At 72.6% G+C, this 53777-nt stretch carries 57 protein-coding genes, 1 tRNA gene and 1 pseudogene (1 of these 59 running past the window's edge); 30 read left to right on the top strand and 29 right to left on the bottom strand.

Features of this window, described 5'->3' with window-relative positions; genetic code table 11:
- A protein-coding gene (locus ACF1AL_RS37005; RefSeq protein ID WP_391828670.1) for a YgfZ/GcvT domain-containing protein crosses the window boundary here: on the top strand, positions 1 to 163 show its end. It extends 803 nt beyond the left edge of the window; only the last 163 of its 966 coding nucleotides appear in the window; its start codon lies off the left edge, out of view; the stop codon is at positions 161 to 163.
- A 99-nt stretch (positions 164 to 262) separates the two neighbouring features.
- Here the strand turns inward: ACF1AL_RS37005 and dtd are convergent, their stop codons facing one another.
- Entirely contained in the window at positions 263 to 688 is a 426-nt protein-coding gene (gene dtd / locus ACF1AL_RS37000; protein WP_366841342.1) for a D-aminoacyl-tRNA deacylase, read from the bottom strand.
- Between the two features lie 157 nt (positions 689 to 845).
- On the opposite strand from dtd, the gene ACF1AL_RS36995 reads away from it, so the two are divergent.
- From ACF1AL_RS36995 to ACF1AL_RS36985, 3 genes are all read left to right on the top strand, one after another.
- The gene (locus ACF1AL_RS36995) at positions 846 to 1496 is read left to right on the top strand and encodes an aerial mycelium formation protein (protein WP_366841343.1); all 651 of its coding nucleotides are present in this window, start codon (positions 846 to 848) and stop codon (positions 1494 to 1496) included.
- A 744-nt stretch (positions 1497 to 2240) separates the two neighbouring features.
- Positions 2241 to 3503 (top strand): GNAT family N-acetyltransferase, encoded by a 1263-nt coding sequence (locus ACF1AL_RS36990; protein WP_391828668.1) that lies wholly within the window; start codon positions 2241 to 2243, stop codon positions 3501 to 3503.
- A gap of 331 nt (positions 3504 to 3834) precedes the next feature.
- Complete coding sequence (locus ACF1AL_RS36985) at positions 3835 to 4749, top strand: winged helix-turn-helix domain-containing protein (RefSeq protein WP_391706392.1); 915 nt, start codon at positions 3835 to 3837, stop codon at positions 4747 to 4749.
- A gap of 72 nt (positions 4750 to 4821) precedes the next feature.
- Here the strand turns inward: ACF1AL_RS36985 and ACF1AL_RS36980 are convergent, their stop codons facing one another.
- Entirely contained in the window at positions 4822 to 5016 is a 195-nt protein-coding gene (locus tag ACF1AL_RS36980; protein WP_366841346.1) for a hypothetical protein, read from the bottom strand.
- 154 nt (positions 5017 to 5170) lie between these two features.
- Here ACF1AL_RS36980 and ACF1AL_RS36975 point away from each other — a divergent pair, with 154 nt between their 5' ends.
- From ACF1AL_RS36975 to ACF1AL_RS36960, 4 genes are all read left to right on the top strand, one after another.
- Positions 5171 to 6046, top strand: coding sequence for a GntR family transcriptional regulator (locus ACF1AL_RS36975; protein ID WP_366841347.1), 876 nt, complete (start codon positions 5171 to 5173; stop codon positions 6044 to 6046).
- Positions 6043 to 6792, top strand: a complete 750-nt coding sequence (locus ACF1AL_RS36970) for an HAD family hydrolase (RefSeq protein ID WP_391706388.1) — start codon at positions 6043 to 6045, stop codon at positions 6790 to 6792. Before ACF1AL_RS36975 ends, ACF1AL_RS36970 begins: the two co-directional genes overlap by 4 nt.
- A gap of 111 nt (positions 6793 to 6903) precedes the next feature.
- Positions 6904 to 8049: a phosphotransferase family protein gene (locus ACF1AL_RS36965; RefSeq protein WP_391828666.1), complete on the top strand. Its 1146-nt coding sequence runs from the start codon at positions 6904 to 6906 to the stop codon at positions 8047 to 8049.
- Between the two features lie 116 nt (positions 8050 to 8165).
- Entirely contained in the window at positions 8166 to 9134 is a 969-nt protein-coding gene (locus tag ACF1AL_RS36960; RefSeq protein WP_391821847.1) for an ATP/GTP-binding protein, read from the top strand.
- Between the two features lie 7 nt (positions 9135 to 9141).
- Here ACF1AL_RS36960 and ACF1AL_RS36955 read toward each other — a convergent pair whose 3' ends face one another.
- Complete coding sequence (locus tag ACF1AL_RS36955) at positions 9142 to 10032, bottom strand: NAD(P)-dependent oxidoreductase (protein ID WP_391828664.1); 891 nt, start codon at positions 10030 to 10032, stop codon at positions 9142 to 9144.
- 46 nt (positions 10033 to 10078) lie between these two features.
- On the opposite strand from ACF1AL_RS36955, the gene ACF1AL_RS36950 reads away from it, so the two are divergent.
- From ACF1AL_RS36950 to ACF1AL_RS36935, 4 genes are all read left to right on the top strand, one after another.
- The gene (locus ACF1AL_RS36950; protein WP_366841351.1) at positions 10079 to 10426 is read left to right on the top strand and encodes a helix-turn-helix domain-containing protein; all 348 of its coding nucleotides are present in this window, start codon (positions 10079 to 10081) and stop codon (positions 10424 to 10426) included.
- A 222-nt stretch (positions 10427 to 10648) separates the two neighbouring features.
- Positions 10649 to 11113, top strand: a complete 465-nt coding sequence (locus ACF1AL_RS36945; RefSeq protein ID WP_366841359.1) for a helix-turn-helix transcriptional regulator — start codon at positions 10649 to 10651, stop codon at positions 11111 to 11113.
- Between the two features lie 77 nt (positions 11114 to 11190).
- Positions 11191 to 11877 carry a hypothetical protein gene (locus ACF1AL_RS36940; protein ID WP_391706376.1) on the top strand — a complete coding sequence of 229 codons (687 nt, stop codon included), beginning with the start codon at positions 11191 to 11193 and terminating at the stop codon, positions 11875 to 11877.
- A gap of 113 nt (positions 11878 to 11990) precedes the next feature.
- The gene (locus ACF1AL_RS36935; protein WP_384212625.1) at positions 11991 to 12317 is read left to right on the top strand and encodes a DUF2516 family protein; all 327 of its coding nucleotides are present in this window, start codon (positions 11991 to 11993) and stop codon (positions 12315 to 12317) included.
- A gap of 101 nt (positions 12318 to 12418) precedes the next feature.
- On the opposite strand, the gene ACF1AL_RS36930 is transcribed toward ACF1AL_RS36935, so the two are convergent.
- From ACF1AL_RS36930 to ACF1AL_RS36920, 3 genes are all read right to left on the bottom strand, one after another.
- Complete coding sequence (locus ACF1AL_RS36930; protein WP_366841362.1) at positions 12419 to 13741, bottom strand: SpoIIE family protein phosphatase; 1323 nt, start codon at positions 13739 to 13741, stop codon at positions 12419 to 12421.
- Positions 13742 to 14687: 946 nt separating this feature from the next.
- A complete protein-coding gene (locus ACF1AL_RS36925; RefSeq protein WP_391821845.1) occupies positions 14688 to 15800 on the bottom strand; it encodes an NlpC/P60 family protein in 1113 nt (370 codons plus the stop codon).
- Positions 15801 to 16115: 315 nt separating this feature from the next.
- A complete protein-coding gene (locus ACF1AL_RS36920) occupies positions 16116 to 16928 on the bottom strand; it encodes a class I SAM-dependent methyltransferase (protein ID WP_391828662.1) in 813 nt (270 codons plus the stop codon).
- 182 nt (positions 16929 to 17110) lie between these two features.
- Here ACF1AL_RS36920 and mshA point away from each other — a divergent pair, with 182 nt between their 5' ends.
- On the top strand, positions 17111 to 18448 hold the full coding sequence (mshA, locus tag ACF1AL_RS36915) for a D-inositol-3-phosphate glycosyltransferase (RefSeq protein WP_366841365.1): 1338 nt from the start codon (positions 17111 to 17113) through the stop codon (positions 18446 to 18448).
- Complete coding sequence (locus tag ACF1AL_RS36910) at positions 18441 to 18956, top strand: YbjN domain-containing protein (protein WP_391821843.1); 516 nt, start codon at positions 18441 to 18443, stop codon at positions 18954 to 18956. Before mshA ends, ACF1AL_RS36910 begins: the two co-directional genes overlap by 8 nt.
- 1 nt (position 18957) lies before the next feature.
- Here ACF1AL_RS36910 and ACF1AL_RS36905 read toward each other — a convergent pair whose 3' ends face one another.
- The 3 genes from ACF1AL_RS36905 to ACF1AL_RS36895 form a co-directional block, all read right to left on the bottom strand.
- Positions 18958 to 19509, bottom strand: a complete 552-nt coding sequence (locus ACF1AL_RS36905) for a hypothetical protein (protein ID WP_384212615.1) — start codon at positions 19507 to 19509, stop codon at positions 18958 to 18960.
- Positions 19510 to 19571: 62 nt separating this feature from the next.
- Complete coding sequence (locus ACF1AL_RS36900) at positions 19572 to 20228, bottom strand: methyltransferase domain-containing protein (protein ID WP_391828660.1); 657 nt, start codon at positions 20226 to 20228, stop codon at positions 19572 to 19574.
- 28 nt (positions 20229 to 20256) lie between these two features.
- Entirely contained in the window at positions 20257 to 21057 is an 801-nt protein-coding gene (locus tag ACF1AL_RS36895) for an AraC family transcriptional regulator (protein WP_391828658.1), read from the bottom strand.
- A gap of 49 nt (positions 21058 to 21106) precedes the next feature.
- On the opposite strand from ACF1AL_RS36895, the gene ACF1AL_RS36890 reads away from it, so the two are divergent.
- A complete protein-coding gene (locus ACF1AL_RS36890) occupies positions 21107 to 21535 on the top strand; it encodes a DUF2000 family protein (RefSeq protein WP_391821841.1) in 429 nt (142 codons plus the stop codon).
- Positions 21536 to 21695: 160 nt separating this feature from the next.
- Here the strand turns inward: ACF1AL_RS36890 and ACF1AL_RS36885 are convergent, their stop codons facing one another.
- A complete protein-coding gene (locus ACF1AL_RS36885; RefSeq protein WP_391821840.1) occupies positions 21696 to 22967 on the bottom strand; it encodes an MDR family MFS transporter in 1272 nt (423 codons plus the stop codon).
- Positions 22968 to 23140: 173 nt separating this feature from the next.
- On the opposite strand from ACF1AL_RS36885, the gene ACF1AL_RS36880 reads away from it, so the two are divergent.
- Complete coding sequence (locus tag ACF1AL_RS36880) at positions 23141 to 23902, top strand: phosphoglyceromutase (RefSeq protein WP_386915577.1); 762 nt, start codon at positions 23141 to 23143, stop codon at positions 23900 to 23902.
- A 43-nt stretch (positions 23903 to 23945) separates the two neighbouring features.
- Here ACF1AL_RS36880 and ACF1AL_RS36875 read toward each other — a convergent pair whose 3' ends face one another.
- The 4 genes from ACF1AL_RS36875 to ACF1AL_RS36860 form a co-directional block, all read right to left on the bottom strand.
- A complete protein-coding gene (locus ACF1AL_RS36875) occupies positions 23946 to 24263 on the bottom strand; it encodes a DUF5959 family protein (RefSeq protein ID WP_391828656.1) in 318 nt (105 codons plus the stop codon).
- 251 nt (positions 24264 to 24514) lie between these two features.
- Positions 24515 to 24823: a ribosomal protein L7/L12 gene (locus ACF1AL_RS36870; protein WP_391828654.1), complete on the bottom strand. Its 309-nt coding sequence runs from the start codon at positions 24821 to 24823 to the stop codon at positions 24515 to 24517.
- A 31-nt stretch (positions 24824 to 24854) separates the two neighbouring features.
- Complete coding sequence (locus ACF1AL_RS36865) at positions 24855 to 25124, bottom strand: barstar family protein (RefSeq protein WP_391706288.1); 270 nt, start codon at positions 25122 to 25124, stop codon at positions 24855 to 24857.
- A 25-nt stretch (positions 25125 to 25149) separates the two neighbouring features.
- Positions 25150 to 25650, bottom strand: a complete 501-nt coding sequence (locus ACF1AL_RS36860) for a YfbM family protein (RefSeq protein WP_391828652.1) — start codon at positions 25648 to 25650, stop codon at positions 25150 to 25152.
- Positions 25651 to 25824: 174 nt separating this feature from the next.
- On the opposite strand from ACF1AL_RS36860, the gene ACF1AL_RS36855 reads away from it, so the two are divergent.
- The gene (locus tag ACF1AL_RS36855; RefSeq protein ID WP_366841374.1) at positions 25825 to 26145 is read left to right on the top strand and encodes a GYD domain-containing protein; all 321 of its coding nucleotides are present in this window, start codon (positions 25825 to 25827) and stop codon (positions 26143 to 26145) included.
- 21 nt (positions 26146 to 26166) lie between these two features.
- Here ACF1AL_RS36855 and ACF1AL_RS36850 read toward each other — a convergent pair whose 3' ends face one another.
- The 3 genes from ACF1AL_RS36850 to phoU all read right to left on the bottom strand — a co-directional run bounded on the left by ACF1AL_RS36850 (position 26167) and on the right by phoU (position 27689).
- The gene (locus tag ACF1AL_RS36850; protein ID WP_386915602.1) at positions 26167 to 26415 is read right to left on the bottom strand and encodes an SCO4226 family nickel-binding protein; all 249 of its coding nucleotides are present in this window, start codon (positions 26413 to 26415) and stop codon (positions 26167 to 26169) included.
- Positions 26416 to 26650: 235 nt separating this feature from the next.
- On the bottom strand, positions 26651 to 26815 hold the full coding sequence (locus ACF1AL_RS36845; protein WP_366841376.1) for a hypothetical protein: 165 nt from the start codon (positions 26813 to 26815) through the stop codon (positions 26651 to 26653).
- Positions 26816 to 26999: 184 nt separating this feature from the next.
- Positions 27000 to 27689 carry a phosphate signaling complex protein PhoU gene (gene phoU, locus ACF1AL_RS36840; protein WP_366841377.1) on the bottom strand — a complete coding sequence of 230 codons (690 nt, stop codon included), beginning with the start codon at positions 27687 to 27689 and terminating at the stop codon, positions 27000 to 27002.
- 201 nt (positions 27690 to 27890) lie between these two features.
- Here phoU and ACF1AL_RS36835 point away from each other — a divergent pair, with 201 nt between their 5' ends.
- Both ACF1AL_RS36835 and ACF1AL_RS36830 read left to right on the top strand, forming a co-directional pair.
- On the top strand, positions 27891 to 29189 hold the full coding sequence (locus ACF1AL_RS36835; protein WP_366841378.1) for an ATP-binding protein: 1299 nt from the start codon (positions 27891 to 27893) through the stop codon (positions 29187 to 29189).
- Positions 29186 to 29866: a response regulator transcription factor gene (locus ACF1AL_RS36830; protein WP_030734890.1), complete on the top strand. Its 681-nt coding sequence runs from the start codon at positions 29186 to 29188 to the stop codon at positions 29864 to 29866. The genes ACF1AL_RS36835 and ACF1AL_RS36830 overlap by 4 nt, the downstream gene beginning before the upstream one ends.
- An 89-nt stretch (positions 29867 to 29955) precedes the next feature.
- Here the strand turns inward: ACF1AL_RS36830 and ACF1AL_RS36825 are convergent, their stop codons facing one another.
- Positions 29956 to 30612, bottom strand: a complete 657-nt coding sequence (locus ACF1AL_RS36825) for a DUF461 domain-containing protein (protein ID WP_391660266.1) — start codon at positions 30610 to 30612, stop codon at positions 29956 to 29958.
- A 783-nt stretch (positions 30613 to 31395) separates the two neighbouring features.
- Between ACF1AL_RS36825 and ACF1AL_RS36820 the strand changes: the two genes are divergently transcribed.
- From ACF1AL_RS36820 to ACF1AL_RS36795, 6 genes are all read left to right on the top strand, one after another.
- On the top strand, positions 31396 to 31878 hold the full coding sequence (locus ACF1AL_RS36820; protein ID WP_003953493.1) for a CarD family transcriptional regulator: 483 nt from the start codon (positions 31396 to 31398) through the stop codon (positions 31876 to 31878).
- A gap of 330 nt (positions 31879 to 32208) precedes the next feature.
- A complete protein-coding gene (ispD, locus tag ACF1AL_RS36815; RefSeq protein ID WP_391828650.1) occupies positions 32209 to 32961 on the top strand; it encodes a 2-C-methyl-D-erythritol 4-phosphate cytidylyltransferase in 753 nt (250 codons plus the stop codon).
- Entirely contained in the window at positions 32951 to 33529 is a 579-nt protein-coding gene (ispF, locus tag ACF1AL_RS36810) for a 2-C-methyl-D-erythritol 2,4-cyclodiphosphate synthase (RefSeq protein WP_391828647.1), read from the top strand. The genes ispD and ispF overlap by 11 nt, the downstream gene beginning before the upstream one ends.
- 558 nt (positions 33530 to 34087) lie before the next feature.
- A complete protein-coding gene (cysS, locus tag ACF1AL_RS36805; RefSeq protein ID WP_366841382.1) occupies positions 34088 to 35485 on the top strand; it encodes a cysteine--tRNA ligase in 1398 nt (465 codons plus the stop codon).
- An 88-nt stretch (positions 35486 to 35573) separates the two neighbouring features.
- Positions 35574 to 36515 carry a 23S rRNA (guanosine(2251)-2'-O)-methyltransferase RlmB gene (rlmB, locus tag ACF1AL_RS36800; protein WP_366841383.1) on the top strand — a complete coding sequence of 314 codons (942 nt, stop codon included), beginning with the start codon at positions 35574 to 35576 and terminating at the stop codon, positions 36513 to 36515.
- Between the two features lie 132 nt (positions 36516 to 36647).
- Positions 36648 to 38489 (top strand): DoxX family membrane protein, encoded by a 1842-nt coding sequence (locus tag ACF1AL_RS36795; RefSeq protein ID WP_391828645.1) that lies wholly within the window; start codon positions 36648 to 36650, stop codon positions 38487 to 38489.
- A gap of 308 nt (positions 38490 to 38797) precedes the next feature.
- On the opposite strand, the gene ACF1AL_RS36790 is transcribed toward ACF1AL_RS36795, so the two are convergent.
- The 3 genes from ACF1AL_RS36790 to ACF1AL_RS36780 form a co-directional block, all read right to left on the bottom strand.
- Positions 38798 to 39529: a nucleotidyltransferase family protein gene (locus tag ACF1AL_RS36790; RefSeq protein ID WP_366841385.1), complete on the bottom strand. Its 732-nt coding sequence runs from the start codon at positions 39527 to 39529 to the stop codon at positions 38798 to 38800.
- Positions 39530 to 40172: 643 nt separating this feature from the next.
- On the bottom strand, positions 40173 to 40631 hold the full coding sequence (locus ACF1AL_RS36785; protein WP_384212583.1) for a hypothetical protein: 459 nt from the start codon (positions 40629 to 40631) through the stop codon (positions 40173 to 40175).
- A 212-nt stretch (positions 40632 to 40843) separates the two neighbouring features.
- Complete coding sequence (locus ACF1AL_RS36780) at positions 40844 to 41932, bottom strand: sn-glycerol-3-phosphate ABC transporter ATP-binding protein UgpC (protein WP_366842020.1); 1089 nt, start codon at positions 41930 to 41932, stop codon at positions 40844 to 40846.
- A 218-nt stretch (positions 41933 to 42150) separates the two neighbouring features.
- On the opposite strand from ACF1AL_RS36780, the gene ACF1AL_RS36775 reads away from it, so the two are divergent.
- Positions 42151 to 42224, top strand: a tRNA-Thr gene (locus tag ACF1AL_RS36775).
- A gap of 81 nt (positions 42225 to 42305) precedes the next feature.
- Here the strand turns inward: ACF1AL_RS36775 and ACF1AL_RS36770 are convergent.
- Positions 42306 to 42599: pseudogene (locus tag ACF1AL_RS36770) on the bottom strand (tyrosine-type recombinase/integrase); the annotation flags it as partial.
- Between the two features lie 401 nt (positions 42600 to 43000).
- On the bottom strand, positions 43001 to 43393 hold the full coding sequence (locus ACF1AL_RS36765) for a hypothetical protein (protein ID WP_391702883.1): 393 nt from the start codon (positions 43391 to 43393) through the stop codon (positions 43001 to 43003).
- A gap of 379 nt (positions 43394 to 43772) precedes the next feature.
- On the opposite strand from ACF1AL_RS36765, the gene ACF1AL_RS36760 reads away from it, so the two are divergent.
- Positions 43773 to 44174 carry a hypothetical protein gene (locus ACF1AL_RS36760; RefSeq protein WP_391780757.1) on the top strand — a complete coding sequence of 134 codons (402 nt, stop codon included), beginning with the start codon at positions 43773 to 43775 and terminating at the stop codon, positions 44172 to 44174.
- Between the two features lie 642 nt (positions 44175 to 44816).
- Here the strand turns inward: ACF1AL_RS36760 and ACF1AL_RS36755 are convergent.
- Genes ACF1AL_RS36755 through ACF1AL_RS36745 form a run of 3 tightly spaced genes read right to left on the bottom strand, consistent with a single transcriptional unit; the run spans position 44817 to position 46621 of the window.
- Entirely contained in the window at positions 44817 to 45293 is a 477-nt protein-coding gene (locus tag ACF1AL_RS36755; protein ID WP_391702550.1) for a GNAT family N-acetyltransferase, read from the bottom strand.
- Between the two features lie 30 nt (positions 45294 to 45323).
- Positions 45324 to 45695, bottom strand: coding sequence for a VOC family protein (locus tag ACF1AL_RS36750; RefSeq protein WP_391780756.1), 372 nt, complete (start codon positions 45693 to 45695; stop codon positions 45324 to 45326).
- Positions 45692 to 46621, bottom strand: coding sequence for an aminoglycoside phosphotransferase family protein (locus ACF1AL_RS36745; RefSeq protein ID WP_391780755.1), 930 nt, complete (start codon positions 46619 to 46621; stop codon positions 45692 to 45694). The genes ACF1AL_RS36750 and ACF1AL_RS36745 overlap by 4 nt, the downstream gene beginning before the upstream one ends.
- On the opposite strand from ACF1AL_RS36745, the gene ACF1AL_RS36740 reads away from it, so the two are divergent.
- Both ACF1AL_RS36740 and ACF1AL_RS36735 read left to right on the top strand, forming a co-directional pair.
- Positions 46620 to 47273, top strand: coding sequence for a rhomboid-like protein (locus ACF1AL_RS36740; protein ID WP_391702557.1), 654 nt, complete (start codon positions 46620 to 46622; stop codon positions 47271 to 47273). The two genes, ACF1AL_RS36745 and ACF1AL_RS36740, sit on opposite strands and share 2 nt — an antisense overlap.
- Before the next feature lie 11 nt (positions 47274 to 47284).
- On the top strand, positions 47285 to 48682 hold the full coding sequence (locus ACF1AL_RS36735; RefSeq protein WP_391828643.1) for an NAD(P)/FAD-dependent oxidoreductase: 1398 nt from the start codon (positions 47285 to 47287) through the stop codon (positions 48680 to 48682).
- 215 nt (positions 48683 to 48897) lie between these two features.
- Here the strand turns inward: ACF1AL_RS36735 and ACF1AL_RS36730 are convergent, their stop codons facing one another.
- The 3 genes from ACF1AL_RS36730 to ACF1AL_RS36720 are packed head-to-tail and all read right to left on the bottom strand — an operon-like array spanning position 48898 to position 52640.
- Entirely contained in the window at positions 48898 to 50391 is a 1494-nt protein-coding gene (locus ACF1AL_RS36730; protein ID WP_366842004.1) for an MFS transporter, read from the bottom strand.
- A 56-nt stretch (positions 50392 to 50447) separates the two neighbouring features.
- Positions 50448 to 51428, bottom strand: coding sequence for a zinc-binding dehydrogenase (locus ACF1AL_RS36725; protein ID WP_391821962.1), 981 nt, complete (start codon positions 51426 to 51428; stop codon positions 50448 to 50450).
- 48 nt (positions 51429 to 51476) lie between these two features.
- Entirely contained in the window at positions 51477 to 52640 is a 1164-nt protein-coding gene (locus ACF1AL_RS36720) for an FAD-dependent oxidoreductase (RefSeq protein ID WP_391821963.1), read from the bottom strand.
- A 128-nt stretch (positions 52641 to 52768) separates the two neighbouring features.
- Between ACF1AL_RS36720 and ACF1AL_RS36715 the strand changes: the two genes are divergently transcribed.
- On the top strand, positions 52769 to 53440 hold the full coding sequence (locus ACF1AL_RS36715) for a pentapeptide repeat-containing protein (RefSeq protein WP_391660254.1): 672 nt from the start codon (positions 52769 to 52771) through the stop codon (positions 53438 to 53440).
- Positions 53441 to 53777 lie beyond the last annotated feature (337 nt).

The raw sequence follows: 53777 nt of genomic DNA, 5'->3' as shown, positions 1-53777 counted from the left end.
GGACGGCCCCGACGGCCGGAAGATCGGCTTCGTGACGACCTCGGTGCGCCACCACGAGCTGGGGCCCATCGCGCTGGCCCTGGTCAAGCGGAACGTCCCGGTGGACGCCCCGCTCGTCGCCGGCACGACGGCGGCGGCACAGGAGGTCGTGGTCGAGCCGTAGCGCGGCCGGCGGTCGGACCCCGAGCCGTGGCCGACTGCAGGCCGGATCTCGAACCGCGGCCGGCCGGCGGTCAGACCCCGAGCCGTGGCCGGCCGGAGGTCAGACCTCGATCAGGACGGTGAACGGGCCGTCGTTCGTCAGCGACACCCGCATGTGCGCGCCGAAGCGGCCCGTGGCCACCGTCGCGCCCAGCGCGCGCAGCTGGGCGACCACCTCGTCCACCAGCGGCTCGGCGACCTCGCCGGGGGCCGCCGCGTTCCACGTGGGGCGGCGGCCCTTGCGGGCGTCGCCGTACAGCGTGAACTGGCTGATGACGAGCAGCGGGGCGTCGATGTCGCTGCACGACTTCTCGTCGTGCAGCATCCGCACCGTCCAGAGCTTGCGGGCCAGCTGGGCCGCTTTCTCCTTGGTGTCCTCGTGGGTGACGCCGACGAGGACACACAGCCCCTCGCCCTTGATCTCGCCCACCGTCTCCTCGTCCACGACGACGCTCGCGCCGTCCACCCTCTGCACCACTGCACGCATACGACCATCATGCCGGGCCGCCGGGCGGGGTCCGTACGGGGCCTGTTTTGGGTCCGTATCCCGCCATCTGGGGCCGTTCGGGGGCACTCGGTCACATTGCGGCCACGCGGGGTGGCACGATGCTGCCACACGCCGGTCGAGGGGACGGTTGAGGCACATGAGCACACCGAGTACCGAGCAGCCGTCGCGGGCTGCCGCCGCCACGTGCGCGGCGGAGACCACGGCCCCGCGGCCGCCCGTGCAGCGCACCCACGGCCCGGACGCGCGCTGCGTCCGGCATCCGGACGGGCCGCGGCTGCCGGCCGAGCCCCCGGAGCGGGACCTGACCGAGCTGAGCCTGCCGGAGCTGCGCGTCCTGCGCCGCGACGCCCAGCGCGACGAGGCCGACCTCAGTTACGTTCGGCGCCTGCTGCAGGGGCGGATCGACATCCTGCGCGCGGAGCTGACCCGGCGCGCGCCGGCGTCGGTGGTGGCGGTCGGGGAGCCGTCCGTGGTGGACCGGCTGCCGGAGATCCTCACCGACGCCCCGGCCCGTCAGCGGTCCTCCGCCCGCCATGTCACCGTCGGCACGCCGCACAGCGAGGAGTACCGGCTGCTGGCCGCCGAGATGCTCGCCGAGGTCGAACTGTCGGACCTGGACGCGCGCACGGACGAGGAACTGAACGACGCGATGGCGCGCCTGGTGCGCTACGAGCAGCAGGTCTCCCGCCGCCGCCAGCGACTGCAGCACACGGCGGACGACTGCAGCGCGGAAATCGCCCGCCGCTACCGGGAGGGCGAGGCCCAGGTCGACGACCTCCTGACCTGACCGCGCGCGTCGCGCGGCACGTTCATGGGACCCGGGGCCCGCGCGCCCACCGGGCAATGACCGGGCTCGGGGGCCGCGCCGCCCACCCCAGCACCGACCGCGCTCGGCGCACGGCCCGTGGCCGAGCACCGGTCCGGGCCGTGCGCCGAGGTCCGGTCCGGGCCGTGCGCCGAGGTCCGGTTCGGTCCGGCGGCGAGGTCCGGTGCGGCCGGGGCGCGATCCGTCGCCGGCCAACGGCTGCGCGGCGCCGCAGCGCCCGTGCGTCGAAGCCCGAGGTGAGGCCCGTACTGGCCTGCTCCGCAGTCCAGTAGGGCCGCCGTGCGGCGACGCGGCCTGACGCCGCGTTGTCGGCCACCGAGAGGTCGGCCCGAGCTTCGGCACGGGCCGGGGCGCGCCCGACGCCGACCCGGCCCCGGTCGGCGGCGGCGCCGCGCCGTGCCCGACGCCCTGCCGAAGCCCGAGCCGAGGTGACCGCGGGCGGCAGTACGCTCCCACGCCGAGCAGCGGGCGACCCCGATCGTCCCGCCGAGCTTCGGCCCGCCCCTGGGCGGCAGTCGGGCGGGCGCCCCTGGCCGGTGTTGGGCGGCCGCCGGCGAGGCCCGCACACCGCGCCCCGGCCGCCGGGGAGGCCCGCGCACCGCGCCCCGGCCGCGGGGGAGGCCCGAGTACCGCCCCCGGCGTAGGGGAGCCGTGGCCCCGGAAAACCGGGCGACACCTCGCCACCGGCGCCCCTAGCGTGGGGCCATGACCACCTCCAGGAGTTCCGTCGACGTCGACGTACGGGTGATCACCGAGGGCGAGTTCGCCGACTGGCAGCGGGCGTTGAACACGGGGTTTCTGCGGCCGCCGACGCTCAGTCCGGAGGTCGTGGAGGCGCGGCGGCGGCAGTTCGTGCCGGGGCGGCTGCTGGGGGCGTTCGACGGGGGCCGCTGTGTGGCCACCTTCCGCTCCTTCGACCAGGAGGTCACGGCCGTCGGCGGCACGCCGGTGCAGGCCGACGCCATCTCCAACGTCACCGTGAGCCCCACCCACCGCCGCCGCGGCCTGCTCTCCCGGATGATGACCCGCGACCTCGCGGCGGCCAAGGAGCGCGGCGACGTCGTGGCCACGCTGATCGCCGCCGAGTACCCGATCTACGGCCGGTACGGCTTCGGCCCCGCCACCACGACGGCCGAGTGGACGGTCGACGTGCCGCGCACCGGGCTCGACCCGCGCTGGGCGGGCCCGGACGACGGCGGCCGGGTCGACCTCGTGGACGGCGAGGACGTCCGCAAGTTCGGCCCCGACCTGCACGAGCGCCTGCGCCGCGCCCAGCCGGGCGTCGTCAGCCGCGACGAGCTGTGGTGGCAGCTGCACACGGGAGCGGTGCGCTTCCACGCGACCTGGGACGAACCCTTCTACGCCCTCTACCGCTCGCCCGCCGGCGAGATGGAGGGCCTGGTGGCCTACGGGTGCGACGACACCTGGGGCGACTCCAAGCAGCCGCTGAACACGGCGACCGTGCGGGGGCTGATCGCGACGACGCCGGCCGCCGAGCGGGCGCTGTGGCACTACCTGTGCTCGATCGACTGGGTCGTGAAGGTCAAGAGCGGCGGCCGGGCCCCGGACGACCTGCTTCCGCAGCTGCTGCCGGACCCGCGGGCGGCCCGCATCACCACGCAGGCGGACTGGCTGTGGGTGCGGCTGCTGGACGTCGTACGGGCGTTCGAGATGCGGACGTACGAGGGGACCGGGGCGCTGGTGCTGGAGGTGGCGGACCGGGCGGGCCTGGCCGGCGGCCGGTATCTGCTGGACGCCTCGCCGCAGGGGGCGTCGGTGGAGCCGACCTCACGCGCGGCCGATCTCACGCTGGACGTGGGCGACTTGGCGGCGCTGTGGCTCGGGGACGCCTCGGTGGTGCGTCTGGCGGCGCTCGGCCGGGTGCGGGAAGAGCGAGCGGGCGCCGCCCGTGAGGCCGACGCCCTGCTGCGTACGTCCCGGCGGCCGTGGTGCCCGGACGTGTTCTGAGGCCTGCTCCTTTCTGCCGGTGACGGGGTGACGGGAGTGCGCGCTGCATCCGTAGCGTGCTGTTCGGTTGTGGTTGTGGTGGTGCGGTGGTGCTGACCGATCGGGCTCCCGGCTCCCCTCCGGAAGGGAGCCCGCTCAGCCGGACCGGGCGAGCGCCATCGCGAGGATCACGGCCCCGATGCCGTCGACCGTGCTGTTGCGGGCCAACCGTTGGATAGCCCGACCATGTCCGTGTAGTTGGCGACCAACTTCACTGTACTTATCTCCACTTGGAGGCGTCTCATAACCACCTGTCGGTGAACTGCCCCAACATGGCGGGAAGTTGTACCGTTTGGCCGTGGACCCGGAACACGCCTCCGCCTCCGGGCGGAACAGGCCCCAGCGGTCACAGCCGTCCCCGCGCGAGGTGGCCGACGTGCTGCGCGCCCGGATCACGTCCGGGCAGCTGCCGCCAGGCCGGCGCATGCCCACGCAAGCCGCCCTGGCCGAGGAGTTCGGGGTGGAGCGCGGCACCGTGCGGGAGGCCCTGCGCATCCTGCAGGGCGAGCGGCTGCTGACCGGCGGCACCCGGGGCAGCCCCGCGACCGTCGCGCCCGACCTGGGCCGCGGCCTCCCCCTCGCCTCTCCGGCGGCCGCGCCGCAGCCGACCATGGTGGGCCTCGCGCCCCGTGTCGCCCGGGCGTTCGCCGCCGACCACGTGCGGATCGACGCGCTCTGCCTGACCTCCGTCTCACTGACCCTCGCGCTCGGCGAGCCGCTGCGCCTGATCCACGCGGGACGGCTGAAACCGGCCAAGGTCGACGTGCGGGTCCTGCTGCCCAGCCGCGACATCGACCTCGCCTTCCCCGCGCCGGTCGACCGCGACGTCGACGGCCGGCTGCACCGGCGCTGGCTGGCCATGCGCAACGCCCAGGGACAGGTCCTCCAGCACAACCTGCTCGCCCTGCGCGCCACGCACGGCATCGACGTGCACGTCGCCTTCCGGGCGCTGCCCTTCACCCCGCCGGTGAAGCTGTACCTGCTCAACGGCGCGGAGGGGCTGTTCGCCTACTACACGCTGCGGCGGCGCGAGGCCGAGATCGACCACGAGCCGCTCCAGCTGTACGACGCCGACGGCACCCGCTCGGCGCTGTTCGCCTTCGCGCGGGGAGCGGGGCCGCGGGACACGGCGTTCGTGGAGCAGTCGCAGGCGTGGTTCGACGCGCTGTGGGAGACGATCAGTTCCGATCTGGTGCTGACGGGCTGAGCGGCGGGGCGCCGCCGGTGAAGCGGGGGGCGCCGCCGGGTGGAGCGGGGGCGCCGCCGGGTGGAGCGGGGGTCAGGAACTGAGCGCGGGGCTCGCCATGAGCAGCGCGAGCACGACCGCTCCGGCGGAGGTGACCGCCGGCTTGCGGGCCTTGATGCCGACGCTGAGCAGGAGCAGTCCGACGGCGCCGGCGGTGCCGTAGCGCCACTGGACGGTCTGCTCGAGGCCGACCGTGAACAGGGTGCACAGGAGCGTGAGGACAGGCACGGTGGTTCCCCCTTCGGGCGGCCGACCGACGGAGGCAAACCCTCCGCCAACTCGGAGAAGTTGGCAACCAACTTTGCTTATGTTGTCCCCGCTTGGTCGCCACTCGTAAACAAGTCACAAACAACTCCCGCCAGATGGATTGGAGTTGTAGCGTTTGGTCGTGACCCAGGAGAACGTGGCAGTGAACGGCAGTCGACGGTTCACGCCCCAGGAGATCGCCGACACCCTGCGCGACCGCATCCGGGTCGGCGACCTCAAGGCGGGCGACCGCCTGCCCACCCAGGCCGAGCTGGCCGAGGAGTTCGGCGTCGAGCGGGGCACCGTGCGCCAGGCCCTGCGCGCCCTGCAGGAGGACGGCCTGCTGACCAACGTCAGCAAGGGCAGCCCCCCGCGGATCGCCGAACCGCCCGCCGCCCTGGAGGAGCCCCAGCCGACCATGGTGGGCCTCGCGCCCCGGCTGGTCGAGGCGTTCGCCGCGCCCCGGGTCCGCATCGATGTCGTCTCCCACACCGCCGAGACCTTCATGCTCGCCCTGGCCGAGCCGCTGCGCCTGATCCACGAGGGCCGCATCCGCCCGCAGTCCGTCGACGTGCGCATCCTGCTGCCCTCCCGGGACATCAACCTCGCCTTCCCCGTCGCCGTCGAGGGCGACGACGACTCCGTGCACGAACGCTGGCTGGCCATGCGCAACGCCCAGGGCCAGGTCCTGCGGCACAACCTGCAGGCGCTGCGCGCCACCCACGGCATCGACGTCCGCGTCGCCTTCCGCGCCCTGACCTTCACCCCGCCCGTGAAGCTGTACCTGCTCAACGAGGAGGAGGCGCTGATCGGCTACTACGTCCTCACCCGGCGCGAGGAGGAGTACGTGGGCCAGATGCTCGACATGTACGACGCGCTCGGCTCCAAGTCCCTGCTGTTCTCCTTCGAGAACCGCAGCAGCCGCCGGGACGCGGCGTTCGTGGCGGAATCCCAGAAGTGGTTCGACGCCCTCTGGGAAACCATCACCACGGACCTGACACTCTCCTCGTGACTTCTGATACGAAGCAGACGGAAGCGGCACCGGACGAGACCGGTCGGCTGCGCGAACTGATCGACCGGTCCCGCGTGGTGCTCTGGGACTTCGACGGCCCGATCTGCCGGCTCTTCGCGTCCCATCCGGCGCGGAAGGTCGCGAGCGGGCTGGTGGACTGGCTGGCCGGGGAGGGCCTGAACGGCCTGCTCACCGACGCCGAACGCGAGTCGAGCGACCCGCACGCCGTGCTGCGCGCGGTGGAGCGCCGCCATCCCGCCAGCGACCTGGTCACCGAGCTGGAGGAACGTCTCACCCACGAGGAGTTGCGCGCCGCCTCCTCGGCGATGCCGACCGCCTGGGCCGACCCGCTGATCCGCACCTGGACCGCCGTCGGCGCCCGGATGGCGGTCACCACCAACAACTCCCCGCGCGTGGTCACCGCCTACCTCTCCGGGCGCGACCTGCTGCCCTGCTTCGCCCCCCACGTCTACGGCCGCACCCAGGACCTGCGCCTGCTCAAACCGCACCCCCACTGCCTCCACCGCGCCCTGAACGCCATGGGCACGCCGCCCACGGCCGCCCTGATGATCGGCGACTCCCCCTCCGACCTGGAGGCCGCCCGGCGCGCGGGCGTGCCCTTCCTCGGCTACGCCCGCAACCCGCGCAAGGAGGCGCTGCTCCGGCAGGCCGGGGCGACCGCGGTGATCGGCTCCCTGGAGCCCCTGCTGCGCACGCTCACCCGGCGCTCCACGGCCGGCGGATGACCCGAACGGCAGGCCCGCGGCCTCGACGCGCGGTCGTCGGATGACCCGAACGGGCGCTGCCGAGGCGGTCGTGGCCTGAGGGGCGGGCGGGAACCAGTACCCTCTGCCGCCATGCCCCCTCTGTCCCGGCCGCCCCGGGAGACACGCGCGCTGTTCCGGAGTCCCGGCGCCGCGCTGCCGACGCGTCACGCGGCACTCCTGGAACGCTGTGTGGAGCGGCGCCTGCGGGGCCCGGCCCAGGTGCTCAGCGGGCACCACAACACCAATCACGTCCTGCGCCTCGGCCTGCTGCCCGCCGTGCTCGTCGGCGCCGTCCCGTTCACCCGGCTGAAGTACCGGGTGCCGCGGGAGACCGTCGAGGTGGTGCCGCGCATCTGGCCGCGGGAGTGGGACGTGCTGCGCGTGGTGTGCCGGTTCCTGCCGGAGGTGCCGCGCTGCCTGGCCGTCCTCGGCGACAACCACTCCCTGCACGTCTACCGCGGAGGCACCGTCCTCAGCGACCGCGGCCCCCACGGCCGTATCGGCGAAGGACTCATGCGGCAGTTCGCGGCCTTCTTCGCCCGCACCGCCGGCATCCCCGCAGGTGAACTGCCCCCGCTGCCCGAGGACTGGCCCGCCGACGGCGACAGCGACGGCTTCCTGCGCCGGCTCGTCCGCTTCACCGAGGAGCGCGTGCACCGCCCCCACCGCCCCCGCTTCGGCACCCTCTTCGACGCCGTGGGCATCCCCGAGGACGCCATGGCCCGCTTCCTGCGCGGCCTGCACCCCCTGACCCCGCGGCCCTTCGCGCTGCTGCACACCGACGTCCACCGGGCCAACGTCGTGGTGCGCCGCAACCGGATCGCCGTGATCGACTGGGAACTCGCCCTGTTCGGCGACCCGCTGCACGACCTGGCGACCCACCTGGTCCGCATGGGCTACGACAAGGAGGAGCAGGCCCGTATGACGGCGCTGTGGGCCGAGGCGATGACCCGGGCGGGGCGCGCCGAGCTGACCGCCGCGCTCTACGACGACCTCGGCGCCTACCTCGCCTTCGAGTACGCGCAGTCGGTCTACCCGGACGTCCTGCGCGCCGCGCTCGCCCTGCCCCCGCACGCCACCGCGGACGACTTCCACGCCGCCGCCCACCGCATCGGCCACGCCCTGAGCCGCGCCCGCGAACCCCTCCGCCTGGTCGACGTCCCCCCCGAGCCCCACCTCATCGACGCCCTCCGCCACTGGCACGACGCCCAGAACAACCCGGCCACGCCCCGCTGAACGGCCACCGCCGCCGCACGCCGGGCCACCGGAGGGCCGTCGCCCTCTTCCTCCCCGGCCGCCCCCCGGGCACGATGGCCGGGTCCGGGCAACTCGGCTCCGGTCAGGGGGACTTGATGGCGAACGTCCGATCGTCGTGGTGGGCCAGAGCGAGCGGCGGCTGGGAGCGCGCGGAGGGCGTACTGACGCGCCTGCTGCTCCTCGGCATCTTCGCGGTGGGCCTGGTCGCCCAGTTCGTCACCCCGGTGGGGGACGCCCTGGAGGGCAAGGCCTACCTCGGGGGCGCGCTGCTGAGCCTGGTGGGCTACGTCCTCTACGCCGAGGTGCAGCGCCTGAACGCCGCCCTGCGGCCGAAGACCGGGCAGCTGGTCACACCGCGGGAGATGGAGGAGGAGTTCCGCACGGCGCTGGCGGCGGGCGGCACCGTACGGCTCGCCACCCTGGGCTTCACCGGGGAGACCTTCTTCGACGCCGTGAAGCACCTGCTGGAGAACCTGCCGCCCGACCCCCGCCGCACGGTGGAACTGCGCGTGCTGGTGCCCGACTTCACCAAGGAGATCGAGTTCCCCGGACTGGTCGAGGCGGACACGGGCAAGGCCACCGACGCGCCCGGGTTCCGCCGGCTGCTGCTGGACCAGGTGAGCAGCTACGAGTGGCGGCTGCGGCGGCAGATTCCGCAGATGCTCGCCGACCGCCGCGGCACCCTGCGCGTCGGTTTCCGGGTGCTGCACATGTCGCCCTCGCTCAAGCTGTACCTGATCAACGAGGACCTGGTCTTCGAGGGGATCTACGACAAGATCGACAAACGGCTGGACGACACCGCCGGCCCGCCGCAGGGCGAGCCCCGGCACCACCTGCTCGATCCCATGGGCTACGACTCCCTGCTCACCCGCTTCAGCCTCGCCGACGGCAAGGAGGCCCGCCGGATCGTCACCCGGCGCCAGGAACTGTTCGAGACCTTGTGGTCCGTGGCCCGCGACCTGACCCCGCGGACGGCCCCGCCGGCCCCGCCCGCTCCTCCGGCCCCGGGTGCCCCCGCCGCCCCTCCGGCCGCCGGCGGGGCCGGGGGTCCCGGCACCCCGTAGGCGCGGATCAGCGGCGGGAGAGCAGGTCCGTCACGCGGATGAAGCCGTCGTCGCCGTGGCCGAGGGCGATGACGCGGCGGGCCTGGCCCTCGATCGCGCGCATCAGGGTCGCGTCGATGCCGTGGGCCTCGGAGGCGTGGACGACGTGGGTCATCGTGGAGGCGGCCGAGGTGATCGGGTTGATCGCGCCCGAGTAGGTGCCGTCGTCCGCGTCGCCCGCGAACTCCTCGAACAGCGGCGGCAGGATCGCCGCGATGCCCTGCGCGAAGGGGGCCAGCTCGCGTCCGCTGACGCCCTCGGCCCGGGCCACGGCGAGGGCGTGCGCGTACCCCGCCATCGCCGTCCAGAAGACGTCCAGCAGGGCGATGTCGTAGACGGCGGCCCGGCTGGGGTTCTCCCCCAGGTGGGTGTGCGTGCCGCCGAGCGCCGCCAGCACCGGCCGGTGCTCGTCGTACACCTCGCGCGGCCCGCTGTGCAGGAACACCGCGTCGGGCGTGCCGATGCTCGGCGCCGGGGTCATGATCGCGCCGTCCAGGTAGCGGATGCCGTGCCGCTCGGCCCAGGCGGCGGTGTCGCGGGCGCGGGCGGGGGTGTCGGCGGAGAGGTTCACGACGGTACGGCCCTTGAGGGCGGCCGTGACGTCGTCCTCGCGCAGGATCGCGTCCGAGGCGTCGTAGTTCACCACGCAGACGACGGTCAGCGCGCTCGCGGCGACCGCCTCCCGTGCCGTGGCGGCGGCGTGCGCGCCGCGGGCGAGCAGGTCGGCGTCGCGCCCCGGGGTGCGGTTCCAGACGGTGGTGGCGAACCCGGCGGCGAGGAAGGCCCCGGCGAGCGCCCGCCCCATGGGGCCGAGACCGAGGGCGGTGACGGTGGCCGGGTCGTCGGTGTGCGTGGACATGCTTCAACTCCCTGAGAGACAATGGCACTTCATGACAAAAGGGGGGATGGTGACCAGCAAGCGGACCGCGCCGGACCTGGAGACCTGCGGGGTGAACGTCGCGCTCGCCGTGATCGACGGCAAGTGGAAGGCGTCGCTGCTGTGGCTGCTGGAGCCCGGACCGCGGCGCCCCGGCGAACTGCGGCGCCGGCTGCCCGGCCTGACCGAGAAGGTGCTGGCCCAGGCGCTGCGCGAGATGACGGAGGACGGCCTCGTCCACCGCGAGGTCTACGACGTCCTGCCGCCGAAGACCGAGTACTCCCTGACCGCCTTCGGCCGCGAACTGGCCGAGGCGCTGACCCCCCTCTCCGACTGGGGGCACCGCCGTCTGGAACGGCTCACGAACCCCCGCTGATCACGTACTCCAGCCTCGGTGCCCCGGCCGACGCTGCCAAGTACCCACAAAAAAGTGGGTACCTCGGCGGGGCCGCGGGGGCCGGAACGAGCCGCGTCTGCGCGTGGTGCGCTTGGGTCCGCCCGTGCGGGGCATACGCTGACCGGGCCCCCGCCAAAGCCGCGGCACACTCTTGCAAGCAGCTTGCTTGCAATAGTTAGCAAGGTGCGGCATGGTGGAGGCATGGCATCGCTCAACGTCGGCAATCTCGGTGAGTACTTGCGCGAGCAGCGGCGCAACGCGCAGCTGTCGCTCAGGCAGCTCGCGGACGCCGCCGGGGTGTCGAATCCGTACCTGAGCCAGATCGAGCGCGGGCTGCGCAAGCCCAGCGCGGAGGTGCTCCAGCAGGTCGCCAAGGCGCTGCGGATCTCCGCCGAGACGCTGTACGTGCGCGCCGGCATCCTCGACGCGGAACGGGACGGGGAGGAGCGCCTGCGCGAAGGTGCGACCCGCGCGGTCATCCTCGCCGACCCCTCGCTCAACGAGAAGCAGAAGCAGGCGCTGCTGCAGATCTACGAGTCGTTCCGCAAGGAGAACGGCTTCACCGGCACGGACGGCACCGAGCAGGCCGACCCGGGCGACACCGCCGTACACGACCCCCGCACGGTCGGCGGGAACGACGCGGGACCGCAGCAGACGACCGGTTGACCGGACCAGGGAACACCCGGCCGCCGGCTGCGGACCACACCACCCTCATCCGAACGACATCCGGGAGGACCCTCACCATGGCCATCACCGACGACCTGCGCAAGACCTTCAGCGACCCGACTCCGCTCTACTTCGCCGCCGGCACCGCCGACCTTGCCCTGCAGCAGGCCAAGAAGGTGCCGGCCCTGGTGGAGCAGCTGCGCACCGAGGCGCCGGCGCGCTTCGAGGCCGTCCGCAACACCGACCCCAAGGCGGTGCAGGAGCGGGCCACCACGCGCGTGAAGGAGACGCAGGAGACCCTGCAGGCACGCGTCAAGGAGACCCAGGAGACCCTGCAGTCCAAGGTCACCGAGTTCATCGGGAACCTCGACGGCGACCTGAAGAAGCTCGGCTCCAACCTCGACGCCGACCTGAAGAAGCTCGGCGAGACCGCCCAGGACCTCGCCCTGCGCGGCGTCGGCGTCGCCGCCGAGTACGCCGTGAAGGCCCGCGAGGCCTACGAGAAGGTCGCCGAGCACGGCGAGCAGGCCGTGCGCACCTGGCGCGGCCAGGCCGCCGAGGAGGTCGTGGACCTCGCGGTCGCCGTCGAGCCGGACACCGCGCCGAAGAGCGAGCCGGTCGAGGTCAAGCCGGCCGAGCCGGCCGCTTCGACGCCGGCCGCTTCGACGCCGGCCGAGGAGCCGGCCGCGAAGAAGGCGGCGGCCCGCAAGGCCCCGGCGAAGAAGCCGGCCGCCGCGAAGAAGACGGCCCCCTCCGCGGAGTAAGGGGCGCCGGGAACGGCAGTTCCGCGGGCCGGGCACCCTGGGGGTGTCCGGCCCGTTCTACGGGTACGGTGACCGCGTATCGATGACCGAGTCGGGTGGTGGACGTTGTGCTGATGCAGGGGTTCGCGGGGTTCATGTGGCTGCTGTACCTCGCGATGCTGGCGATGGCGGTCGTGGCCTTCGTGATGGCCGCGGTGTTCCGCGAGGACGCCTACCGTGCCGCCGACAAGAAGAACAAGGGCTTCTGGCTGATCATCCTCGGCATCGCGGTGGCGGTGAACCTCCTCGTGCCGATGCTCTTCCTCCAGCTCGCCGGCCTCGTCGCGTCGATCGTCTTCTTCGTCGACGTCCGCCCGGCCCTCCAGCAGGTCTCCCCGCGCCGCCGCGGCCGCGGCTCCAGCAGCGACGGCCCGTACGGGCCGTGGAACGGCGGCCGCTAGACGCATCCGCGGTGGATGCGTCGGGGGTGCGTGGGTGCGCTCGGTCGCCGCGAGCGTGACCTGGCCCCGCCCGTGAGGTACGGGCGGGGCCAGGCGTCGCGTCAGCGCAGGCGGTCCAGCAGGACGACGGCGACGTCGTCGGTGAGCTCCCCGCCGTTCAGTTCGCGCGCCTCGGTGACCGCCGTCTGCAGCAGCTCCTCGCCGCGCAGGCCCTCGGCGTAGCGGCGGGCGACCATGTCCACCATGCCGTCCTGGCCGAGCCGCTCGCGGCCCTGGCCGATCCGGCCCTCGATCAGACCGTCGGTGTAGAGCATCAGGCTCCACTCCGAGCCCAGGTCCACCTGCATCCGCGGCCAGCGCGCCCCCGGCAGCAGACCGAGCGCGGGACCGTTGTTGTCGTACGGCAGCAGCCGCGGCCGGGCGCCGGGGCGCATCAGCAGCGGGGAGGGGTGGCCGGCCAGGCACAGCCCGGCCCGGCGTCCGTCCGGCGCGATGTCCACCGTGCACAGGGTCGCGAAGATCTCGTCGTCGCCCCGCTCGTGCTCCAGCACCTGCTGCAACGTGCCCAGCAGCTCGTCGCCGCACAGCCCCGCCAGGGTCAGCGCCCGCCAGGCGATGCGCAGCTCCACGCCGAGCGCCGCCTCGTCCGGGCCGTGCCCGCAGACGTCACCGATCATGGCGTGCACGGTGCCGTCCGGGGTGCGCACGGTGTCGTAGAAGTCACCGCCGAGCAGCGCGCGCGAGCGGCCGGGCCGGTAGCGGGCGGCGAAACGCAGCGAGGAGCCGTCCAGCAGCGGCGTGGGCAGCAGGCCCCGCTCCAGCCGGCGGTTCTCCTGGGCGCGCAGCCGTCCCTCGGCGAGCTTGCGCTCGGCCGTGTCGGACCGCTTGCGCTCGACGGCGTACCGGATCGCCCGGCTCAGCAGGCGGCCGTCCAGCTCGTCGCGGAACAGGTAGTCCTGCGCGCCGACGCGCACGGCCTCCGCGCCGCGCTCGGCGTCGCCGGAGGCGGTCAGCGCGAGGACGGCGTGACGGGGCGCGAGCTGCAGCACGTGCTTGAGCACGGCCAGCTCGTCGTGGTCGCCGTCGGCGTCGGAGGGGCGGCCGGGTGCCGGCAGGGCGAGGTCCAGCAGGATGCAGTGGACGTCGTCGGTGAGCAGCCGCTCGGCCTCGGTGAGGTTGCGGGCGGTGCGCACGCGGATCGGCTTGCCGGCCGAGTCCAGCAGATCGGGCACGATCGGCGAGCCGCCGGGATCGTCCTCGATCAGCAGCAGTGTGAGGTTGTGGTGGGTGGTGGCGGCGTTGTCGACGACCGTGGCTTCCTTGCGCGGGGTCTCTTCCTTGGAGGGGCCACCTCGGTGGGCGGCCGGCGCCTGACCACTCTCCACGGCCGGGATCGCCCTGGGCCGCGGTACGGGTACGGGCATTGTCTTGGGTTCCTTCCCTCCCCCCGAGGGCAGTGGAGCGAGGGACCTCGATCCACCGACCGGGACCATAGCGGGTGGGAGCGCCGTAAAGGAATGGTGTGAGCCACGTCGCGCGGCCGTCCACCCCCGTCATATGCCGCGTTCCCTACCGCAGTTGGACAGCCGACCCCCACGAGGGGAATGACGAACGTCACGTCGCCCCGTGGTTTGCCCTCGTGATCCACGTGCGGTGAGTCACGTGACGCGGCTTACAGGGGTGTTGGGCGTACCGGCAGGGGTGCGGTGCCGTCCGGTGCGGGGCGAGCAGTCCGCCGCCGAGGCGAATGCGAGCTCGGCCGCGCCCCGCCTCTGACCGGGCGGCCGGTACCTCTCCGATACGGCGCCGGCCTCCGTGCCGTGGCGGTGTGCTCGGCCGCGCTTGGGTGGTCTGCCCGATGGGCCCCGCAGCCCCCGCCCCGCCGGGACGGCATACGTGCCTTGGGCCATGTGCCCGACGGCACTCACGCAGCCCCCGCCCTGCCGGGACGGCCTACGCGCCTGGGCGGCCTGCTCGACGGGACGCCATCGGCCCGCTTGCCGTTGGGACGGCCTACGCGCCTGGGCGGCCTGATCGACGGCACTCCGGCGGTCCCGCCCCGCCGGAACGGCCTACGCGCCTGGGCGGCCTGCCCGACGGGACCCCGTCGGGCCGCGCCCGCCGGAACGGCACACGCGCCCCGGGCGCCTGCCCGACGGCACCCCGGCGGTCCCGCCCCGCCGGGACGGCCTACGCGTCGGGCGCCTACCCGACAACACCCCATCCGGCCCCCGCCCCGCCGGGACGGCATACGTGCCCGGGCGGCCTGCCCGACGGCACCCCCTCGGCCCCCGTCCCGCCCGAAACGGCCTACGTGACCAGGCGCTCTACCCGACGGCACCCCCTCGGCCCCCGTCCCGCCGGGACGGCCTACGCGTCCGGGCGGACCACTCCGAGGATCGGCATCGTGCCCGCTCCCGTGAGAGTGACCGTTCGGCCGGGGCGGGGGGCGTGGACGATCGTCCCGTCGCCGACGTACATGCCGACGTGGCTGGCGTCGCCGAAGTAGATGATCAGGTCACCGGGGCGCATGTCCTTGACGTCGACGTGCTTCAGCTGTCTCCACTGCTCCTGCGACGTGCGCGGGATGGGCCGGCCGGCGTGCGCCCAGGCCTGCGAGGTCAGCCCCGAGCAGTCGAACGTCGCCGGGCCCTCGGCGCCCCACTCGTACGGCTTGCCGATCTGCGCCGTCGCGAAGCTCACCGCCTGCTTGCCCTGGGCGCTCGCGTCCGTCTTGACGTCCTTGAGGATCCCGGTGTCCAGCCAGGCGGTCTGCGCCTTGAGCGCGGCCTGCCGCTCCAGCTCGGCCAGCCGGGCCTTCTCCCTCGCCTCCAGCTGGGACTCCAGCTTCTCGGCCTCGGCGATCTGCCCCGTGATCTCCTTCTTCGCCGCCTCCTTGGCCTTGCGGTTGGCCTCCAGCCGGCGCCAGCGCTCGGAGGCGTCCGCGGCGTACTGCTTCAAGTCGGCCTGCGTCCGCGTCATTTCGCCGATCAGGCCCTTGGTGGCCCGCTGGCCTTGCAGCAGGCGGCCGGTGCCGTCGAGGAACTGCTGCGGGTCGTCGCTGAGCACCAGCTGCGCCTCGGGCGGCAGGCCGCCGGTGCGGTACTGGGCGCGGGCGGCGGCACCGGCGCGGTCCTTCAACTGGTCCAGCCGCCGCTGCCCTTCGACGATCTTCTTGGCCAGGGCGACGATCTGCGCGGACTGCTGCTTGGACTGCTCCTCGGCGGCGTTGTAGGCGTCGGTGGCCACGGCCGCGTCGTGGTAGAGCTTCTCCAGCCGCTGCCGGACGTCCTCCAGGTCCTTGCTGGGCACGGGGGCCCGGGTGGCGCCGGACGGGCCCGGGACGGGCGCGCCGGACGCCGAGGTGCCGGGGGAGGGGGTGGGCGAGGGGCTCGCGAAGGCCGTACCCGGAGCCGCCAGCACGGTGACGGCGCAGACCACGGTCACCGCCGTCGCGATCAGGCTGCGCTTGCCCGCTGCCATACCTCGTCCCCCCAAAGCTGATTAACCGTCAGTAACTTATCGGTGCCGGAGGGATCGTGCCATGTCCGCGCTAAAAGCGACAGGGGCAGTACGGACCGGCGCCCACCCCGGCCCCCCGGCCGGTTCGGACGATCTCCCCGCCCGTTCGACGAACAGCACCCGAAGATCGTTCCACGCAGGTCGGACCTCACCCGATCCAGTGAAAGAGAGTCCCCGCGGACCCCGCGGCCCCCGGCTCACCCCCGCGGCCCCCAGCGCCACCGGCTCACCCCCGCGACCCCCAGCGCCCCCGGCTCACCCCCGCGACCCCCGGCCTCACCTCCGCGGCGCCAACGCCTCCCACGCGACCGTCACTTCGCCCTGCCGCCACCGGTTCGGCCCGTCCATGACCGGCCAGTCCGCCGTGAGGTCGCGCACCGCGCGGATCCAGCGCTGCCGGGCGCCGTAGGAGGCGTACGGCGCGGCCGCCGCCCACGCGCGGTCGAAGTCGCGCAGGAAGGCGTGCACCGGCTCGCCGGGGACGTTGCGGTGGATCAGTGCCTTCGGCAGCCGTTCCGCGAGGTCCGACGGGCGTTGAAGGGAGCCCAGCCGGGTCGCGAAGGTGACCGTGCGCGGCCCTTCGGGCCCGAGGGCGACCCACACGTGCCGGCGCCCGATCTCGTCGCAGGTCCCTTCGACCAGCAGCCCGCCGCCGAAGCCGCCCTCGGCCGGGGCGAGCCGCGCGCACAGCCGCTCCCACACGCCGGCGACCTGGTCCTCGTCGTACTGGCGCAGCACGTTGGCCGCGCGGATCAGCGTGGGGCGTCCGGGCACCGGCACCTCGAAGCCGCCGTGCCGGAAGACCAGCCCCTCCCGCTCGTACGGCAGGGCCGCCGCGACGCGGGCCGGTTCGATCTCCACGCCGACGACACGCACGCGTGGAGCGACGGTCCGCAGTCGCGTGAGCAGCTCCACGGCCGTCCAGGGCGCCGCCCCGTACCCGAGGTCGACGGCCACGGCCTCGCCGGCGCGCCGCAGCTCACCGCCGTGCACGGCCGCGATCCACCGGTCCATGCGGCGCAGCCGGTTCGGATTGGTCGTCCCGCGCGTGACGGTGCCCACGGGGCGGGTCGCTGCACGGGAACTCATGCCTATGAGGGTATGCGTCCCGCGTCCTGACGCCGTCCGCGCTCGAACGGTTGAGCGGAAAACGGTAACGCCTGGGCAAAATGCGGGCCCGGTGGAATGGGAACGTGACGTTCCGATGTTGGTGTCCACGGAGGGCCGTGCCGTCCTCCGACCGGCATGCCCGCAGCAAGGAGGAACGCCACGTGAGCCACTACGTCAGCAGGCTCGGGCGTCGCTCCCCGTCCGCCGCCGCACGGCTCAGGCTGCACCGCAGGCCCCGCCGCGTGGCCATGCTCTCCGTGCACACCTCCCCACTCCACCAGCCCGGCACCGGCGACGCCGGCGGCATGAACGTCTACATCGTGGAGCTCGCCCAGCGTCTCGCCGCGATCAACATCGAGGTCGAGATCTTCACCCGGGCCACCTCCGGCGGCCTCGACCCCACCGTGGAGCTCGCCCCCGGCGTCCTCGTCCGGCACGTCGACGCCGGCCCCTACGAGGGCCTCGCCAAGGAGGACCTGCCCGCCCAGCTGTGCGCCTTCACGCACGGCGTCATGCAGGCGTGGGCCGGCCACCGCCCCGGCCACTACGACCTCGTCCACTCGCACTACTGGCTCTCCGGTCACGTCGGCTGGCTCGCCGCCCAGCGCTGGGGCGTCCCGCTGGTGCACGCCATGCACACCATGGCCAAGGTCAAGAACGCCAACCTCGCCGACGGCGACACCCCCGAGCCCGCCGCCCGCGTGATCGGCGAGACCCAGATCGTCGCCGCCGCCGACCGGCTCATCGCCAACACGGCGGAGGAGGCCGACGAGCTGATCCACCACTACGCCGCCGACCCCGCGAAGGTCGCCGTCGTCCACCCCGGCGTCAACCTCGGCCGCTTCCGCCCCGCCGACGGCCGCGCCGCCGCCCGCGCCCGCCTCGGCCTGCCCCAGGACGCCCTCATCCCGCTCTTCGCGGGCCGCATCCAGCCCCTGAAGGCCCCCGACATCCTGCTGCGCGCGGTCGCCGCCCTCCTCGACGAGCGCCCCGAGCTGCGCTCCCGCATCCTGGTGCCCGTCGTCGGCGGACCCAGCGGCAGCGGCCTCGCCAAGCCGGAGGGGCTGCAGAAGCTCGCCGCCCGCCTCGGCGTCGCCGACGTCGTACGCTTCCGCCCCCCCGTCGGCCAGGAGCAGCTCGCCGACTGGTTCCGGGCCGCGTCCGTGCTGGTCGTGCCGTCCTACAGCGAGTCCTTCGGCCTGGTCGCCATAGAGGCGCAGGCCACCGGCACCCCGGTGCTCGCCGCGTCCGTCGGCGGCCTGCCGGTCGCGGTGCGCGACGGCGAGACCGGCTACCTGGTCCAGGGGCACGACCCGAAGGCCTACGCGCGCGTGCTGGCCCGCTTCGCCGACGACCCGCAGCTCACCCCCCGCCTCGGCGGGGCCGCCGCCCGGCACGCGCAGTCCTTCGGCTGGGACACCGCGGCCGCCGCGACCGCCGACGTGTACACGGCCGCGCTGCACGCCCACCGCCGTCGCGTACGCTCGCACCATGGGTGAGGCACACAAGGGTGAGGCACATACGGCGGCGGCGCAGGTCATCGAGGACGCGCTGAAGGACGCCGAGCTGGAGTGGGAGAGCCCCGAGCCCGGCCACTTCGTCGTCAAGCTGCCCGGCACGCGCAAGCTGTCGACGACGGTCTCGCTGATCGCCGGCCGCCACTCGCTGTCCCTGAACGCCTTCGTCATCCGCCACCCCGACGAGAACGAGGCCGCCGTCCACCGCTGGCTGCTGGAGCGCAACCTCAAGCTGTACGGCGTGAGTTACGCCGTCGACGGCCACGGCGACGTGTACGTCACCGCGCGCCTGCCGCTCGCCGCGGTCACCCCCGACGAGATCGACCGCCTCCTGGGCCAGGTCCTGGAGGCGGCCGACGGGGCGTTCAACCCGCTGCTGGAGCTGGGTTTCGCGTCCGCGATCCGCAAGGAGTACGCCTGGCGGGTGGCCCGCGGCGAGTCCACGCGCAACCTGGACGCGTTCGCCCACCTCACGCGGCGCCAGGACTGACCTACTTGTCCTTCTTGGGCTTGTCCAACTCGTCGGCGAGGGCTCGCAGCGCGTCGGCCAGGTCCTTCTTCGTCGGCAACTGATCGACCTTCTGGTTCAGTTCGTCGATCTTGCGGTTGAGCTCGGCCAGGTCGACCGGGTCGGAGGGCGTGGGGCTCGGCGGAGTGGTGTCCGGCGGGGTCGTGGGGTCGGGCGGGGAGGTCGGGCTCGGGTCGCCGGTCCCGCCGCCGACGCTCGCGCCGACGGAACCCCCGTCGCTGCCACCGCCGTCGACGCCGCCGGACCCGCTCACGGAACCGCCGTCCCCGCCGCCGTCGACGCCGCCGGACCCGCTCACGGAGCCGCCGTCCGCGCCGACGCTGTCGCCGCCGGTGCTGTCCGCCGGGGTGCTGTACGACGCGGTGGGCGGCGTGGTGCCGTCCCCGTCGGCCGCGAGGGCGGCGCCCACGGCGAGCGCGACCAGGGCCGCCGCCCCCGCGACGGCGGTCGTGACACGACGGGCGCGCAGGGACCGGGGTGTGGTGGAGGTGCGAGTGTCCTGAGTGTCGTCCATGGCCGGGACGCTATCCGAACACACGTCCGGAAGGGTGTCTTCCGCGGATCTCCGTGGCTGCTTCAACCACCCGTCGTGGGAAAGAGGTTGCCGTGCAGCACGTGGTAGCCGACGAAGGTGAACATCCGCTGCCCGGGCGGCAACACGCCCGGCTCGCCGGTGAAGCGGTGCTCGCCGACGCCGTACGGGATCTCGGGGCCCGAGACCCACACCGGGTCGAAGCCGCGCTTCTCCAGCCAGGCGCACACGTTGGTGTCGTGGTGCCGGGTCCGCGTCCACACCACCGTGCCGCCCTTGCGGCACAGCTGCGTGCAATGGTCGAGGGTGCGTTCGATGTCGGTGTCGGTGAGGTTGCCGAGCACCCCGCACAGCAGCACCAGGTCGGCCGGGGCGTAGGGCGTGTAGTGGTCGGTCAGTGCGGCGTCCCCGCACACCACGTCGACGTCCACCAGGCCGGCGGCCGCGGCCGCCGCGCGCGCGGAGAGCGCGTTGCGTTCGTCCAGCTCCACCAGCCGGGCCCGTACGTCCTCGCGCCGCGGATGCCGGGCCAGGACGCCGATCAGGTCCCGGCCCTGCCCCGCGCAGAGGCTGACGGCCGTGAGCGGCCCCGGTGGTGCCTCGTCGAGCGCGTGCCGGACCCGCTCCTGCACGAGTGCGAGACGCCGGCCGAGATAGGAGTCGGGGATGTCGTACGCGTCGTGCCACGCATGCCAGTCCATGAGCGCAGCGTACGGAAGCGTTCGGCGTTCAACCATGGCGCAAAGTGGCGTATTTGCCCGGCGTCACCCCCACCAACTTCCTGAAGTGGCGCGTGAGATGGGCCTGGTCGTAGAACCCGGCGGCGGTCGCGGCCGCGCTTGCCGGCTGCCCGTCCAGCAGCAGCCGTCTGGCCCGTTCCACCCGCCGGGAGGTCAGGTACTGGTGCGGCGCGATGCCGTACGCCGCGCTGAACGCCCGTACCAGATGGGCGGGATGGGCCCGCAGCACCCGCGCCGCCTCCTCCAGGGTGACGCCGTCCGTCACGCGCGCGTCCAGCAGTTCGCGCAGCCGGCGGGCGAGCACCGGGTCGGGGCGCGGATCCTTGACGGCGAGCCGGGGCCGCAGATGGGCGCGCAGCCGTTCGCCGACGAGGGTGAGCCTGCTCTCCGCCTCCAGCTCCTCCCCGGGCCGGGCCAGCGCCGCGTGCACCTGGCCCACGCGCCGGCGCAGCAGGGGATCGCGCAGGTCGGGGGAGTCGACGGCGGCGCCGATCAGGTCCTCGCCCAGCCGGGAGGAGTCCAGGTAGAGGACGCGCTTGCGGAAGCCGTGCGCGGTGGCCGGGGCGCCGTTGTGGGCGACGTGCGGCGGCAGCAGGGACACCGTGTCGCGCAGGGTGCCGTGCTCGTGCCGCTCGATGTCGTAGCGCACCGCGCCGTCGTCGACGATCAGCAGCGTCCACGCGGCGTGCACGTGCATCGGGTAGGCGTACTCGGTGAAGTGGGCGTGGAAGACCTCGACGACCCCGGGGACGCGGGGCCGCCAGGCGGACACCTCACGCTGCGCGGCCATGCAAAGAACGTACAAGACGAGGTCGTACGGCGTCGGCGAGTCTCACTGCATGAACGACGAGGAACCGATCCGCTTCGACACGAAGATCGCCGTGCTGCTGCGCGAGGACCTGGAACCGTGGCAGCGGCTGAACGTCACCGCCTTCCTGGTCAGCGGCCTCGGCACCGAGCTCCCCGAGGTGATCGGAGAGCCGTACGAGGACGCCGACGGGACGCGCTACCTGCCGATGTTCCGCCAGCCGGTGCTGGTGTTCCGGGGGACGAAGGAGACGCTGACGGCGGCCCACGCGCGCGTGCTGTCGCGCTCCCTGCCCCGCGCGCTCTTCACGAGCGACCTGTTCGCGACGGGCAACGACCGCGACAACCGCGCAGCGGTGCGTGCCGTGCCGGCGAGCGAGCTGGACCTGGTGGGGCTGGCGGTGTACGGGCCGCGCAACGCGGTGGACAAGGTGCTGAAGGGTGCGCGGATGCATCCGTGACGGAAGTGCTCCGCGGCGGGCGGATGCCTCCGTCACGCGGGGTGCTGTGAGGAGCGTGGGGATGCATCCGGGACCCAAGGTGCTGCAGGTCGCCCGGATGCATCCCTGACGCAGGTCCGCGGAGCCGCGGAGCCGCGCATGCCGCCGTGGCCTCACGGTCTCAGGAGCGCGCGGATGCGTCCGCGGCCTCGGCGGCGGGGACCGCCGGGGCCGGCGCCGGTTCCTCGCGCGGCAGCCGCCGCATGAGCAGGGCGTACCCGGCCCCGGCCACGGTCCCCACGGCCGCCGTCGTGGCCCACAGCCACGCGGCCCCGTACCGGTCGATGACGGCGCCGGACATCAGCGGCGCGACCAGCGCGGCCACCGACCACGACAGCGTGTACATGCCCTGGTAGCGCCCGCGTCCGTGCACCGGCGACAGCCGTACGACGAGACCGGTCTGCGTGGGGGCGTTGACGATCTCGGCGAGGGTCCACACGCAGACGGTGAGCGCGAAGGCGCCGACCGAACCGGCGAACGCGGTGAGCCCGAAGCCGTACCCGGCGAGCACGGAGGAGACGACGAGCAGCCGGCGCGGGTCGCGGTGCTCGATGAACCGGGTGACCGGGATCTGCAGGACGACGATGAGGATGCCGTTGACCGCGACGGCGAGGCCGTAGTCGGCGGGCGTGAAGCCGGCCGCGCCCATGGCGACGGGCAGGCCGACCGAGCCCTGCTGGAAGATCAGCGCGACGAGGAAGGACAGCCCGACGACACCCATGAACCGCCCGTCGCGCAGGACGGTTCCGAGGCCCACCTCGGGCTCCTTGGGGCCGCTGGCGGCCTGGACGGGCCGGGACTCGGGCAGCTTGAGGAAGACGACGATCGCGCAGACCAGCGTCATCCCGGCCTCGATGAGGAACCCGGCGAGATAGCTGACCTCGGCGATGAACCCGGCGGCCATGGAGGAGACGGCGAAGCCGAGGTTGATCGCCCAGTAGTTCAGGGAGAAGGCCCGCACCCGGTCCTCGGGCCGCACGATGTCGGCCATCATCGCCTGCACGGCGGGCCGCGAGGCGTTGGAGGCCATGCCGACGAGGAAGGCCACGCCGGCGATGGCGACGGGGTCGGTCACGAACCCGAGCAGCGCGACGGAGGCGGCGGTGGCGAGCTGCGCGACCAGCAGGGTGGGCCGCCGTCCCAGCCGGTCGGCCATGACGCCGCCCGCGAGGGAGGAGACGACCCCGCCGAGGCCGTGCAGGGAGGCGACGAGACCGGCGTAGGAGGCGGAGTAGCCGCGGTCGAGGGTGAGGTAGAGGGCCATGAAGGTGGCCACGAAGGCGCCGAGCCGGTTGACGAGCGTGCTCGTCCACAGCCACCAGAAGGCCCGGGGCAGCCCGGTGACCGACTCGCGGGCGGCACGTCTGAGGCGGGGCAGTGCGGCGGACGGCATGACGGGTGTCCCCCCGGGGAGGTGAATGGCACGGAACGTGTAAGTGGCGCAGTGCGTAGCCGCAACTTACAAAGACGGGGTGCCGGAAGCCACTCGATTAACAAACCCCGTCAAGCGTCCGAGGGGCGAGCGCACCGCGTCCCCGCCGGGACCCTTCGATTACGCTCATACGCATGGCCGACGCACCGTACAAGCTGATCCTCCTCCGCCACGGCGAGAGCGAGTGGAACGAGAAGAACCTGTTCACCGGCTGGGTGGACGTCAACCTGACCGCGAAGGGCGAGAAGGAGGCGACGCGCGGCGGTGAGCTGCTCAAGGACGCCGGCCTGCTGCCCGACGTGGTCCACACCTCCCTCCAGAAGCGCGCGATCCGCACCGCCCAGCTCGCGCTGGAGGCGGCCGACCGCCACTGGATCCCGGTCCACCGCAGCTGGCGCCTGAACGAGCGCCACTACGGCGCCCTGCAGGGCAAGGACAAGGCGCAGACCCTCGCGGAGTTCGGCGAGGAGCAGTTCATGCTGTGGCGCCGCTCCTACGACACCCCGCCGCCGCCGCTCGCCGCCGACGCCGAGTACTCCCAGGCCAACGACGCCCGCTACGCGACGATCCCGCCGGAGCTGCGCCCCGACACGGAGTGCCTCAAGGACGTCGTCAACCGCATGCTGCCGTACTGGTACGACGGCATCGTCCCCGACCTCCTGGCCGGCCGCACGGTCCTGATCGCCGCCCACGGCAACTCCCTGCGCGCCCTGGTCAAGCACCTGGACGGCATCTCCGACGCCGACATCGCGGGCCTGAACATCCCCACGGGCATCCCCCTGGCCTACGAACTCGACGCCGACTTCAAGCCGATCACCCCCGGCGGCAAGTACCTCGACCCCGAGGCGGCCGCAGCGGCGATCGAGGCCGTGAAGAACCAGGGCAAGAAGAAGTAAGCCCGCACCTTGGGCCCCGGCCGTCAGTGGTACGGCCGGGGCGTCAGGTGTCGCCGTCACGCCGCCATCGGTAGGCGCCGGGTGACGTCTCGACGACCTCCCGGGGGTAGACCTCGCGCACATGGGCGAGGAGGGCACGCTGCTGACCGACCCACGCCGGCGGTGGCAGGAACAGCGGGACGGTGACCGTCACTCCCGACGCCGGCCCGTCGTGCACGGACACCCAGAGCCCTCCGCTCTCGTCGGGCTTGATACTCATCGACGGCGTCCGCCCGGAGTCGAGCCATGTGGCGAGTCGCCCGGACTCCAGCGTTGCCAGGACCTCCTCCCACTCCTCCAGATCCTCGGGCAGCAGCGTCACCGGGAAACGCGCACGGAGACGCTGTGGCCGCTGGCGCCGGGCAGGTCGGCCAGGTGGATCAGGTGGACAACGTCATCGGTCGAGTCCATGGGTTTCCTCTCTGGAACCAATGAGGCGGCTGGGGACTACCGCGGGGCCGCCGACCGCCTGCGGACCAGAACGAGAGCGAGCATGGCTGCGGCCGCGGCTGCCGACTCGGCCCAGGCGAGCACGGCGACGAGGGGCATGGCGTGAAGCTACACACTCGACAGTCACGACCCGTGCCCGGGTGACTGCCCACCAAGGCCAAGCCCCCCAGAGGCCGGTCCCGGCTGCTCCCTCACCTCCGCCTGCGCTCCCACGCCCCGGAGAGCCGCGACCGCCGCCTCAGCGTCTTCGCGCTGTACGCCGTCGAGGATCACGGCGGGTACCTGCATCGCGAGACCCTTGCTGCGCCAGAGACTCAGCCCGGTGAGACGACGCACGACGTGGGCGACGTCCAGCACGCGGGTGCCGGGATCGGTGAGCACCGCGTCGTGGGGCACGTCGTCACACACCAAGGTGAAGTACCCCTCGGTCATGCTCCCCCCGGTTGATCTCTGCTCAGTCGTTTTACGCGTACTCGGCGACGAACTCCGGACGGTACATCGTTCGGTATCTGTCCAGTGCTTCTCGGAGCATCTCTGCGCCGTGGGGGACGTTCTTCGTGAGGTGGGGCCAGCCCACGAAGCGGACGTGGTCGGGGATCGGGACCAGGGCAGTGATCGCGTCCCAGAAGGCAGCCCAGTTCTTGCCGTAGAAGTCCGGGAAGCCCAGGTCGCGCATCAGGAGGAGGTGCAAGGCGCGCTCGTCGGGTACTTCGCCTACGTCGATGGTGATCACGGGTTCATGGTCGCATCGTGGCCGGTCAGTCCAGCCAGAGGAGCATCGCCTCGTCCGCCTTCGCGGCGGCCTCGAAGAACTGGGTGAGGTCGTCGTACCAGGGGTGCGCCCACTCCAGGGAGCCCGGCTCGGTCCATCCGAGCGGATACACCTCGGCCCTGGTCAGTTCGGACGGGTCCACGCCGGCGATGAGCTGGGGGTAGCTGGTCGCCCGCAGGGCTTCCGCCGCGAGCCGGACCCGGTCGGGCCGCAGGTACCTCGGCGGTCCGTACCCCCAGTCGGAGTCCTCCGCGAACGAGTGCTCACCGTGGACGACGTTCACGGGGAACCCGTCGCGCTCCAGCAGGAAACGGAGCAGGTCCCAGGCCTTGTACGTGCTGAAGTGGCGTGCCTCGGCCGGCGCGGGCTCCGTCTCCTCCTGGGCGTCCCGGAGCTCTTCGACCAGTTCCAGAGCCCAGTCGGGGTCTCGTATCGCTCGTTCCAGCTCCGCAGCCGTGACCCGCAGGTACTCACCGATGATGCTCATGGCCGGACATTAGATGCCGTCACTGACAACGACCCCTGGTCCGTGGGGGGGGGAGAGCCGGGCCGTGGGTGACTTCGGTGGCCAACGAGTGAATCGGGTGCGTGGGGGTGTGGGGGCGGGGAGGGCTGCGGGAAGGTCCTTGGCGTAGCGGATCGTGACGGCAGGGAGTGCTCGGTGGCGAAGTTTCTGATTCAGGCCAGCTATACGTCCGAGGGCACCAGAGGGCTGCTCAAGGAAGGGGCCAGTGGGCGGCGGGCCGCCGTCGAGCGGGTGGTCGGCGAGCTCGGGGGGACGCTCGAGGTCATGTACTTCGCCTTCGGGGAGGACGACCTCGTGTGCGTCATCGACCTCCCCGACGCGGTGTCCATGGCCGCGGTCAGCCTCACCGTCAAGGCCAGCGGGGCCCTGACGACCCGCGCCACCCCGCTTCTGACGGTGGAGGAGATCGACCAGGCCACGCGCCGGCAGGTCGCCTTCCGCGCGCCGGGGGCGTAGCCCGCGGGCCGCGGCGTCGGCTCAGACCGACAGCGGTACCGCGTGGACCTCGTCCGCCTTGTGGCCGGCGCGTTCGTGCACGCGCTGGACCGCCTCGGCCGACGGGGCCTCGGAGAGGCAGTACACCTCGCCGGCCTCCGGGTCCGCCCAGGCCTTCTTGAAGTGGACGTTCTCGTCCCCCTCCACGGCCAGGTCGGCGTTGTGCGCCTCCATCAGCTGGTCCGCGGTGATGCCCTTCATCCCGTGGTGGACGTCCATGTACTCGGGCATGGTCCGCACCTCCTTCTCCCGAACGGTGCGTGAGCCCTGCCCTCTCATGCTCCGCCCGCGCGGCCCCGACGGCGACCGGACGGACGGGGCACGCCCCACGGGCGTATCCGCGGATGCGGGTCACCGTCCGCGCCGTCGAGTCGAGGCCACGCCGAGAACCCCGGTGGCGTCAGTGGGGCCACCGGGGTCCTCGGCGGGACGGTGATGTGGCGGACGACGGGGCGCTGTCAGCGGGTCAGCCGCACTGGCACGGGTTGCCCGACTGGCATCCGCACCCGCAGCCCGAGCCGCAGCCGCACGCGGCGATCAGGGTGAGGTTCCTGATCTCCGTGGGCTGCTCGGTCGGGTGGTCGCGGGTGGGGTCGGACGTCGTACCGGGCGTGCTGGGGGAATCGGCCATGGTCCCTCCTCGACGAGGCTCGTGCCTGTGCCCATTGCATGCCCCGTACGTCGGGCGCATCAACGGCGCATACGAGCGCGCACGGACGGTTGCGCGCCCCCGGCACGCCTCGGCCGGTCACGGCCACGCCGTGGCCACCGGCCCCCGCCGGCGCGCCTCGGCCCCCGGCCCCCGCCGGTGAGCCTCAGGCCCCCTCCGGCCCCGTCACCGGCTGGATGTCCTGCTGGAGCTCGTCCGCGTGCTCGCCCGTGACCAGGTACACCACCCGCTTGGCGACCGCGACCGCGTGGTCGGCGTACCGCTCGTAGTAGCGGCCCAGCAGGGTGACGTCGACGGCCGTCTCGATGCCGTGCTTCCAGCGCTCGTCGATCAGGTGCTGGAAGAGCGTGCGGTGGAGGAGGTCCATCGCGTCGTCGTCCTGCTCCAGCTGGAGCGCCAGGTCGACGTCCTTGGTGATGATCACCTCGGCCGCCTTGGCCATCAGGCGCTGCGCCAGCTGGCCCATCTCCAGGATCGTGGCGTGCAGGTCCTGCGGCACCGCCCGCTCGGGGAAGCGCAGCCGGGCGAGCTTGGCCACGTGCTGGGCCAGGTCGCCGGAGCGCTCCAGGTCCGCGCTCATGCGCAGCGACGTGACGACGATCCGCAGGTCCGTGGCCACCGGCTGCTGCCGCGCCAGCAGGGCTATGGCGCGCGCCTCCAGGTCGTGCTGCAGCTCGTCGACCTTCTGGTCGGCCTCGATCACGCTCTCGGCCAGCTTCAGATCGGCGTCCAGGATGGCGGTCGTGGCGCGCCCGATCGCCGACCCGACCAGCCGGGCCATCTCCACCAGACCGTCGCCGATCGAGTCCAGTTCCTCGTGGTACGCGTCCCGCATCTAGGTTCCCTCTCGTGCGTGTCGTCCGGGGTTCCGGGCAGGGCTCCCGTCCCCACGCTCCCACGTTCCGTGCCTTGTGCGTCCGGTTCCGCCACCCCAAATGAACCAATCCTGGCCCCAAGGTGAACTCTGGGCGACGAGTGTTCGAGCCGACGGCCGGACGGCTGTGGGCATGTCGTACCCCATGCCTAACCTGGTGGCATGGACGTGAACGCGGCGGTCGCCGCAGCGGCAGCGATCGCCGGGGTGCTCACCGGTGTGATCGCCATGCTGGCGTTCCGCTGGAGCGAGCGGGAGCAGAAGCGCCCCACTCGTACCTCTCTGCACACCGAAGCCGTGCTTCCGCCCGGCGTCGACACCGTCCTGTCCGTGCTCCGCTCCTCCGCCGTCGTCCTCGACGAGGCGGACGCCGTGGTCAAGGCCAGCTCCGCCGCGTACGCCCTCGGGCTGGTGCGCGGCGGCCGGCTCGCCGTCGAGCCGATGCTCCAGATGGCCCGCGACACCCGCAGGGACGGGGAGATACGACAGGTCGAGCTGGACCTGCCCCGGCGGGGCACCGGACGCGGGGAGGCGCTCGCCGTCTCCGCGCGTGTGGCGCCCCTCGGGTCCCGGCTGGTGCTGCTGCTCGTCGAGGACCTCACCGAGGCCCGGCGCATCGAGGCCGTCCGGCGGGACTTCGTGGCGAACGTGAGCCATGAGCTGAAGACGCCGGTCGGCGCGCTCTCCCTGCTGTCGGAGGCCGTCATGGACGCCTCCGACGACCCGGAGGCCGTGCAGCGGTTCGCCGGGCGCATGCAGATCGAGGCGACCCGGCTCACCAACCTGGTCCAGGAGCTCATCGACCTCTCCCGGGTGCAGAACGACGACCCGCTGGAGGACGCCGAGCCCGTCCGGGTCGACGAACTGGTCGCCGAGGCCATCGACCGGTGCCGGCACCAGGCGGGCACCAAGCAGATCACCATGGCGGCGGGCGGCACGGCCGACCTGGCCGTCTGGGGCAACCGCGGGCAGCTCGCCGCCGCCCTCGGCAACCTCGTGGAGAACGCCGTCAACTACTCCCCGGCCCGCACCCGCGTCGGCATCGCCGCCCGGCGTGTCACCGCACCCGGCGGGGACCTGATCGAGATCGCCGTGACCGACCAGGGCATCGGCATCTCCGACAAGGACAAGGAGCGCATCTTCGAGCGCTTCTACCGCGTCGACCCGGCCCGCTCCCGTGCCACCGGCGGCACCGGCCTGGGCCTGGCCATCGTCAAGCACGTGGCCGCCTCGCACGGCGGGGAGGTCACGGTGTGGAGCGCCGAGGGACAGGGCTCCACCTTCACCCTGCGACTGCCGGAGGCGGCTGCGGGCCGGGACCGCGCCCAGCAGCACCCCGACCTCGAAGGCGAGGACGACCCCGACGGGGCCGGCCGGTCCACCGCGCCGTCGCGCGGCTCGTCCCACACCCCCGACTCATCCGCGTACGAAACGCTTTCCGCCCCGGAGGTCCTTCCGTGACCCGAGTGCTCGTCGTCGAGGACGAGGAGTCCTTCTCCGACGCCCTGTCGTACATGCTCCGCAAGGAGGGCTTCGAGGTGGCCGTCGCGGCCACCGGCCCCGACGGACTCGACGAGTTCGAGCGCAACGGCGCCGACCTCGTCCTCCTCGACCTGATGCTGCCGGGCCTGCCCGGCACGGAGGTGTGCCGGCAGCTGCGCGGCCGCTCCAACGTCCCCGTGATCATGGTGACCGCCAAGGACAGCGAGATCGACAAGGTCGTCGGCCTGGAGATAGGGGCCGACGACTACGTCACCAAGCCCTTCTCCTCCCGCGAGCTGGTCGCCCGCATCCGCGCGGTGCTGCGCCGCCGCGGCGAGCCGGAGGAGGTCGCCCCGGCCGCGCTGGAGGCCGGCCCGGTCCGCATGGACGTCGACCGGCACGTGGTCACCGTCGGCGGCTCCAAGGTCGACCTGCCGCTGAAGGAGTTCGACCTGCTGGAGATGCTGCTGCGCAACGCGGGCCGCGTGCTGACCCGTATGCAGCTCATCGACCGGGTCTGGGGTGCCGACTACGTGGGCGACACCAAGACCCTGGACGTCCACGTCAAGCGGCTGCGCGCCAAGATCGAGCCGGACCCGGGGGCGCCGCGGTACCTGGTGACGGTGCGCGGGCTCGGGTACAAGTTCGAGCCGTAGACCGCGGTCGCGGATCTGTGACTACGGCGAAGGGCGGCACCCCGGGTGGGGTGCCGCCCTTCGCCGTCGTACGGCGGGACCGCGACGGCTCAGTGGCCGGCCGACGGCGAGGTGCTCGCGGACGCCTGGTCGGTCGGGGTGCCGGAGGGCGACGTCGAGGTGTTCGGCGACGGCGAGCCGGACGGGGAGCCGGAGGGCTTCTGGGCCGGGCTCTGCGCCGGGGCGCTCGGAACCTCGCTCGGGCCCCACTCGGAGAAGTAGCTCTTCGCCGGCACGATGAAGCCGCTCAGGGTGACGTCCCCGGCCTTGCTGAACGTGAAGGTGATGTTCTGGACGCTGCCGTCCTGCGTGGCCTCGCGGCTGCCGTGCAGGGCCGCCGCGGCGTTGCCCTTGCCGCCGATGACGACAGAGCCACCCGCGGGGACGATCACCTTGCCGTTGCCCGTGGCGGGCTTGAGGTCGGCCGGCTGGGCGACGCCCTCCACCTTGATGGTCTCCAGCGTCTCGTCGGTCGGGCCCGAGTTGTACAGGGTGGCGGAGACCGCGGCAGGGCCGGTGGACTCGCGGTCGGGCTGGGTGATGACGAGCGCGTTCTGGATCTTGATGTTCCCGACGCTGGTGGCGGCGTTGTCCGGCTTGATCTGCAGCGTCTGGGCGTTGTTGCCGGAGCCGCAGGCGGCCAGCGACGCGAACGAGAGGGCGATGACGGAGGCGGCGAGGGCGCCGCGTCGAAGGCTGCTGCTCACGGCGGCGGCAACTCCTTGAACGCAGGGGCAGCTTTCCTTGTAAAGCCACCCTAAGGGTCAGTCAGCGGGCTTAGGTTACCGAGCCGTTCCCGCGCCGCCGCACCCGACCCTCCCCCGAGCGCCCGGATCGCCCGGCAGGCGGTACGGCCGGGGGTACGGCCATGGGTGGCCGCGGGTGCGGCCATGGGGACGGCCTTGGGCAATGCCGCGGGTGCGGCCACGGGGTGCTCTCACGTCCCAGGCGCCACAGCTGACCCATGAGTCACATTGCCTCATGCTTCGTCCGCCATTCACTTAAGTCGCACGGGTCTCCGGCGCGCCGGTCGGCGAATTTTCCGTGAAGAATGCACGGCCGTCGCCGGAATTGATCACTCTGGATGAGCCGGCCCCTTCCCTGCCTCGTTCCCGGTCCCGTTCCCTGATCCGTTCCCAGATCCGTTCCGGTTCGCTTCCCGAGCCCTTCCCGGGGTGCCGTGATCAATTCCGGATTCGTCTCGTAACCGCCTCGGGACGGCCGAACGGAGTAGCGGAAGTCGCACACACGGAACCGGACATTTGGGGATGTTCGACCCTGCTGGGAGGGCTCCCGCGGGCTGTGACGGGCGTGTTTCACGCGCCCCGAGAAGCGCCTCCGACCTGCGAATACCTGCCTCCGCTCGGCCTCCGCAGCACGTTCCCGTCGCTGTTGTCAAGCCCCGAGATATGCCCTGACCTGCGAAAACGCCATTCAGAAGACGCCGTATCCGTGTTACCCTGGATAGCCACGGAAGGGGTACCTGTCACATGACGTTCAAGGTTGGCGACACCGTGGTCTATCCCCATCACGGGGCCGCGCTGATCGAGGCCATCGAAACTCGCCAGATCAAAGGCGTGGACAAGACCTACTTGGTGCTGAAGGTCGCCCAGGGTGACCTGACGGTACGTGTGCCAGCGGACAATGCGGAGTTCGTCGGCGTACGTGATGTGGTCGGTCAGGACGGGCTGGACCGGGTCTTCGAGGTGCTGCGCGCTCCGTACGCCGAGGAGCCCACGAACTGGTCCCGTCGCTACAAGGCAAATCTGGAGAAGCTCGCCTCCGGCGATGTCATCAAGGTCGCGGAAGTCGTGCGTGACCTGTGGCGTCGTGAGCGCGAGCGTGGACTCTCCGCGGGCGAGAAGCGCATGCTCGCCAAGGCACGCCAGATCCTGGTGAGCGAGCTCGCCCTCGCGGAGAACACGAACGAGGACAAGGCCGAGGCCCTCCTCGACGAGGTCCTCGCGTCCTGACGCGGCCCCGTCCGCCTCAGTTCAGCACGGTGTGCAATGCCGCGGTGCCCGATGACGCAACTGCTGTCGCCGGGCGCTGCGGCATGTTCGTATCCGCCGCCGCGTACGCCCGCGGTGCGTACGCTACGTCTCGTACGCCTCGTCATCCGCGCACGTGACGTCGCTGCGGTCCCGCTGTCGTCCTGTCGAGGGGAAGCCCCCGATACCTATGTGCCGGGGTCGGGCCGCCGGCTCGACCAGGGTCACGGAAGGGTCCGGTCAGAGCGTCGCGCGCCCGGCACGGTGAGGCCATACCCACCCGGGCCGAGCACACAAACCTGACAGGAACCGATGTCTGACGTTTCGCGTCCTTCCCCCACCGAGCCGCGTACGGCCGTGGTGATCCCGGCCGCCGGCCGCGGCGTACGCCTGGGGCCGGGCGCCCCCAAGGCGCTGCGCGCGCTCAGCGGCACGCCGATGCTGGTCCACGCGGTGCGCGCCATGGCCGCGTCGCGTTTCGTCTCCCTCGTCGTCGTGGTGGCCCCGCCGGAGGGGGCCGGCGAGGTCAAGAGCCTGCTGGAGTCGCACGCCCTGCCCGAGCGGACCGACTTCGTGGTCGTGCCGGGCGGGGAGTCCCGGCAGGAGTCCGTGAAGCTCGGGCTGGACGTGCTGCCGCCCGACTACGACATCGTGCTGGTGCATGACGCCGCGCGGCCGCTGGTGCCGGTCGACACGGTGGACGCGGTGATCGAGGCGGTGCGCGCGGGTGCGGTGGCCGTCGTTCCGGCCGTGCCGCTCGCCGACACCGTCAAGGAGGTCGAGCCGGCGGAGGAGGCGGGGGCGCCGGAGCCGGTTCTGGCCACTCCGGTGCGGGCGCGGCTGCGGGCCGTGCAGACGCCGCAGGGCTTCGACCGGGCGACGTTGGTGCGGGCGCACGAGAGCGTCACGGGTGACGTCACCGACGACGCGAGCATGGTGGAGCAGCTCGGGGAGCGGGTCGTCGTCGTGCCGGGGCACGAGGAGGCGTTCAAGGTGACGCGGCCGCTGGACCTGGTGCTGGCGGAGGCCGTGCTGGCTCGGCGGAGGCTGAACGATGGGTTCTGAGACGGCGGGGTCCGGGGTGCCGGGTGCTGAGGCGGCGGGGTCCGGGGTGCCGGGTGCTGAGTCGGCGGGGTCCGGGGTGCCGGCGGGTTTTCCGGCGCTGCCTCGGGTGGGCGTCGGTACCGACATCCACGCCTTCGAAGAGGGACGTGAGCTGTGGTGCGCGGGGCTGAAGTGGGAGGGCGAGGGGCCGGGGCTGGCCGGGCACTCCGACGCGGACGTCGTCGCCCACGCGGCGTGCAACGCGCTGTTCTCCGCGGCGGGGCTCGGTGACCTGGGGCAGCACTTCGGTACGGGGCGGCCGGAGTGGTCCGGAGCCTCGGGGGTGACGCTGCTGACCGAGGCGGCCCGGATCGTCCGGGCGGCCGGCTTCGTCGTCGGGAACGTCGCGGTGCAGGTGATCGGGCCCCGCCCGAAGATCGGCAAGCGGCGGGACGAGGCGGAGAAGATCCTCTCCGAGGCGGCCGGGGCGCCGGTGAGCGTCTCCGGCGCGACGACGGACGGGCTCGGGTTTCCGGGGCGGGGGGAAGGGCTGATGGCGGTGGCCACGGCGTTGGTGGTGCGGCGGTAACGGTGCCTGCGGCGCGTGCGTGGGTGGGTGCGGTGTGTTGCCGGGTGCGGGTCCGTCGTGGCTTGTCGCGCAGTTCCCCGCGCCCCTGAATGCCTGCGGCGGCCCGTTCCTGTCCGGTGGCGGGTTGCGGTAGCGCCTTCTGCCGGTGGGTGGGTCGGGGCCGCGGTGGGGGGTGTCCGTCCTCGGTACGGCCCTACGTTTCTTCAAGACGGCACCCGAAGGCAATGCCGTCCGCTGCGGGCGGACACCCCCCACCACGTCCCCTTCTCGCCGCCGGCGACTGCAGGCCGTCGCCGCTACCTGCCTCCGTAGCTGCGGGCAGTCGTGCCGCTAGGGGCGGCACGGGTGGGCGCAGCGGCACCCCGCACCGCCGGCCGCGCAACCCCGGCGGTCACCGCACCCCGGGCACCAGGCAACGCCGGGCAGCGCACCCCACGGCGGTCACCGCAACGCCGGGCATCGCGGTCCGCGGCGTTCGGTGGGCGGTCGAGGTCACGAAAACGCCCCGTAAGCCCGCGGCGGCGCCTGGCACTGGTCGGCGCCCACTACCCTGGATGCGTGACCATTCGCCTGTACGACACCAGCGCCCGGCAGATCCGTGACTTCACCCCGCTCACGCCGGGTTGTGTCTCGATCTACCTGTGTGGCGCCACCGTGCAGGCGGCCCCGCACATCGGGCACATCCGCTCGGGGCTGAACTTCGACATCCTGCGCCGCTGGTTCGCCTACCGCGGCTACGACGTCACGTTCATCCGCAACGTCACCGACATCGACGACAAGATCATCAAGAAGGCCGCCGAGCAGGGCCGCCCCTGGTGGGCCATCGGCTACGAGAACGAGCGCGCCTTCAACGACGGCTACACGGCCCTCGGCTGCCTGCCGCCGACGTACGAGCCGCGCGCCACCGGCCATGTCACCGAGATGGTCGAGATGATGCGCACGCTCATCGAGCGCGGGCACGCCTACGAGGCCGACGGGAACGTCTACTTCGACGTGCGCTCGCTGCCGGGCTATCTGTCGCTGTCGAACCAGGACCTCGAGGACCTGCGCCAGCCCTCGGAGGACGGCGAGACCGGCAAGCGGGACCCGCGCGACTTCGCGATGTGGAAGGCCGCCAAGCCGGGTGAGCCGAGCTGGGAGACGCCGTGGGGCCGCGGGCGTCCGGGGTGGCACCTGGAGTGCTCCGCCATGGCGCACAAGTACCTGGGCTCCGTCTTCGACATCCACGGCGGCGGCATCGACCTGATCTTCCCGCACCACGAGAACGAGATCGCCCAGGCCCGCGGCTTCGGCGACGAGTTCGCCCGGTACTGGCTGCACAACGGCTGGGTCACCATGAGCGGCGAGAAGATGTCGAAGTCGCTCGGCAACTCCGTCCTCGTCAGCGAGATGGTCAAGCAGTGGCGGCCCATCGTGCTGCGCTACTACCTCGGCACCCCGCACTACCGCTCGATGATCGAGTACAGCGAGGAGTCGCTGCGCGAGGCCGAGTCGGCGTTCGCCCGGATCGAGGGCTTCGTGCAGCGGGTGGTGGAGCAGGCCGGCGAGGTCGAGCCCGCCGCCGAGGTGCCGCCCGCCTTCGCCGAGGCCATGGACGACGACCTGGGCGTCCCGCAGGCCCTCGCGGTCATCCACACCACCGTGCGGCAGGGCAACAGCGCCCTCGCCGCCGACGACAAGGACGCCGCCGTGGCGCGGCTCGCCGAGGTGCGGGCCATGCTCGGCGTCCTCGGCCTCGACCCGCTCGACCCGCAGTGGGCCGGGGAGAACGACCGCGGCGACGACCTGCACGGCGTCGTCGACAGCCTCGTCCACCTGGTGCTGGAGCAGCGCGAGTCCGCCAGGGCGCGCAAGGACTGGGCCACCGCGGACGCCATCCGGGACCGGCTCGGGCAGGCCGGCCTCGTCATCGAGGACAGCCCGCAGGGCCCGCGCTGGACCCTCGGGCCCCGCTAGAACACCGCGAATGTGCCGCCCGCGTCCACGGGCGGCACACTTGCACTTGACGTACGTACACCCGACGCATCACGGAGACAGGTAACTCATGGCCGCGAACAACCGTCGCATGTCCGGCAAGAAGGGCGCGCAGGTCGGCAGCGGCGGCAAGCGGCGCCGGGGCCTGGAGGGCAAGGGTCCGACCCCGCCCGCCGAGATGCGCAAGGGGCACGCCAAGCAGCGTGCCGCCCAGGCCAAGGCGCGCCGCGCGCAGGGGCGTGCGCCGCAGCGCCGGGGCGGCGGCAAGTCCGCCTCCGAGCTGGTCGTGGGCCGTAACCCGGTCTACGAGGCGCTGCGCGAGGGCGTGCCCGCCTCCACGCTGTACGTGCAGCAGTTCATCGACAACGACGAGCGGGTGCGCGAGGCGCTGCAGCTGGCCGCCGAGCGCGGCGGTATCAACCTGATGGAGGCCCCGCGGCCCGAGCTGGACCGCATGACCAACGGCCTCAACCACCAGGGCCTGGTGCTGCAGATCCCGCCGTACGAGTACGCCCACCCCGAGGACCTCGCCGACGCCGCCGCGGACGAGGGCGAGGACCCGCTGATCGTCGCCCTCGACGGGGTGACCGACCCGCGCAACCTCGGTGCCGTCGTGCGGTCCGTCTCCGCCTTCGGCGGCCACGGCGTCGTCGTACCCGAGCGGCGTGCGGCCGGTATGACCGCCGGTGCCTGGAAGACGTCCGCCGGTACGGCCGCCCGGACGCCGGTCGCCCGCGCGACCAACCTGACGCGGGCCCTGGAGGCGTACAAGAAGGCCGGGATCATGGTCGTCGGCCTCGCCGCGGACGGGGACGTCGAGCTCGGCGAGCTGGAGGCGCTCGGCGGGCCGGTGTGCATCGTCGTCGGCAGCGAGGGCAAGGGCCTGTCCCGTCTGGTCGGCGAGACCTGCGACTTCCGGGTGCGCATCCCGATGCCGGGCGGGGCCGAGTCCCTCAACGCCGGTGTCGCGGCGGGCATCGTGCTGTACGAGGCGGCGCGGCGCCGCGGCTGACGAGCCGACGCCGTACGACCGTTCGCCCGAGTCCCCCACACGGGGGATTCCGGGCGTTCGGGGCAACCTTGACGGGGTCCGGACAGATCCGCACGGTCAAGGCAGTGTCCTAAGGACTCATCACTCGGTTAGATGAGTGTGGACACCAGAACACCCCGCACACCCACGGGGGACCGCTCGTCGGGATTCGACGACGCTCCCGCGCTGAGCATGGTGAAGGTGCCGAGCGATCCGGCGCAGATCATCGTGAGCCACGCGAGCTTCCGCGTGCAGCTGGGTGCGTCGTCCGTGCGCACCCGATCCCCGCGGATCGCGCGGCACTTGAGCGCCACCCAGGACACCGGCCGCGTGCCCGTCGTCGCCCCCGCGAGCAGAGCCGGTGCGGCCGCCGCGGCGGCCCGGCGCCGGCCCGTCGTCTGGAGCGGCAAGTCGGCCCCCGACGACACCGGCGCCCACCGCCTGCTGCAGGCCGTGCGGGCCGGCACCGTCGGCCACGCCGAGCCCGCCGCCGGCGACGCCGGAGCCACCCAGGTCCTGCCCCGCGTCGAGCCGGGCCACGGCCCGGGGCACGGCACGGGCTACGCCCCCGGGCACGGATCGGGACTCGGGCACGGTCCCGGGCACGGTCCCGGGCACGACTTCGGCTACGACGAGCTGGACCAGACCGTCGAGACGCCCGTCGTCGGCGCCCAGCGCACCTCCGAGGACGCCGGCGCGGGCACCCGCCTGCTGCCCGCCATGCGCTCCGTCGGCAGCGCCTACGACGAGCCCGGCCACGAGGCGTACGGCTACGACGACGCCCACGGCACCGGTTACGGCGACGGCTACGACGACGGCCACGGCACCGGTTACGGCCCGGGGCAGTACGGCGCGAACGGCGAGGCCGGTGACGAGCGCGACGAGGACGGCGTCCGGGGCAAGCGGCACGCCGACGACCCCGCGCGGCACGCCTACTACCCGCACCGCCGCATGAACCTCGGCGTCGTCCTGCTCCCGCTGCGCATCTTCCTCGGCTTCATCTCCATCTACGCCGGCATGGGCAAGCTGTGCGACCCCGTCTACTTCGACGGCGGCCAGCGCGGCTCCATGGTCAAGTGGCTCAACACCCTGCACCCCTGGGAGGTCGCCGAGCCGCTGCGCCAGTTCGCCCTCCACCACCCCGTCGGCTCCGGCCTGGTCATCGCCTTCCTCCAGGTCGTCGTCGGCGTGCTGACCGTGCTGGGCTGCTGGCAGCGGGTCGCCGCCGTGGTCGGCGCGCTGCTGTCGGCCGCGCTCATCGTCACCGTCAGCTGGAAGACGGTCCCCGTCTACGACGCCCCCGACATCATCTACCTCGCCGCCTGGTCGCCGCTGATCATCGCCGGCGCGCCCGTCTACTCCGTCGACGGAAGGCTCGCCGCGAGCGCCTGGCGGCGGCTCGGCCCGCGCTCCGACATCTGGGAGCTGCGGCGGTACGTGCTGCGCCGCGGTGCGCTGATCACGGCCGTCGTCACCGGGATCACGCTGCTCGTCGGCTCGCTGCTCGGCGGTGCCGTGCGCGACGCCGACCGGGTGGTCGTGCCGGGGCCCGGCGAGGCCCCGCGCAACGAGCTGCCGGGTTCGCCGCTGCCGCAGACGCCCGGTGAGCGCGCGCGGCGGCACACGCCGTCGGCGTCCGCCGCGCCGACCCACGGTGCGACCACCGACGAGCCCTCGCGGGAGGCGCGTACGCCGGGTGCGAAGCGGTCCTCCGGTACGGCCACGGGCGGGACACCCAGCCAGACGCAGGGCACCGTGGGGCAGGCGCCGTCGCGGCACTCCTCGCCGTCCGGTCAGGCGCCGAGCACCAGCTCCGGGCCCACGTCCGGTGGCGGTTCGTCGGGCGGCAGCGGCAGCGGGGGCAGCGGCGGGGGCTCCGGCTCCGGCGGCTCCGGCTCCTCTTCCGGTGGCTCCTCTTCCGGCCAGTCCGGCCTGGTGGGCGGCCTGTTGGGGTAACCGAGCCGGTGGGCGGGCTGCTCGGGAAGCCCACCGGCTGACGCACACGGTCACGTGGCCGGCCCGGCGGTTGTGTGACGAAGGGGTTCCGTCCCGCGGGGGGTCCGCGGGCGGGGCCCCTTTGTCGTGGGGTTCCTTTGTTGTGGGCCCGTCCGTCGTGGGGGCCCTGCGTGTGGGGGCCCTCCGTCGTGGGGGTTCTGCGGGTGCGGTGGTGCGGCTGCGGTGGTGCGGCTGCGGTGGTGCGGTGCGGTGGTGCGGTGCGGTGGTGCTGCGGTGTTGTGCGGCTGCCGGGGTGCCGGTGCGGTGGGTCAGCGGGTCAGTGCCGCCAGTTCCTTGGCCGCTTCGGTCAGGTCCTTCGCCGTGTCGATCGCCCGCCAGTAGGCGCCGTGCGGGATCGGGAAGCCGGCCAGGCGACGCTCCCGGGCCAGATGCGGGAACGTGGTGCGCTCGTGGTCGCCGCGTTCGGGGAGGAGATCGGCGAAGGCCGCGGAGAAGACGTAGACGCCCGCGTTGATCTCGAAGGTGGACGGCGGGGCCTCGATGAAGTCGGTGATGTGTCCGAAGCCGTCGGTCTTCACGGCGCCCCAGGGGATGCGGGGGCGGGCGAGGGCGAGGGTCGCCGTGGCGCCGCGCTCGGTGTGGAAGTCCGCCATGTCGCGCAGCGAGAAGCGGGTCCAAATGTCGCCGTTGGTGGCGTACCAGGGGCGGTCGGGGTGCGGCAGGTGGGCCGCGGCGAACTTCAGGCCGCCGCCGCGGCCGAGGGGTTCGCTCTCCACGACCGTCTGTACGCGCAGGGGGAGGTCGGCCTCGGCGAGCCAGTCCTGGAGGACCTCGGCGAGGTGGCCGCAGGAGACGACGACGTCGGTGACGCCTTCCTCGGCGAGCCAGGCGAGCTGGTGTCCGATGATCGGCGTGCCCGTCCCGGGGATCTCGACCATCGGCTTGGGGCGGTGGTCGGTGTACGGGCGCAGCCGGCTGCCCTGGCCTCCGGCGAGGATGACGGCTTGCGTGGGGCGGGGGGCGGCGTGCGGGTGGGTCATGCGGGAAGCGTACGCAACGGGTGGGGTGTGTTGCCGGGTGCGGGTCCGTCGTGGCTTGTCGCGCAGTTCCCCGCGGGGTGCCTGCGGCGGCTGTGCGGGTGGGTGCGGTTTCGTCGCCGGGTGCGGGTTTGTGGGTGGCTGGTCGCGCAGTTCCCCGCGCCCCTGAATGCCTGCGGCGGCCCGTTCCTGTCCGGTGGCGGGTTGCGGTAGTGCCTTCTGCCGGTGGGTGGGTCGGGGCCGTGGTGGGGGGTGTCCGTCCTCGGTACGGCCCTACGTTTCTTCAAGACGGCACCGAAAGGCAATGCCGTCCGCTGCGGGCGGACACCCCCCACCACGTCCCCTTCTCGCCGTCGGCGACTGCGGGTCCGATCCTCGTAGCTGCGGGCAGTCGTGCCGCTGGGGCCGCCCACCCAGTCATGCGTAGCTGCGGGCAGTCGTGCCGCTAGGGGCGGCACGGGTGGGCGCAGCGGCGCCCCGTAGCGCCGGGTTGCGCACTCCACGGCGGTCACCGAAGGCGCCGGGCGCGCCGCAGCGCAGGGCCGCGCGCCCTACGGCGGTCGTCGCGACGCCGGGCGCACCGCACCGCACCGCAGGGCATGGCACCCCACGGCGTGCATCGTGCCGGTGTTGTGGTGACCGGAGGTCAGCCGTGGGCGGTGAGGACGCCTGCGGCGTACGACGTGTCGCAGACGGGGCGGGCGAAGGACTGGGCGCGGGTGGGGCCGTAGATCCGCACCGCCGCCCGCCCCAGCGCCCGCGCGATGGCCACGCAGTGCTTCGCCAGCGACGGCTTGTCGTTGACGACCTGCTGGAGGTGGGTGAGCGCGATGCCGGGGTCCTTCTGCTGCAGCTCGGTGAGGAGCTGGTCGCGCAGGACGTCCTGCGGGGCGCGGCGGGCGGAGTTCTTCGCGTCCACGGCCCGCGTCACGTCGGTGGCGGTGAGCACCGAGTCCGAGGGGTTCCCGGACCAGTTGACCCGGGTGACCGCGAGGGTCCCGGAGAGCACCAGGACGACGGGCAGGACGAGGGCGAGGGAGCGGCCGATCCGGCGGGCGGGTCCCCGGTGGCCGCGTCGCGTCTGTTGGGTGGTGGAGTGCTTCACGCGTGTGAGGGTAGCGTGCGGTAATGATTTGGCGACATTTAGTCACCGGTTCGGGGGATGAGGCAGGGGCATTTTCGCGGTAGCGGGTTGACGAACGGTGGTCGAAACGCCCGCCTTTGCCGGGGTATTTGTCGACAACGAGAAGGGCCCCGCGGCAGTCCGCGAGGCCCTCTTTCGTCAACCTGGGTGAATCACCCGGGTATTTCCGGTGCTCAGTCCGACAGGCGCGCGCCCGTGGAGGTGGAGAAGACGTGGGTCTCGCCCGAGCGCGGCACGACGTGCAGCGTGCTGCCCTTCTCCGGCACCTCGCGGCCGCCGACGCGGACGACGAGGTCCTTGGTCTCGCTGCCGACCTTGGCGGTGCCGTAGACGAACGCGTCGGAGCCCAGCTCCTCGACGACGTTGACGACGACCGCGACGCCCTGGTCGGAGTCGGGGCCGGCCACGTCGAAGTGCTCGGGGCGGACGCCGACGGTGACCGTCTTGTCGGTGGTGGCGGACAGCGCGTCGCGGTCGACCGGGACCACGCTGTTGCCGAACTTCACGCCGCCGTCGGTGATCGGGACCTCGACGAGGTTCATCGCGGGGGAGCCGATGAAGCCGGCCACGAAGAGGTTGGCGGGCTTGTCGTACATGTTGCGCGGGGTGTCGACCTGCTGGAGCAGACCGTCCTTGAGGACGGCGACGCGGTCGCCCATGGTGAGGGCCTCGACCTGGTCGTGGGTGACGTAGACCGTGGTGATGCCCAGGCGGCGCTGCAGGGAGGCGATCTGGGTGCGGGTGGAGACGCGGAGCTTGGCGTCCAGGTTGGACAGCGGCTCGTCCATGAGGAAGACCTGCGGCTCACGCACGATCGCGCGGCCCATGGCGACACGCTGGCGCTGACCGCCGGAGAGCGCCTTCGGCTTGCGGTCCAGGTACTGGGTGAGGTCGAGGATCTTCGCGGCCTCCTCGACCTTCTGCCGGATCTCCGCCTTCGGCACGCCGGCGATCTTGAGCGCGAAGCCCATGTTGTCGGCGACCGTCATGTGCGGGTAGAGCGCGTAGTTCTGGAACACCATGGCGATGTCCCGGTCCTTCGGCGGCAGGTGCGTGACGTCGCGGTCGCCGATGCGGATCGCGCCGCCGTTGACGTCCTCCAGGCCTGCGAGCATCCGCAGAGAGGTGGACTTGCCGCAGCCGGACGGACCGACCAGGACGAGGAACTCCCCGTCGGCGATCTCGATGTCCAGGGCGTCGACGGCGGGCTTGTCGGAACCCGGGTAGATCCGGGTCGCCTTGTCGAACGTGACAGTGGCCATGGTGAATGGGCCCCCTTCTACCGGCAGGAACGTGCCGGACGATCCGTTGTAGGAAGGTGGTTGGTGTAGTCCACGCAGGTGAACTGGCACAGGACGGTACCTGGCGTTCACCTGGTCTGTCAGTAGCTGCGCCCCTGTGAACTTCGCGGAAATTTTCGATCGGGCCGCCGTGCGGGGTGGGTACACTGCACGGGCGCGTACGTCCGCGACGTACGCGGGCCTCCTTAGCTCAGCTGGTTAGAGCGCCGCTCTTGTAAAGCGAAGGTCGTCGGTTCGAATCCGACAGGGGGCTCCGACGCTGAACAGCGCGAACGCCCCGGCCGAAGATCGGTCCGGGGCGTTCGACATCTACGGGTGACATCAACCGGGACGGTCACTCACGGTCGACACGGCGCCTGAGCAGGCGATCCATGTGGCTGATGGGCTCGCGCTGCGTGTCCGACGTCACGTGCGTGTACACGTCCATGGTGATGCTGATCTGGCTGTGCCCAAGGATCTCCATCACGACGCGGCGCGCGACACCGGCGGCGGTGAGGAGCGTGGCACAGCCGTGCCGGGCGTCGTGCAGACGGATGCGCCGAAGGCCGGCGGCGTCGGTGATGCGGAAGAACGACCGGTTGACGTTCTGCGGGTCGATCGGACGGCCGGTGCGGGTGGTGAAGACGTACGAGGGTCAGCGAGCGCATGGCCGAGGTCTTCGCGATCAGGCTCGCGGATGCCTTGGACGGCAACGGCCCCCATGTGCCCAGCCACGACGGAAGGCGTCTCAACCCTGTCGGATCCCAGCTGATGCCTGACGTTTCTGTCCCGGGTGATGCTTGACGGTGGGCCTAGACAACGTAGGGAGCCGAGCGGTCTTCACCGGGTACGTGTCTAACTGCGTGACAACGCCGACGCACAACGGCGGACAAGCATGGACGCCCGTGGACTGTCGCCGCAGGTCAGGAGCAGAGCCGGGCCGGGTTGAGCAACCCAACCAACTTGCTTCGGGACGAAGAGGTCCAGGGTGCAAGGCTCGCGCATGCAAGCAGGCGTCACGCTGGTCGCGTGAGTCCGAAGATCCTGCCGTCAGACCAGCGCAGGCATGAAGCCACCGCGGGTGGTGCCCGAAGACAGCAAGGCAGACCAATCGAGTGCCTCGGGCAATTGGTCCAAAGACAGGACGACTGCTCCGCCGGCCTGCTCAGCATCCGCGCACCAGTCATCCATGCCGTTCGATGCCGTGCCACCATCGGCGCCCCCGACCACCGCCGCGGCGAGAGCGGGGACGACGAGTCCGTGGTCCCCGGGTCCGTCTACGACGCACAGGGTGAGTCGAGGGACGATGGTCCACCCCTCACACAAGGGCACCGCTCCGTCCGAGGCGGTCAGCAGCGGCAGGGCATCGTGGACGGGTGCGTCGGCCAGCAGGAGCACGGGCGTGGCACCACGGATGAACAGAGTGTTCTCAGGATTCAGCATCACTGGACCACTCTCGCAGGCGGAGAGATCGGGGCGGCAGGGAGGTGCCGAGCAGGGCAACGAGCGCGGACGCCGACGACACTCGCCAGCCTGTCACCGAAGCCCTGCGGACTTGCTGGTCTAGCCTGCCGTGCGTGCCCGCGCCTTCTAAGCGCGGTCCCATGACCGCATGATCTAGAGATGGATGAGTACGCATGGCCGACGGGCCCTGAAGCGCCGGCCGCAGACGAGGTGCGGCGGAGCTGGGCGGCAACCATGGCGGCCCTGCCTGTTGGTTCCCGGTTCGCCGGCGAGGTCATCGGCCGCCAGCCCTTCTGGGTCTTCCTTCGAGCTGGGGAGAGCGGCCGCACTGTCAGATCTGCGCTGTACGGTCCGGCTCATGGCTGAGAGACCGACGACAAACTGGCGCAGGGGCATAGCCGCGGAAGCCGCAGAGCTTGCCGCCGGCACTCTGGACCCCGACTGCGCATGCATGGTCGACCTGTATTCCGATGAGCTTCTGTCGGCGACCGATGCCGTCCTGAACGCCTTCGAGACCGAGCTGGCCACACTCGACGAAAGAGACGACGAGCAGGTCTTCGCCGCAGTTGAGCGCGTTGTCCTGGCCCTGAATGCGGTGAACGAAGCCCACGACGAAAGCGCCTGCGAGACCGATGAACGCGAGCAGCTCTGCCTCTACATCGACGAGGCTCTCACCGAGCAAGGAGTCGACGTCATAGCCCTGACCGCCAGACACGGACTCGGTCGGCACGAACTCACCGATCAATGGCGGAACTGGTGAACAACCCACCGTCGTGAGAGGTCAGGCTGTTGTGGGCCTTCTCAGTTTCCGTCTCATTCATCGGTGTTCGGGGGATTTTCGGGCGAGTTCCGCAGCTGGCCCGGTAGGGGGCGCCGACCGCCCGCGTACGCACATGAACGGCTCTGTACGCGACCCTGTGGGCTACCAACACAGTTGGGAAGAGTGCGCCCCAGGGCAACTTCCTTGGGCCGCCATGCACCTCTGCGCGGAGCAGTGCGCCTTCCACAGAGGACATGCGCCCGGCAATCCTGCACTGGTCCGCACGACGGTCGAGACCAGGGGTGGGAAACGTGGCTCGTACGCAGTCCAGGTGTGGAGCGCTCACGGAGAAGGGCACTCGGTGCCGACGGCTGGCGATGGTCGGTGCGTCACGATGCAACCTGCACCGTGGCGAGTGGTCGTCGTACACCATCGAGAAGCGCAAGGAAGCCGAACGCAAGGCGAAGACACGCAAGCGTCGCAAGTGACCCCAGCGGTGTGCGGTGACATCCATGGCTGACATCAATGACAGCGGACAGCGGCGGCGGGTCAGATCGAACTCGTAAAGCGAAGGTCGTCGGTTCGAATCCGACAGGGGGCTCCGGGGAAGCCCGGGCCGGTGCGTTCCGGTCCGGGCTTCTGTCATGGGGTGGCCAGGTTGGTCAGGGCCTCGTCCGTCAGGCGGTACACCGTCCACTCGTCCTGGGGGCGGGCGCCCAGGGACTCGTAGAAGCCGATCGCGGGTTCGTTCCAGTTCAGGACCGACCACTCCAGGCGCTGGTAGCCGCGCTCGGCGCAGATGCGGGCGAGTTCCGTGAGCAGGGCCTTGCCGTGGCCGGCGCCGCGGGCCGCGGGGCGTACGAAGAGGTCCTCCAGGTAGATGCCGTGGGTGCCGCGCCAGGTGGAGAAGGACAGGAACCACAGGGCGAAGCCGACCGGCTCGCCGGTGTCGTCGTCCTCGGCGATGTGCGCGAAGGCCGCCGGGTGGGCCGAGAAGAGGGCGTCGTGGAGCTGGGCGGGGGTCGCCTTCGCCTCGTGCGGGGCCTTCTCGTAGGCGGCGAGTTCCTGGATCAGGGTGTGGATGACGGGAAGGTCCGCGGGCGTCGCGGGGCGGATCATGGGTGCTCCTGTCGTCAGTGGCGGACCAGGTCAGTGGCGGACCAGGCAGAAGGGGTGGCCGGCCGGGTCGGCGTAGACGCGCCAGCCGCCCGCGCTGTCGTCCAGCAGGCGGGCTCCGGCGGCCCGGACCTCCTCGTCGGCCCGGTCCAGGTCGGATACGGCGAGGTCCAGGTGGAACTGCTGGGGGTGCTCGGGGTCCGGCCACCGCGGGGGCCGGTGGTCCGCGACCCGCTGGAAGGCCAGGACCGCGCCCTGGGGCGTGTGCAGGGTGTGCCAGTCGTCGCCCACCGCCCAGCGGGCGTCGGGCCGGTCGACGGTGCCGCCGAGCAGGCCTTGGTAGAAGCCGGCGAGCGCGGCGGGGTCGGGGCAGTCCAGGACCACGCACTGGAGTTCGGCGATCATGGCGCGATCCTAGGCGGGCGCAGGCGGTCGGCGATGTGCAGCTGGTCGGGGTCCAGGGGGCGGCCGTCCTCGATGTCCCACAGGGCGTTCTGCAGGACGCGGCCCAGGGTCCAGGCGCGGGCGCGGTCCCGGTCGAGACCCATGACGGCGGTCATCGCGTCGAAGCGCCAGCGGATGTCGTCGGGGTCGTAGCGGTTGTCGAGGGCCGGCCACAGTTCGAAGCCGGGGTCGCCGGCCAGGGGCTTGGGGTCGATGGCGAGCCAGGTGGCGCGGTCGGCGGACAGGACGTTCTCGTCGTGCAGGTCCCAGTGCAGCAGGCGGTCGCCGGGTTCGGCCACGACCTCGCGTACGGCGGCGGCGCAGTCGGCGAGGAGACGGCGGGCCCGCGGGTCGGGGACGCTCGCCAACGCCGCGGGGGTGCGCTCCAGCATCCGCCGCGCGATGTCGCCGAGGCGGCGCAGGCCCGGCGGGGCGGGTGTGGCGTTGAGGTGGGCGAGCAGCTGGGCGATCACCTCGACCGCCTCGTGGACGTCCGGGTGGTGGGCGAGCATCCGGGAGGAGTCGAGGCGTTCCAGCAGCATCGTGCCGGTGGGCTCGTCGTGGTCGAGGAGGCGTACCGCTCCGTCGCCGTCCCACAGGCGCAGGGCGACCGGTTCGCCCACGCTCTCCTCGTCGAGCAGCTGGAGTTTGAGGACGGCGCGCAGTCCGTCGTCGCGGACGACCGGCAGGACCAGGGCGCACACCCCGTACATCGACGGGCCGTCCAGCCGCAGCCGCCAGCGGCTCAGGAACCGCGCGGCCAGGTCCGGCAGGCCCGCGACGAACGCGCGGCCCGTCTCGCCGTTGTACTCCGCCTGTGACGCCGCCAGCTCGGCCGGAATGTCGATCACCTGCCGGACGATACTGCCGTGCGTGAATCGGCTCATGCGAATTACGCGGGGTCTGCGCCGGGTCGGGGCCTACGTCCGCAGCGCCCCGGGGACGTACGTGTGGCTGGCGATCCTGTTCGTCACCACCGTCGCCCTGCACCACATGTCCGCCGACTTCGAACGCGACTTCCTGCGGCAGCGCTCGACGAACCTGGAGGAGCTGTCCCGCAACCCGGTGCGGGTGCTCATCGCCAGCGCGATGTGGATCGACGGCGGGCGCTGGCTGCCGTACGCGGTGCTGTACAGCGTGTTCCACGCGCCGGCCGAGCGCTGGCTGGGGACCGTGCGCTGGCTGGTGGTGTGCGTGGCGGCGCACTTCCTGGCGACGCTGATCAGTCAGGGCGTGCTGCTCGTCGCCATCGAGCGCGGGTACGCGCCGCACTCGGAGGCCGAGGCCCTGGACATCGGGGTCAGCTACGCGCTGGCGGGGGTGGTGGGGGTGCTGACGTACCGGATCCCGGGGCCCTGGCGGTACGTCTATCTGTTCGCGGTGCTGGTCTTCTACGGCCTGCCGCTGACCGCCGGGCCGACCTTCACCGACCTCGGGCACTTCGTGTCCGTGCTCATCGGGCTGGCGTGCCATCCGCTCACGCGCGGGCGGGAAATTCCACGGAATCCGAAGGAGACAGGGGTCGGGAACACGGGTTAACGTCCGGGCTCATGAGCAGCAGTGTCGTGAACGGCGGCATTTCCTTCTGGTACGCGGACGACGGCCTTCCGGCGGTGCGGGAGCCGCTGCCCGGTGACGCCACCGCCGACGTGGTGATCGTCGGCGGCGGGTACACGGGGCTGTGGACGGCGTACTACCTGAAGAAGTCCGCTCCCTTCTTGCGGATCGTCGTGCTGGAGCAGAAGTTCTGCGGCTACGGCGCCTCCGGACGCAACGGCGGCTGGCTGTACAACGGCATCGCCGGCCGCGACCGGTACGCCCGGCTGCACGGCCACGAGGCGGCGGTGCGGCTGCAGCAGGCCATGAACGACACCGTCGACGAGGTGATCGCGGTCGCCGAGGCGGAGGGCATCGACGCCGGCATCCACAAGGGCGGCGTGCTGGAGGTGGCGACCACCCCGGCGCAGCTGGCCCGGCTGAAGGCCTTCCACGCCGCGGAGATCGCCTTCGGCGAGAAGGACCGCGAGCTGTACGGCGCCGAGGAGACCGCCGAGCGGATCCGGGTCGCGGACGCGGTCGGGTCGACGTGGACGCCGCACGGGGCGCGACTGCACCCGGTGAAGCTGGTCAAGGGGCTCGCGGCGGCCGTCGAGGCGCTCGGCGTGACGATCCACGAGTCGACGCCGGTCACCGAGATCCGGCCGAAGCACGCGGTGACGCCGTACGGGACCGTCCGGGCGCCCTATGTGCTGCGCTGCACGGAGGGGTTCACCGCGTCGCTCAAGGGGCAGCGGCGGACCTGGCTGCCGATGAACTCCTCGATGATCGCCACCGAACCGCTGACCGAGGCGCAGTGGGCGGAGATCGGCTGGTCCGGGCGCGAGACGCTCGGGGACATGGCGCACGCGTACATGTACGCGCAGCGCACCGCCGACGGGCGGATCGCGCTGGGCGGGCGCGGGGTGCCGTACCGCTTCGGCTCGCGCACCGACAACGACGGGCGGACGCAGGACGCGACGATCGCGGCGCTGCGGGAGATCCTCCTGCGGTTCTTCCCGTCGCTGGCCGGCCTGGGCGTCGAGCACGCCTGGTCGGGGGTGCTGGGGGTGCCGCGGGACTGGTGCGCGACGGTGACGCTGGACCGGTCGACGGGGCTCGGCTGGGCCGGCGGGTACGTCGGGTCGGGCGTCGCGACGACGAACCTCGCGGCGCGCACGCTGCGGGACCTCGTGCAGCTGGACTCCGGGCAGGGCGGCCGTACCGAGCTGACCGAACTGCCGTGGGTGGGGCACCGGGTGCGCAAGTGGGAGCCGGAGCCGCTGCGGTGGGTGGGCGTGCAGGGGCTGTACGCCGTGTACCGCGCCGCCGACCAGCGGGAGCGCACGGCGCCCCGCGCGGAGTCCTCCCGCCTGGCCCGGCTCGCGGACCGGGTGGCCGGACGGAGCTGAGCGGCGGCGCTACGGCCGGCACGCGCGCGTGTCCGTATACGGAGGTGCACGCGCGCGTGCGTGACGCGGGGTGCGGTGGCCCACGCGCCGTGGGCGTGGGCGTGGGACTTGGGCCTCGGCGTGGGGCACGCGTGCGTGCGCGACGTCGAGCGCGGTGGGCCACGCGTGCGTGCGCCGGACGCCGGGCGCCGTGGGGCACGCGCGTGGGGGAGCGGTCAGGCGACCGACTCCGGTACCGGGCTCTGCGCCGGCGTGGCGCGCGGGGGCCGGGCCGTGACCATCAGGCCGGCCACCAGGCCCGCGAGGAGCATGACCCCAGCCGCGCACCAGATGGCGACCGTGTAGCCGTGCACCACGCCCTCGCGGACGACCAGGGCGCGCTGGGCGGGGTCCCGCAGGTGGGCGGCGATGTAGGTGGCGCTGCTCGTGGTGGCGATGGTGTTCAGCAGGGCCGTGCCGATGGAGCCGCCGACCTGCTGGGAGGTGTTGACGGTCGCCGAGGTCACGCCGGAGTCCTGCGGGGCGACGCCGGCGGTGGCGGTGGAGAACACCGGCATGAAGGTGAGGCCCATGCCGAGGCCCATCAGCAGCAGCGCGGGCAGGATCTCCGTGGTGTAGGAGGAGTCCACGGTCATCTGCGTGAGGATCACCATGCCGCCGGCGGCGAGGACCATGCCGGGGACCATCAGCATGCGCGGCGACACGTGGGGCAGCAGGCGCGCGGAGATCTGGGTCGAGCCGATGATGATCGCCACGGTCAGCGGGAGGAAGGCCAGGCCGGTGCGGACGGGCGAGTAGCCGAGGATGACCTGCAGGTAGTAGGTCATGAACAGGAACAGGCCGAACATCCCGATCACCGCGAGCATCATCGTCAGGAAGCAGCCCGCGCGGTTGCGGTCCTTGATGATGTGCAGCGGGAGCAGCGGGCTCGGCGCCCTGGTCTGCCACCAGACGAACGTGGCGAGCAGCGCCACGCCGGCCGCGAAGAGGGCGAGCACCAGCGGGTCGGTCCAGCCGCGTGGCTGTGCCTCGCTGAAGCCGTAGACGATCGCGACCAGGCCGCCGCAGCCGAGGATCACGCCGGGCACGTCGAGGCGGACGCCGGCGTGGCCGGGGCGGTCGTGCAGCAGGGTGAGGGCGCCGATGACCGCGATGACGGCGATGGGCACGTTGACGTAGAGGCACCAGCGCCAGTTCAGGTACTCGGTGAGCAGGCCGCCCACGATGAAGCCGATCGCGGAGCCGCTGCCGGCGAGGGCGCCGTAGATGCCGAAGGCCTTGCCGCGCTCCTTGGGGTCGGTGAACGTCGTGGTGAGCAGCGACAGCGCGGAGGGGGCGAGGACGGCGGCGAAGGCCCCTTGCAGGGCGCGGGCGCCGAAGAGCATGCCGGCAGTGGTCGCGGCGCCGCCGAGCGCGGAGGCGGCGGCGAAGCCGATCAGCCCGATGACGAAGGTCCGTTTGCGGCCGACGAGGTCGGCGATGCGGCCGCCGAGGAGGAGCAGGCCGCCGAAGGCGAGGGTGTAGGCGGTGATCACCCACTGCCGGTTGGCGTCGGACATGCCCAGGTCGCGCTGTGCGGACGGCAGGGCGATGTTCACGATGGTGGCGTCCAGGACGACCATCAGCTGGGCCAGCGCGATGATCACCAGCCCCCACCAGCGGTGGGGGTCGGTTCCCGTGGCGGGTTCACCTGTTCGGGTGACAGTCACTCGGCCAGAAGACCACGAATCGGGACGTATCGCATCCTGGGGTGTGCGGTGCCTGTTCATGGCTCCAACACCACCTTTCCGGTCGTACGGCGGGTCTCGAGGGCGTGGTGCGCGGCGGCCGCCTCGGCCAGCGGGAAGCGCTGGACGGCGGGCGTGAGCCGGCCGGCGGCGGCCTCGGTGAGGGCGCGCAGTTCGAGGGTGCGCAGGGGGTCCGGGCCGCCGGCCCGGGCGAGCATGACGGGGCCGAGGACCTGTTCGGAGACCCCGTCGACGAGGTACGGCTCACCGGCGCGGACGCCTTCGGCGGACCAGCCGAAGACGAGGTGCCGGCCGCCGGGGCCGAGCAGGGCGACCGCCTCGCGGGCCGCGTCGCCGCCGACACCGTCGAAGACGACGGTGGCGGGCCGGCCGCCGAGGAAGGCGCGGACCTTCCCGGTCCAGGCGGGGTCGGTGTAGTCGACGGCGAGGTCGGCGCCGTTGGCCGCGACGCGCGCGGTCTTCGCGGGGCCGCCGGCCAGGCCGACGACGGTGGCGCCGGCGTTCTTCGCGTACTGGACCAGGAGGGTGCCGATGCCGCCCGCGGCCGCCGGGATCACGGCCACCGCCTGCGGGCCCAGGTCCGCGAACTGCACGATGCCCAGCGCGGTGCGGCCGGTGCCGATCATGGCGACCGCCTCGGCGGCGTCCAGGCCGGACGGGATCTCGTGCAGGCGGGAGGCGTCGGTCACCGCGCGTTCGGCGTAGCCGCCGGGCGCGAACCCCAGGTGGGCGACCACGCGCTTGCCGAGCCAGGACGGCTCCACGCCCTCGCCGAGGGCGTCGACGGTGCCGGCGACCTCACGGCCGGGCACGGTCGGCAGGGCGGGCAGTTCGGGCAGCGGACCCCGGACGCCCTCCCGCAGGGCGGTGTCGAGGAGGTGGACGCCGGCGGCCGCGACGGCGACACGGACCTGACCGGGGCCCGGCACCGGGTCCTCGACCTGCTCGTAGGTCAGGTTCTCGGCGGGACCGAAGGCGTGCAGACGGATCGCGTACATGAAATCCCCCGGTTCGAGGTGGATGCGGGCGGGGCCCACTCTTCGACCTCAAGCACGCTTGAGGTCAAGCGCGTGCCGTTGGCCCAGCGCCAGCGACACGGCGGTCAGCGCGCTGGTGAAGGACACCTCCGACAGCACCCCGGGCGCCGCGACCTGGTCCCCGGCCAGGTACACGCCGTCGCCGCGGTCGATGGCGGGCCGGTCCCGCCAGCTGGTGCCGGGCAGGTCGACGGCCCCCGTGCGGCCCTCGGCGGTCGCCTCGCGCCGCCAGGTGACCCGCTCCCGCCAGCCCGGGAAACCCAGGTCGAGCAGCGCCTCCGCGCGGGCGACGCCGTCGGCGCGGGACTCGTGCGGGGCGAGCGGGATCTGTCCCTGGATCAGCTGCTCGCCGGCCGGGGCGAGGGTGCGGTCCTGCGCGCTGAACCGCTCGATCCACCCGGGCGCGTCCAGGTCCGACACGACGAACGCGTCACCGCGGCGGGTGCGCACCGCGAGGTCGACCAGGGCGGTACGGCCGCTCGGCCACACCAGGGAGTCGTCCTTCAGCAGCCGGCGTGCGGCGGCCAGCGAGGTGGCGACGACGACCGGGGTGTCGGTGGGCAGCGTGTCGACGCGCGACAGCGTCTCCATCCGCACCCCCAGGTTCCAGGCGCGGGCGGCCATCCGGTCGATCACGCTCGCCCAGCCGCCGCGCGGATAGTGCGCCTCCGGCGGCAGCTTGGTGGCCCGGCGCAGCCGCTCCCGCACGAAGGCCGCGGACAGGGAGCCGGGGTCGTGGTGGAAGAGCGCGACGGCGGAGTAGTGCGCGGCGGCGCGGGCGCCCTCCTCGCCGGCGATGTCGCTCGCCCAGGTGAGGAAGTCGGTGTCGACGGGCGCCTGCGGCAGCCGCCGGCGCAGCAGCTTGAGCATCGCGAAGGGCGGGGTGCGGCGCAGGACGCCCTGGTGGCGCAGCCGCAGCCGGGCCGCCTCCAGGGGCGGCAGCGGCGCGAGCGGCCCGATGAGGTCGCGCTGCCTGAGCCAGGTCCAGTGCGGGCCGCCGTTGTAGAGGGCGTGCGGCCCCTCGTTCGTCCGGTACGGGCCCTCCGCGGAGCGGGCGCGGCCGCCGAGGGTGTGGTGGGCCTCGTACACGGTGACCTGGGCGCCCGCCTCGGCGGCGGTGATGGCGGCGGTCAGGCCGGCGAAACCGCCGCCGACGACGGTGATGCGGTGCATGTCGGGTCTCTCCCTCTGCTCGGGTCGCCGCTTGCACCCCTATGACCGCGCGCGCCGCCGAAATGTGACAGCTTCCGGTGTTTTCGCAGGTCGGGGCGATTGTCAGTGGTGGGGTGCAGCATGGGCTCATGGCAAGGGCAGCGCGGGACGGCGTGAAGGCGGCGAGGCGGCCCGAGGTGCGGCTGCCGCACCTGGAGGCGTACGACGGGGAGGGGCTGGAGCCGGACGGGGACTACGACGGGCTGGAGTTCGCGGGGACGGACCTGACCGGGGCGGACGGGGCGGGCGCGCGGTTCATGGACTGCGCGCTGAGAGGGTGCGCGCTGGACGGGACGCGGCTGCATCACGCGCGCGTCCTGGACTCCGTGCTGGCCGATGTGCGGGGGGTGGGCACGGACCTGGCGGAGTCGACGCTGCGGGACGTCGAGGTCGCCGACCCGCGCCTGGGCGGGGTGCAACTGCACGGGGCGGTGCTGGAGCGGGTGGTGATCCGGGGCGGGAAGATCGACTACCTGAATCTGCGGGGGGCGCGGCTGCGGGATGTCGTCTTCACGGGGTGCGTGCTGGTGGAGCCGGACTTCCAGGGCGCGCGGCTGGAGCGGGTGGAATTCACCGACTGCGCCCTCAAGGGCGCGGACTTCACGGGAGCGACACTGACGGACGTGGACTTGCGGGGGGCTGCGCCGCTGGAGGTCACACGGGGGTACGCGAGCCTGTCCGGGGCGGTGATCTCCACGGCGCAACTCTTGGATCTGGCCCCGACCTTGGCCGCGGCCTTGGGGCTTCGGGTGGAGGGCTGACGGGGGGTGCGGTGAACGCCGTGGGGTGCGGTGCCCGGCGGTGCGGGGCGCCCGGCGCCGGGGTGAACGCCGTGGGCGCGGTGCCCTGCGTTTGCTCGGCGCCCGGCGTCTTCGGTGACCGCCGGGGTTGCGCGGCCCGGCGTTGCGGGGTGCCGCTGCGCCCACCCGTGCCGCCCCAGGCGGCACGCATGCCCGCAGCTACGGCGGGATAGCCGCCGGCGGCGGGGAGGGGGCGTGGTGGGGGGTGTCCGCCCGCAGCGGACGGCATTGCCTTCGGGTGCCGTCTTGAAGAAACGTAGGGCCGTACCGAGGACGGACAGATCGCAAGAGCAAACGA

This window comes from Streptomyces sp. NPDC014801 (assembly GCF_043082085.1).
Taxonomy (GTDB): domain Bacteria; phylum Actinomycetota; class Actinomycetes; order Streptomycetales; family Streptomycetaceae; genus Streptomyces.
Note: the sequence above shows the minus strand (reverse complement) of the source record. Positions and strands in the feature narration are given on the sequence as shown.

Coding starts and splice junctions, on each gene's coding strand:
- dtd (WP_366841342.1), bottom strand. CDS start 688: ATGCGTGCAGTGGTGCAGAGGGTGGACGGCGCGAGCGTCGTCGTGGAC.
- ACF1AL_RS36995 (WP_366841343.1), top strand. CDS start 846: ATGAGCACACCGAGTACCGAGCAGCCGTCGCGGGCTGCCGCCGCCACG.
- ACF1AL_RS36990 (WP_391828668.1), top strand. CDS start 2,241: ATGACCACCTCCAGGAGTTCCGTCGACGTCGACGTACGGGTGATCACC.
- ACF1AL_RS36965 (WP_391828666.1), top strand. CDS start 6,904: ATGCCCCCTCTGTCCCGGCCGCCCCGGGAGACACGCGCGCTGTTCCGG.
- ACF1AL_RS36960 (WP_391821847.1), top strand. CDS start 8,166: ATGGCGAACGTCCGATCGTCGTGGTGGGCCAGAGCGAGCGGCGGCTGG.
- ACF1AL_RS36955 (WP_391828664.1), bottom strand. CDS start 10,032: ATGTCCACGCACACCGACGACCCGGCCACCGTCACCGCCCTCGGTCTC.
- ACF1AL_RS36950 (WP_366841351.1), top strand. CDS start 10,079: ATGGTGACCAGCAAGCGGACCGCGCCGGACCTGGAGACCTGCGGGGTG.
- ACF1AL_RS36945 (WP_366841359.1), top strand. CDS start 10,649: ATGGCATCGCTCAACGTCGGCAATCTCGGTGAGTACTTGCGCGAGCAG.
- ACF1AL_RS36940 (WP_391706376.1), top strand. CDS start 11,191: ATGGCCATCACCGACGACCTGCGCAAGACCTTCAGCGACCCGACTCCG.
- ACF1AL_RS36935 (WP_384212625.1), top strand. CDS start 11,991: ATGCAGGGGTTCGCGGGGTTCATGTGGCTGCTGTACCTCGCGATGCTG.
- ACF1AL_RS36930 (WP_366841362.1), bottom strand. CDS start 13,741: ATGCCCGTACCCGTACCGCGGCCCAGGGCGATCCCGGCCGTGGAGAGT.
- ACF1AL_RS36925 (WP_391821845.1), bottom strand. CDS start 15,800: ATGGCAGCGGGCAAGCGCAGCCTGATCGCGACGGCGGTGACCGTGGTC.
- ACF1AL_RS36920 (WP_391828662.1), bottom strand. CDS start 16,928: ATGAGTTCCCGTGCAGCGACCCGCCCCGTGGGCACCGTCACGCGCGGG.
- ACF1AL_RS36910 (WP_391821843.1), top strand. CDS start 18,441: ATGGGTGAGGCACACAAGGGTGAGGCACATACGGCGGCGGCGCAGGTC.
- ACF1AL_RS36905 (WP_384212615.1), bottom strand. CDS start 19,509: ATGGACGACACTCAGGACACTCGCACCTCCACCACACCCCGGTCCCTG.
- ACF1AL_RS36900 (WP_391828660.1), bottom strand. CDS start 20,228: ATGGACTGGCATGCGTGGCACGACGCGTACGACATCCCCGACTCCTAT.
- ACF1AL_RS36895 (WP_391828658.1), bottom strand. CDS start 21,057: ATGGCCGCGCAGCGTGAGGTGTCCGCCTGGCGGCCCCGCGTCCCCGGG.
- ACF1AL_RS36890 (WP_391821841.1), top strand. CDS start 21,107: ATGAACGACGAGGAACCGATCCGCTTCGACACGAAGATCGCCGTGCTG.
- ACF1AL_RS36885 (WP_391821840.1), bottom strand. CDS start 22,967: ATGCCGTCCGCCGCACTGCCCCGCCTCAGACGTGCCGCCCGCGAGTCG.
- ACF1AL_RS36880 (WP_386915577.1), top strand. CDS start 23,141: ATGGCCGACGCACCGTACAAGCTGATCCTCCTCCGCCACGGCGAGAGC.
- ACF1AL_RS36870 (WP_391828654.1), bottom strand. CDS start 24,823: ATGACCGAGGGGTACTTCACCTTGGTGTGTGACGACGTGCCCCACGAC.
- ACF1AL_RS36860 (WP_391828652.1), bottom strand. CDS start 25,650: ATGAGCATCATCGGTGAGTACCTGCGGGTCACGGCTGCGGAGCTGGAA.
- ACF1AL_RS36850 (WP_386915602.1), bottom strand. CDS start 26,415: ATGCCCGAGTACATGGACGTCCACCACGGGATGAAGGGCATCACCGCG.
- ACF1AL_RS36845 (WP_366841376.1), bottom strand. CDS start 26,815: ATGGCCGATTCCCCCAGCACGCCCGGTACGACGTCCGACCCCACCCGC.
- phoU (WP_366841377.1), bottom strand. CDS start 27,689: ATGCGGGACGCGTACCACGAGGAACTGGACTCGATCGGCGACGGTCTG.
- ACF1AL_RS36835 (WP_366841378.1), top strand. CDS start 27,891: ATGGACGTGAACGCGGCGGTCGCCGCAGCGGCAGCGATCGCCGGGGTG.
- ACF1AL_RS36820 (WP_003953493.1), top strand. CDS start 31,396: ATGACGTTCAAGGTTGGCGACACCGTGGTCTATCCCCATCACGGGGCC.
- ispD (WP_391828650.1), top strand. CDS start 32,209: ATGTCTGACGTTTCGCGTCCTTCCCCCACCGAGCCGCGTACGGCCGTG.
- ispF (WP_391828647.1), top strand. CDS start 32,951: ATGGGTTCTGAGACGGCGGGGTCCGGGGTGCCGGGTGCTGAGGCGGCG.
- rlmB (WP_366841383.1), top strand. CDS start 35,574: ATGGCCGCGAACAACCGTCGCATGTCCGGCAAGAAGGGCGCGCAGGTC.
- ACF1AL_RS36795 (WP_391828645.1), top strand. CDS start 36,648: ATGAGTGTGGACACCAGAACACCCCGCACACCCACGGGGGACCGCTCG.
- ACF1AL_RS36790 (WP_366841385.1), bottom strand. CDS start 39,529: ATGACCCACCCGCACGCCGCCCCCCGCCCCACGCAAGCCGTCATCCTC.
- ACF1AL_RS36780 (WP_366842020.1), bottom strand. CDS start 41,932: ATGGCCACTGTCACGTTCGACAAGGCGACCCGGATCTACCCGGGTTCC.
- ACF1AL_RS36765 (WP_391702883.1), bottom strand. CDS start 43,393: ATGCTGAATCCTGAGAACACTCTGTTCATCCGTGGTGCCACGCCCGTG.
- ACF1AL_RS36760 (WP_391780757.1), top strand. CDS start 43,773: ATGGCTGAGAGACCGACGACAAACTGGCGCAGGGGCATAGCCGCGGAA.
- ACF1AL_RS36755 (WP_391702550.1), bottom strand. CDS start 45,293: ATGATCCGCCCCGCGACGCCCGCGGACCTTCCCGTCATCCACACCCTG.
- ACF1AL_RS36750 (WP_391780756.1), bottom strand. CDS start 45,695: ATGATCGCCGAACTCCAGTGCGTGGTCCTGGACTGCCCCGACCCCGCC.
- ACF1AL_RS36740 (WP_391702557.1), top strand. CDS start 46,620: ATGCGAATTACGCGGGGTCTGCGCCGGGTCGGGGCCTACGTCCGCAGC.
- ACF1AL_RS36745 (WP_391780755.1), bottom strand. CDS start 46,621: ATGAGCCGATTCACGCACGGCAGTATCGTCCGGCAGGTGATCGACATT.
- ACF1AL_RS36735 (WP_391828643.1), top strand. CDS start 47,285: ATGAGCAGCAGTGTCGTGAACGGCGGCATTTCCTTCTGGTACGCGGAC.
- ACF1AL_RS36725 (WP_391821962.1), bottom strand. CDS start 51,428: ATGTACGCGATCCGTCTGCACGCCTTCGGTCCCGCCGAGAACCTGACC.
- ACF1AL_RS36720 (WP_391821963.1), bottom strand. CDS start 52,640: ATGCACCGCATCACCGTCGTCGGCGGCGGTTTCGCCGGCCTGACCGCC.
- ACF1AL_RS36715 (WP_391660254.1), top strand. CDS start 52,769: ATGGCAAGGGCAGCGCGGGACGGCGTGAAGGCGGCGAGGCGGCCCGAG.